At 65.2% G+C, this 57671-nt stretch carries 49 protein-coding genes and 1 pseudogene (1 of these 50 running past the window's edge); 21 read left to right on the top strand and 29 right to left on the bottom strand.

From position 1 onward, the window contains the following. From L286_RS39570 to L286_RS39535, 8 genes are all read right to left on the bottom strand, one after another. A protein-coding gene (locus L286_RS39570) for a 3-hydroxyacyl-CoA dehydrogenase NAD-binding domain-containing protein (protein WP_025160762.1) crosses the window boundary here: on the bottom strand, positions 1-1549 show its 5' portion. It extends 569 nt beyond the left edge of the window; 1549 of the gene's 2118 nt are visible here — the first part of the coding sequence; the start codon lies at positions 1547-1549; the stop codon falls past the left edge of the window. A gap of 72 nt (positions 1550-1621) precedes the next feature. Beyond that, positions 1622-2413, bottom strand: a complete 792-nt coding sequence (locus L286_RS39565; RefSeq protein WP_013038795.1) for an enoyl-CoA hydratase/isomerase family protein — start codon at positions 2411-2413, stop codon at positions 1622-1624. A 736-nt stretch (positions 2414-3149) separates the two neighbouring features. Continuing rightward, positions 3150-3626, bottom strand: a complete 477-nt coding sequence (locus L286_RS39560) for a MarR family winged helix-turn-helix transcriptional regulator (RefSeq protein ID WP_007685109.1) — start codon at positions 3624-3626, stop codon at positions 3150-3152. 51 nt (positions 3627-3677) lie between these two features. Further along, a complete protein-coding gene (locus L286_RS39555; protein ID WP_020820282.1) occupies positions 3678-4853 on the bottom strand; it encodes an acetyl-CoA C-acyltransferase in 1176 nt (391 codons plus the stop codon). 56 nt (positions 4854-4909) lie between these two features. Then, positions 4910-5686, bottom strand: a complete 777-nt coding sequence (locus L286_RS39550; RefSeq protein WP_020820283.1) for an SDR family oxidoreductase — start codon at positions 5684-5686, stop codon at positions 4910-4912. Between the two features lie 27 nt (positions 5687-5713). Beyond that, a complete protein-coding gene (locus L286_RS39545) occupies positions 5714-8191 on the bottom strand; it encodes a TonB-dependent receptor (RefSeq protein ID WP_020820284.1) in 2478 nt (825 codons plus the stop codon). Between the two features lie 1005 nt (positions 8192-9196). Next, on the bottom strand, positions 9197-10078 hold the full coding sequence (locus L286_RS39540; RefSeq protein WP_020820286.1) for an SUMF1/EgtB/PvdO family nonheme iron enzyme: 882 nt from the start codon (positions 10076-10078) through the stop codon (positions 9197-9199). Beyond that, on the bottom strand, positions 10075-11820 hold the full coding sequence (locus L286_RS39535) for an arylsulfatase (protein ID WP_020820287.1): 1746 nt from the start codon (positions 11818-11820) through the stop codon (positions 10075-10077). Before L286_RS39535 ends, L286_RS39540 begins: the two co-directional genes overlap by 4 nt. Before the next feature lie 183 nt (positions 11821-12003). On the opposite strand from L286_RS39535, the gene L286_RS39530 reads away from it, so the two are divergent. Both L286_RS39530 and L286_RS39525 read left to right on the top strand, forming a co-directional pair. Then, positions 12004-14397, top strand: coding sequence for a TonB-dependent receptor (locus L286_RS39530; protein WP_020820288.1), 2394 nt, complete (start codon positions 12004-12006; stop codon positions 14395-14397). A 280-nt stretch (positions 14398-14677) separates the two neighbouring features. Next, a complete protein-coding gene (locus L286_RS39525; protein ID WP_020820289.1) occupies positions 14678-16045 on the top strand; it encodes an LLM class flavin-dependent oxidoreductase in 1368 nt (455 codons plus the stop codon). Positions 16046-16113: 68 nt separating this feature from the next. Here the strand turns inward: L286_RS39525 and L286_RS39520 are convergent, their stop codons facing one another. Next, positions 16114-17112: an ABC transporter substrate-binding protein gene (locus L286_RS39520; RefSeq protein ID WP_025160846.1), complete on the bottom strand. Its 999-nt coding sequence runs from the start codon at positions 17110-17112 to the stop codon at positions 16114-16116. A 385-nt stretch (positions 17113-17497) separates the two neighbouring features. Between L286_RS39520 and L286_RS39515 the strand changes: the two genes are divergently transcribed. Beyond that, entirely contained in the window at positions 17498-19969 is a 2472-nt protein-coding gene (locus L286_RS39515) for a TonB-dependent receptor plug domain-containing protein (protein ID WP_020820291.1), read from the top strand. 57 nt (positions 19970-20026) lie between these two features. Here L286_RS39515 and L286_RS39510 read toward each other — a convergent pair whose 3' ends face one another. Together L286_RS39510 and L286_RS39505 are read right to left on the bottom strand one after the other, a co-directional pair. Then, positions 20027-20902 (bottom strand): class II aldolase/adducin family protein, encoded by an 876-nt coding sequence (locus tag L286_RS39510; RefSeq protein ID WP_021223672.1) that lies wholly within the window; start codon positions 20900-20902, stop codon positions 20027-20029. Further along, positions 20895-22016, bottom strand: a complete 1122-nt coding sequence (locus tag L286_RS39505) for an acyl-CoA dehydrogenase family protein (protein ID WP_020820293.1) — start codon at positions 22014-22016, stop codon at positions 20895-20897. The genes L286_RS39510 and L286_RS39505 overlap by 8 nt, the downstream gene beginning before the upstream one ends. A 298-nt stretch (positions 22017-22314) precedes the next feature. On the opposite strand from L286_RS39505, the gene L286_RS39500 reads away from it, so the two are divergent. Then, positions 22315-23136, top strand: coding sequence for an SDR family NAD(P)-dependent oxidoreductase (locus L286_RS39500; RefSeq protein WP_025160844.1), 822 nt, complete (start codon positions 22315-22317; stop codon positions 23134-23136). Between the two features lie 245 nt (positions 23137-23381). Further along, a complete protein-coding gene (locus L286_RS39495; protein WP_020820295.1) occupies positions 23382-27104 on the top strand; it encodes an autotransporter domain-containing protein in 3723 nt (1240 codons plus the stop codon). Positions 27105-27218: 114 nt separating this feature from the next. On the opposite strand, the gene metW is transcribed toward L286_RS39495, so the two are convergent. Together metW and metX are read right to left on the bottom strand one after the other, a co-directional pair. Then, a complete protein-coding gene (gene metW, locus L286_RS39490) occupies positions 27219-27806 on the bottom strand; it encodes a methionine biosynthesis protein MetW (RefSeq protein ID WP_013038778.1) in 588 nt (195 codons plus the stop codon). Further along, positions 27803-28954 (bottom strand): homoserine O-acetyltransferase MetX, encoded by a 1152-nt coding sequence (metX, locus tag L286_RS39485; protein WP_020820296.1) that lies wholly within the window; start codon positions 28952-28954, stop codon positions 27803-27805. The genes metW and metX overlap by 4 nt, the downstream gene beginning before the upstream one ends. A 57-nt stretch (positions 28955-29011) precedes the next feature. Between metX and L286_RS39480 the strand changes: the two genes are divergently transcribed. The 3 genes from L286_RS39480 to L286_RS39470 all read left to right on the top strand — a co-directional run bounded on the left by L286_RS39480 (position 29012) and on the right by L286_RS39470 (position 32077). After that, positions 29012-29971, top strand: a complete 960-nt coding sequence (locus L286_RS39480; protein ID WP_020820297.1) for a 2-hydroxyacid dehydrogenase — start codon at positions 29012-29014, stop codon at positions 29969-29971. A 103-nt stretch (positions 29972-30074) separates the two neighbouring features. Then, a complete protein-coding gene (gene hisC / locus L286_RS39475; RefSeq protein ID WP_021223670.1) occupies positions 30075-31172 on the top strand; it encodes a histidinol-phosphate transaminase in 1098 nt (365 codons plus the stop codon). Beyond that, entirely contained in the window at positions 31172-32077 is a 906-nt protein-coding gene (locus tag L286_RS39470; RefSeq protein WP_020820299.1) for a prephenate/arogenate dehydrogenase family protein, read from the top strand. The genes hisC and L286_RS39470 overlap by 1 nt, the downstream gene beginning before the upstream one ends. 97 nt (positions 32078-32174) lie before the next feature. On the opposite strand, the gene L286_RS39465 is transcribed toward L286_RS39470, so the two are convergent. From L286_RS39465 to ftsE, 4 genes are read right to left on the bottom strand one after another with little or no spacing between them, the layout of a single operon-like run. After that, a complete protein-coding gene (locus L286_RS39465) occupies positions 32175-32870 on the bottom strand; it encodes a lysophospholipid acyltransferase family protein (RefSeq protein WP_020820300.1) in 696 nt (231 codons plus the stop codon). A gap of 14 nt (positions 32871-32884) precedes the next feature. Further along, positions 32885-33415, bottom strand: a complete 531-nt coding sequence (locus tag L286_RS39460) for a YdcF family protein (protein ID WP_007687320.1) — start codon at positions 33413-33415, stop codon at positions 32885-32887. Further along, positions 33412-34326: a cell division protein FtsX gene (locus tag L286_RS39455; protein ID WP_021223669.1), complete on the bottom strand. Its 915-nt coding sequence runs from the start codon at positions 34324-34326 to the stop codon at positions 33412-33414. The genes L286_RS39460 and L286_RS39455 overlap by 4 nt, the downstream gene beginning before the upstream one ends. Continuing rightward, complete coding sequence (gene ftsE, locus L286_RS39450) at positions 34326-35036, bottom strand: cell division ATP-binding protein FtsE (RefSeq protein WP_007687322.1); 711 nt, start codon at positions 35034-35036, stop codon at positions 34326-34328. The genes L286_RS39455 and ftsE overlap by 1 nt, the downstream gene beginning before the upstream one ends. A gap of 180 nt (positions 35037-35216) precedes the next feature. On the opposite strand from ftsE, the gene L286_RS39445 reads away from it, so the two are divergent. Beyond that, positions 35217-36041, top strand: coding sequence for an MJ0042-type zinc finger domain-containing protein (locus L286_RS39445; RefSeq protein WP_020820302.1), 825 nt, complete (start codon positions 35217-35219; stop codon positions 36039-36041). 122 nt (positions 36042-36163) lie between these two features. Here L286_RS39445 and L286_RS39440 read toward each other — a convergent pair whose 3' ends face one another. From L286_RS39440 to L286_RS39430, 3 genes are read right to left on the bottom strand one after another with little or no spacing between them, the layout of a single operon-like run. Beyond that, the gene (locus L286_RS39440; protein ID WP_020820303.1) at positions 36164-37087 is read right to left on the bottom strand and encodes a pirin family protein; all 924 of its coding nucleotides are present in this window, start codon (positions 37085-37087) and stop codon (positions 36164-36166) included. Next, a complete protein-coding gene (locus L286_RS39435; RefSeq protein WP_020820304.1) occupies positions 37084-37791 on the bottom strand; it encodes a glutathione S-transferase in 708 nt (235 codons plus the stop codon). Before L286_RS39435 ends, L286_RS39440 begins: the two co-directional genes overlap by 4 nt. A gap of 48 nt (positions 37792-37839) precedes the next feature. Next, positions 37840-38127, bottom strand: a complete 288-nt coding sequence (locus tag L286_RS39430; protein WP_007687326.1) for a BolA family protein — start codon at positions 38125-38127, stop codon at positions 37840-37842. A gap of 44 nt (positions 38128-38171) precedes the next feature. On the opposite strand from L286_RS39430, the gene L286_RS39425 reads away from it, so the two are divergent. From L286_RS39425 to L286_RS39400, 6 genes are all read left to right on the top strand, one after another. Then, positions 38172-38789 carry a J domain-containing protein gene (locus L286_RS39425; RefSeq protein ID WP_020820305.1) on the top strand — a complete coding sequence of 206 codons (618 nt, stop codon included), beginning with the start codon at positions 38172-38174 and terminating at the stop codon, positions 38787-38789. 140 nt (positions 38790-38929) lie between these two features. Continuing rightward, positions 38930-39937, top strand: a complete 1008-nt coding sequence (gene cobS / locus L286_RS39420; protein WP_020820306.1) for a cobaltochelatase subunit CobS — start codon at positions 38930-38932, stop codon at positions 39935-39937. A gap of 1 nt (position 39938) precedes the next feature. After that, the gene (locus tag L286_RS39415; RefSeq protein WP_020820307.1) at positions 39939-40361 is read left to right on the top strand and encodes an OsmC family protein; all 423 of its coding nucleotides are present in this window, start codon (positions 39939-39941) and stop codon (positions 40359-40361) included. After that, positions 40358-41143 carry a tyrosine-protein phosphatase gene (locus L286_RS39410; protein ID WP_020820308.1) on the top strand — a complete coding sequence of 262 codons (786 nt, stop codon included), beginning with the start codon at positions 40358-40360 and terminating at the stop codon, positions 41141-41143. Before L286_RS39415 ends, L286_RS39410 begins: the two co-directional genes overlap by 4 nt. Further along, positions 41143-42969 (top strand): cobaltochelatase subunit CobT, encoded by a 1827-nt coding sequence (cobT, locus tag L286_RS39405; protein WP_020820309.1) that lies wholly within the window; start codon positions 41143-41145, stop codon positions 42967-42969. The genes L286_RS39410 and cobT overlap by 1 nt, the downstream gene beginning before the upstream one ends. A gap of 45 nt (positions 42970-43014) precedes the next feature. Beyond that, positions 43015-43485 carry a GreA/GreB family elongation factor gene (locus tag L286_RS39400; RefSeq protein WP_020820310.1) on the top strand — a complete coding sequence of 157 codons (471 nt, stop codon included), beginning with the start codon at positions 43015-43017 and terminating at the stop codon, positions 43483-43485. A gap of 123 nt (positions 43486-43608) precedes the next feature. Here L286_RS39400 and L286_RS39395 read toward each other — a convergent pair whose 3' ends face one another. The 3 genes from L286_RS39395 to L286_RS39385 all read right to left on the bottom strand — a co-directional run bounded on the left by L286_RS39395 (position 43609) and on the right by L286_RS39385 (position 45138). After that, complete coding sequence (locus L286_RS39395; RefSeq protein WP_020820311.1) at positions 43609-44100, bottom strand: Dps family protein; 492 nt, start codon at positions 44098-44100, stop codon at positions 43609-43611. A 119-nt stretch (positions 44101-44219) separates the two neighbouring features. Further along, on the bottom strand, positions 44220-44786 hold the full coding sequence (locus L286_RS39390) for a TMEM165/GDT1 family protein (RefSeq protein ID WP_021223668.1): 567 nt from the start codon (positions 44784-44786) through the stop codon (positions 44220-44222). Between the two features lie 16 nt (positions 44787-44802). After that, entirely contained in the window at positions 44803-45138 is a 336-nt protein-coding gene (locus L286_RS39385) for a hypothetical protein (protein WP_020820313.1), read from the bottom strand. 219 nt (positions 45139-45357) lie between these two features. Between L286_RS39385 and rpmG the strand changes: the two genes are divergently transcribed. After that, on the top strand, positions 45358-45525 hold the full coding sequence (gene rpmG / locus L286_RS39380) for a 50S ribosomal protein L33 (RefSeq protein ID WP_007687342.1): 168 nt from the start codon (positions 45358-45360) through the stop codon (positions 45523-45525). Positions 45526-45716: 191 nt separating this feature from the next. On the opposite strand, the gene ruvB is transcribed toward rpmG, so the two are convergent. The 3 genes from ruvB to ruvA all read right to left on the bottom strand — a co-directional run bounded on the left by ruvB (position 45717) and on the right by ruvA (position 47787). Beyond that, positions 45717-46736, bottom strand: coding sequence for a Holliday junction branch migration DNA helicase RuvB (gene ruvB, locus L286_RS39375; RefSeq protein WP_007687344.1), 1020 nt, complete (start codon positions 46734-46736; stop codon positions 45717-45719). A 37-nt stretch (positions 46737-46773) separates the two neighbouring features. Then, on the bottom strand, positions 46774-47100 hold the full coding sequence (locus tag L286_RS39370) for a GIY-YIG nuclease family protein (RefSeq protein ID WP_013038760.1): 327 nt from the start codon (positions 47098-47100) through the stop codon (positions 46774-46776). 78 nt (positions 47101-47178) lie between these two features. Further along, positions 47179-47787, bottom strand: a complete 609-nt coding sequence (gene ruvA / locus L286_RS39365; RefSeq protein WP_020820315.1) for a Holliday junction branch migration protein RuvA — start codon at positions 47785-47787, stop codon at positions 47179-47181. Between the two features lie 151 nt (positions 47788-47938). Between ruvA and L286_RS39360 the strand changes: the two genes are divergently transcribed. From L286_RS39360 to L286_RS39350, 3 genes are all read left to right on the top strand, one after another. Then, complete coding sequence (locus tag L286_RS39360; protein WP_007687351.1) at positions 47939-48514, top strand: hypothetical protein; 576 nt, start codon at positions 47939-47941, stop codon at positions 48512-48514. Positions 48515-48555: 41 nt separating this feature from the next. Continuing rightward, a complete protein-coding gene (locus L286_RS39355; RefSeq protein WP_025161002.1) occupies positions 48556-49182 on the top strand; it encodes a DUF1345 domain-containing protein in 627 nt (208 codons plus the stop codon). A 210-nt stretch (positions 49183-49392) separates the two neighbouring features. Continuing rightward, the gene (locus L286_RS39350) at positions 49393-50688 is read left to right on the top strand and encodes a methyltransferase family protein (protein ID WP_025161003.1); all 1296 of its coding nucleotides are present in this window, start codon (positions 49393-49395) and stop codon (positions 50686-50688) included. A gap of 84 nt (positions 50689-50772) precedes the next feature. Here the strand turns inward: L286_RS39350 and L286_RS39345 are convergent, their stop codons facing one another. Continuing rightward, positions 50773-52146 (bottom strand): glutamate--cysteine ligase, encoded by a 1374-nt coding sequence (locus L286_RS39345; RefSeq protein ID WP_020820318.1) that lies wholly within the window; start codon positions 52144-52146, stop codon positions 50773-50775. Positions 52147-52306: 160 nt separating this feature from the next. Next, positions 52307-53053 carry a 16S rRNA (uracil(1498)-N(3))-methyltransferase gene (locus L286_RS39340; RefSeq protein WP_025161004.1) on the bottom strand — a complete coding sequence of 249 codons (747 nt, stop codon included), beginning with the start codon at positions 53051-53053 and terminating at the stop codon, positions 52307-52309. A gap of 100 nt (positions 53054-53153) precedes the next feature. On the opposite strand from L286_RS39340, the gene ubiA reads away from it, so the two are divergent. Together ubiA and L286_RS39330 are read left to right on the top strand one after the other, a co-directional pair. Further along, complete coding sequence (ubiA, locus tag L286_RS39335; RefSeq protein ID WP_020820320.1) at positions 53154-54056, top strand: 4-hydroxybenzoate octaprenyltransferase; 903 nt, start codon at positions 53154-53156, stop codon at positions 54054-54056. Next, on the top strand, positions 54053-55510 hold the full coding sequence (locus L286_RS39330) for a phospholipase D-like domain-containing protein (RefSeq protein WP_020820321.1): 1458 nt from the start codon (positions 54053-54055) through the stop codon (positions 55508-55510). Before ubiA ends, L286_RS39330 begins: the two co-directional genes overlap by 4 nt. 57 nt (positions 55511-55567) lie before the next feature. On the opposite strand, the pseudogene L286_RS39325 reads toward L286_RS39330, so the two are convergent. Further along, positions 55568-57671, bottom strand: a pseudogene (locus tag L286_RS39325) (chromosome segregation protein); the annotation flags it as partial.

Genomic DNA, 57671 nt, shown 5'->3' with positions numbered 1-57671 from the left:
ACGGCCCCATGGAGAAGCCGAATTCCTCCAGCGCCTCGTCGACTTCAAAAGGCAGCGCCCCCTCTTCGACCAAGAACAGCGCCTGACGGAAATATTCCTCGACCATGCGATTGCCGATGAAGCCGTCGCAGACGCCGGACAGGACGCTGACCTTGCCGATCCGGCGGCCGAATTGCATCGCTGTCTTGACCACATCAGGCGCCGTCCGGTCGCCGCGGACGACCTCCAGCAGGCGCATCACGTTCGCGGGACTGAAGAAATGCGTTCCCACGACATCGGCCGGCCGCTGCGTGAACGCGGCAATCGCGTTGAGATCCAGGGTCGAGGTATTCGAAGCCAGGATCGCGCCAGGACGCAGATTCCTGTCCAGCTCCTCAAAAACCGCGCGCTTTGCTTCGAGCGATTCAAAGACGGCCTCGATGGCGATATCGACATTGCGCAGATCGCCATAATCCGTGGTCCAGCGGATGAGCGCCTTCTGCGCTTCCGCCTGCTTCGCGGTCAGGCGCCCCTTGGCCACCGCACGGCCAAGGACGTCATCGACGCTCTTTTCCGAACGGACCGTGGCCTGCTCGCTGGTTTCGAGCAGGGTGACCTCGATACCCGCAGCCGCCAGGCATTGGGCGATACCCGTCCCCATAAGGCCCGCGCCAATGACGGCGGCGGTGTCCAGGCGGCGAACGCCCACGTCCGCGCCAATCGCCCGGACGTGCGAGGCACGCCGTTCGGCGAGGAAGCCGTGGCGCAGGGCCTTGGAGACGTCGGTCTCGATAAGCCGCTTGAACGCAGCCTTCTCGACCTCCATCCCGGCCGCGAAATCCAGGACGGTAGCCGCCTCGACGGCGGCGATGATCTCAGGCAAAGCGGGATATCGTTCACCCGATCCGCTCAACCGAGAGCGCGCGGCATCGAAGATTTCGGGTCGCGGCTGCGCTGGCGGCAGGCTGGAGATGGATGGCAGTTCACCGGAACGCGCGACCGAGCGGGCGATGGAAGACGCCACTTCGAGCAGATCCTCGTCCGGCTCGACGAGCGCAGCGAACATGCCCTTGAGCTCCGCCGCGCCGGCCGGCAGCAGCCGGCCGCCGGTAATAAGATCCAGTGCGGTCTCGACGCCGACAAGCCGTGGGAGGCGCTGGGTGCCGCCCGCGCCCGGGAGAAGTCCGAGCTTCACCTCAGGCAATCCGACGCGGGCGTTGCGAAGGGCGACACGCGCGTGACATCCCAATGCCAGTTCGAGTCCGCCGCCAAGCGCCACCCCGGCGATGGCGGCCACCACAGGCTTCGCCGAGGCTTCAACCGCCTCTATGACCGCTACGAGATCGGGCTGTTCCCAGCTTTTCGGCGTACCGAATTCGGTGATGTCCGCCCCTCCAGAAAAGGGGAGCGCAGCCCCGACAAGGACGGCTGCCACGATATTTTCATTGAGGTTGACCTCGGCAACGGCGTCCACAATGGAGCATCGCAGCGCGTGCGAAAGGCCATTTACAGGCGGATTGTCCAAGGCAATGACGGCAACGCCGTCATGTATTGCAAGCGCACTGGTCATCAGATGTTCCACATTGAGATTGTGCAGGAGGGCGACACGGCCGCCCTCCTGAACCGCACAGATCGAGGGGACTTAGTTGCCCTCGAATTTCGCCTTGCCGATCATGTTGCGCGAGCCGTGCTCAAGCAGGACGCGCACGCCATGCTGCATGTCCTTGGTCTCGAACAACGGCGCGGCGATATCGCCGATCAGGCGGTCCGCGCCGCGCACGCCATCGTCCAGCGCCGCCCGGACAAGGCGCTTGCTGACCGCATGGGCCCGGGTCGGACCGCTCGCGATCCGACGAGCATATTTCATGGTTTTTTCGGCAAGCTGCTCATCCTCGACCACGCGATTGACGATGTTCCAGCGTTCGAACTGCTCGGCCGAATAGCGATCGCCGCCAAAAACGATCTCACGGGCCCGATTGGCGCCGCAAAGGGTGGCAAGGCGTTCGATGCCGCCCAGGAACGTGGAAGCGCCGATATGCACTTCGACCTGGGCGAATTCCGCGCTTTTGCCCGCGACGATGATGTCGCAGGCCATGGCGATTTCCAGACCGGCGGCCAAGCAGAAGCCCTGAACCTGTGCAATGACGGGAACGGGGAGCTCCTCCAGGCGCTGAATGATCAGCGGGAGCGCGCGGCTGAACTGGTGGCGGGCATAGGCCTCCGACCGATCGAGGAACATCTTGACGTCGGCGCCGGCGCAGAAGTGAGGGCCCTCGCTCCGCACGATAAGGGCGCGCATGTCCGACAGAGCCGCCTGGTTCAGCGCTTCGTCAAACAGGTCCATCAGCGGAAAGGTGATGAGATTGAGTGGGGCGTTGGCGAAGGTAAGCACGCCGACATTCCCATCGAGCTCAAAAGTACAAAACTCAGACATGTCGTCTCTCCCGATTTCAATATATCTGTATATACAGATAAAATGCCTGTAGGTGCATGCATCTGCCCGTCGATCAAGTCAAGCCGATTTCTGGGAGGGTTGAACCGGCTCTCGGATTTGATGGAATCGGACTTTTGCGCAGGTCGCATCAGATCAGCGCGCAGACTCCCAAGGCGGTGCAAATTGCAGCTATCGCCAGGCAACGCTTCACGAAATCAACAGGGACGGAAACCGTAAAATGGTCAAGTCCGGCGCGCAAGCTCCATACCCTAGGCAGCGTGGACAAATTCAAGACTTGCCGGACTGAGTGATTTGAGTGGAGAGCGGACGCCCCCCTATTCGTCACCCCGGACTTGATCCGGGGTCCCGCTTTCTTCCGAGTGCACGCCTATCCCAAGGCAGCGGGACCCCGGATCAAGTCCGGGGTGACGGTAAATCAAGTCCGGGGTGACGGAAACTGGTGTCCGCCATTGGCCTTTTCCCGACATTCCGAATTTGTCCACGCGGCCTAGCATTGCCTTGGAATCCGGCGAAGGCTTGGCCGGAACGCTTCACGACTCGTCTCTGCGTTGAAGATACTTCGGCGACTCGACGCAACTCTCCCGCCACAATCTGGAACGAGCCGTGCTCAGTCAAAGAGCGGACGCGGTAGACGGTCCAGCGCCACGTGGACAAAGCGGGCGAACACTGGAAACACAGGAAAAGCCATTTGCAGCCCGAGAGGGCCGGATGTCGATCAATTCTGGGCGATCACAGCCTCTTCGGGCAGATCGAGCTTGCTTGCATGCAACAACACCGAATGGAGTTGGTCGCTCGTCTCCCTGCTCAGGGCCTTCCGTATGGCAGCCTGCGCCGCCTTCCAGTACGGGACCGCCTGCTTGTAGAGATCGCGACCGGCAGGGGTTGCCTTGAGGCAACGTTCCCGCCGGTCACGTTCGCCCGGCGCGCTCTCAATAAGACCGCGCTCCTGGAGATATCGCAGATTGCGATTGAGCGTCGTGGGGTCGATGACCATCCAGTCCGCCAGTTCCCCGATGGTAAACTCCTTCAAGGTGAGGTGTGCAAGCAGCGTGAACTGGGTGTTCTTGAGATCCAGTTCGCCCAGATAACTGTCGTAGATCTGGGATACGCGGCGCGTTGCCTGCCGCAACCTGAAGCAAGTGCAGTCAAGCCCATGTTGGGCGGAGAGAAGCGAAGCATCTACATCACGCATAATTGCATGTATATACAGCTAAAAATCAGGCAGTCAACCGTCCCGTTGCCTTTACAGCACCTCGAACAGTCCGGCCGCCCCCATGCCGCCTCCGACACACATGGTGATGACGACATATTTTTCGCCACGCCGCCGCCCTTCGAGCAGCGCATGACCCACTAACCGGGCACCCGTCATACCATAAGGATGGCCGATCGAGATGCCCCCTCCGTTCACGTTAAGGCGGTCATTGGGCAGGCCCAGCGCGTCGCGGCAGTAGAGGACCTGGCTTGCAAAGGCCTCGTTCAATTCCCAAAGGCCGATGTCGCCGATGCCGAGGCCGAAGCGATTGAGGAGTTTGGGAATGGCGAACACGGGCCCTATCCCCATTTCATCGGGCTCGGTGCCTGCAACGGCCATTCCGAGATAGCGTCCAAGCGGTTGCAGTCCCCGCTCCTCGGCGACCTGGCGCTCCATCAGCACCGATGCGGACGCACCGTCCGACAACTGGCTGGCATTGCCGGCGGTGATGAAGGCGTCGGGCCCGCGGACCGGCTTCAGACCGGCCAGCCCCTCAAGAGTGGTGTCGGCGCGATTTCCTTCATCCTGCGTGAGAGTGACGATCCTGGACGTCTTTTCTCCAGTCGCCTTGTCCGTCACGATCATTGTCGCGGTCACGGGCACGATCTCGTCCTGGAACAGACCAGCGGCCTGTGCAGCGGCGGTGCGCTGTTGCGACTGGAGCGAATATTCGTCCTGGGCCGCGCGGCTGACGCCATAGCGCCGTGCGACATTTTCCGCCGTGTCGATCATGGCGATGTAGGCATCGCCATGAAGCGCGACCAATTCCGGGTCTTCGTCGACGCGAAGGGCGTCGGTCTGGACCAATGAGATCGACTCCACGCCCCCTGCCACCACGATGTCCATGCGATCGACGATGATCTGCTTGGCGGCGGTCGCAATCGCCATCAGGCCGGATGCGCACTGCCGGTCTATCGACATGCCCGCGACCGTGACCGGAAGGCCAGCGCGCAGCGCCGCGTTCCGACCGATCGTGGCCTGGCTCCCCTGCTGCAATGCACTGCCCATGATGCAGTCGTCGATGTCCGCGGGATCCAACTTTGCCCTGCTGACCGCTGCGCTGATCGCATGGCTGGCAAGCGTCGGAGCGGGAAGATTGTTGAACGCACCGCGATATGCCTTCCCAATCGGCGTGCGGGCGGTGGAGACGATTACTGCGTCGCGCATGTCTGTTCCTTCAAATGCTCAACGAATTTGGTGCCGGGCTTGATTGAGGCGCTGCCTCACCGGGTGGTGGAGAAGCCGCCGTCCAGCGGAATGACTGCGCCGGTGATGTAGGAGGATGCGGGAGAGGCGAGGAATATGGTGGTCCCTGCCGCATCGCTGGGCGTGCCGGTGCGTCGACGCGGGATCATCGAATTGATTTCCTCCCCATGTTCCTGGAGCAGCCACTCGGTCATTTTGGTCGGGAACGGTCCGGGGGCGATGGCATTGACGTTGATATGGGATTCGGCGAGGAACCGCGCCAGGTGGCGGGTGAGATGATGCACCGCCGCCTTGCTGGCGGAATAGGGATAATTTTCGACCGCCGGCGCGGTCAGGCCGTCCACCGAACCGATGTTGATGACCCGCGCCGGATCATCTGATGTCGCGGCGTTCCGCAGCAACGGAGCGAGCTTCTGAGTCAAGAAGAAGACCGCGCCGAGGTTCAGATGCATGACCTTGTCCCAGCCCGATTGCGGAAACTGGTCGAACGGCTCGCCCCAGGAGGTCCCCGCATTGTTGACCAGGATGTGCAGCTTGTCCTCGCGCCGGGAGAATTCCGCGGCCAGGGCAGCGACCTGATCCGCATCGGCGACGTCGGCGGGTATGGCGTAGGCTTCGCCAATCTTGCGAAGCTCCGCCTCGGCTTCCTGACAGGTTTCGGCCTTTCGCGACGTGACATAGGTCTTGACGCCAACTTGAACGAGACCCTGGGCGATCATGAACCCGATTCCGCGCGTCCCTCCGGTAATGAGGGCGGTTTTTCCTTCAAGATTGAACAGTTTTCGAGCGTCCATTGTAATTCCTTTTTGGATTTATTTTGTTCAGAACTTTGCGTTCAATTGAATGGCCAGCGTCCGACCCTGTGAAAGGATGGCGTAGTTCGACTTGGCCTGGGCAACGGTGGCCGCGATTGCGGTGTCCCCGACAAACTGGAAAACCTGCTTGTCGGTAAGGTTCCTGCCGACGAAAGCCAATTCCCAGGACCCGTTCTCCGGACCGACTCCGACGCGCATGTTGAGCAAGGCATATTTGGCCTGCCGACCGGCGGGGTCGTAATTGGCCGCCGCGTCATAGGCGCTCGCATAGAAGACCTCGGTCGTCGTGCCGATCTGGTAGCCATCGAATATCGGAAAGACCGATGTCAGGCTGGCATTGGCTGTAACCTTTGACGTCAACTGGCTGGATTTTCCTTTATAGTCGCAAAATTCCGGCACGCCGTCGCCATTGCCGTCCACGGTGGGCGTCTGTCCGAAATAGCATTGGCCATTGGGGAAGCGGAGATATTTGAAATCCGTATAGTTGACGCCGGTCGACAGCGTAAAATGCCGTCCCAACTGCATCCGCCCATTGGCCTCGATCCCCTGCGCCCGCGCGCTTGCGGCATTGCCGACATTGAAACCCAAACGGCCGTCGAAGATGGAGATCTGCAGGTTCGTGAGCTTGGTGTAGTAAGCTGCGAGATTGAGTTCGGCACGTCCTCCGAGCAGCGACATCTTGCTGCCGACCTCGAAATTCTGTGCCTTTTCATCGTCAAATTCGAAGGCATCGCGCGCGGTCGGATAAGTCAACCTGTTGTTGGCGGCGAAATCGAACCCGCCGCTCTTTTGACCGCGCGCATAGCCCGCATAAAGCATGACTTGCGGAGTCGGCCGGTACAGGATCTTCACGTCGGGCGTGAATCGCGTTTCCCGCCTCGTCCCGGCGACGGGGAATTCGCCGAGGCGGTTGATCATCGCATTCCCGGCCGCTCCCAGCCCGGCGAGATTGGAGGACGACGCCGCCAGAACCTGCGCATAGACCAGGGGCGCATTGACCTGGGCGGCCGGAAGCGCTCCGCCGCCTATCGGTTCGACAGTGAGGATCTTCGAGCCTTGGATCTTGCTGTAGCTCAGACGGCCGCCGAGCTGGACCGTAACATCGGATATCGGCCTCCAGTTCAACTGGCCGAAGGCGGAGAAAGTATCCGCCTCCACCCTCACCCGCCGGTTGATCCAGGTATTGGCCACCAGCGTGCCGGCACCCGGCTGGCGCGCATTCACGATCGTGACGAACGTCGAATCCGAGGGGAACCCGACGGCCTGACGATAACGCTGCAGGCCATTGGCGTAATAGGCGCCCGCGATAAAGTCGAAACTGTCGAATTTGGGCGAAATCAGCCGGAGCTCCTGGCTGAACTGCGTGTACTTGTCGTGGATATGGCCGGTGATGATCCGTGCCCCCAGCAGATCCGGATTGATCGCGTCATCATCCGCGAGGGCGGTCGTGTAGGCCGTGGTCGAACGCAGGGTGTATCCGCCCGTCTGCCAGTTCAGCGTCAGGACGTTGGCGGTGGCGTGGGCCCGGCTTTTCTCGCCGTCGGACGTCCGGCGGCCGTCGATCCGGTTGTCGAGAAGCGTAGGATCGAGGTGGAACACGTTGACGAGCACCTGGGCATAAGTGAGCCCGGCAAAAGGCCCCGCTTTTGCGGGTTCCTCGCCATATATCTCCATGGCTTTGCCATCTGTATTGAACTGGTTGTATTCGCTCTTGAAGGAAAGCTGGAGGTCTTGGGTGACGTCGACGTCCGCTGTCACGCGAATGGCAGCTTCGTCTCTCGCCGGTTCGAGCCGGTTGAGAGTCAGGTTCCTGATATAGCCGTCGCTGCTGCGATATTTTCCGGCCACGCGGACGCGGATCGTATCCGTGATGGGGCCGGAGACAGCCCCCTCCAGACCCAATTCATTGGCGTTGAACTCGTAAGACGAGGTGAGGCGGCCGAAAAAATCCTGCGTGGGTTTGGCCGTCGTCACGTTCAAGGCCCCGGCAATGGCGTTCTTGCCGAGCAGGATGGATTGCGGTCCCCTCAACACTTCGACCCGGTCCACGTCCAGGAACGGTATGCGGGTCTGGAGCGACCGCGGCAGATGGACGCCATCGACATAGAGGCCGACCGACTGCTCGAACCCGGCATTCAGGCCGGAACCGATGCCGCGGATGAAGAATTGCGTCGCGAACGCCGTCTCCGTGGCGGTGAAGCCGGGCGCGGCGATCTGAAGATCGATCGGGCGAATGACGGCTTTCGTCGCAAGATCGGTACCCTGCACGGCCACCACGGAGATCGGAACCTCCTGCAGCTTCTGCGCGCGGGTCTGCGCCGTGACGATGATTTCCTGCAACCCCCCCTCATTCTGGCCGTCCTGAGCAGGCGCCTCCTGGCTCACCGCGTCAGGAATTTGGGCGGCCGCATGCCCCCCTGCCGTAAGCAGGGCCAGGCAAAATGCGGACCCATGCAGCAGCTTGCGTTTTACGTCAGCAATCATGATATCTCTCTCCCCTCGTCTTTCATCAATTCTTATATTGTCGTACATAAATTACATGTATATACAGGTAATTTATGTAGAAAGGCGGCGCCTACCAGGTCGCTTGGCGGCGGTCAGCGCGTTCCCCTTCTCCAGCTATCGCCAGCGTTGCGGTACAAATGCCGCCATGAAGTTGGACTTTGACGAATTCTGTCATGGAATCACCCAAGCTTTGAATGGACGGTACAGCGAGACATCTGCACGCCCGGAACAGCCATGCCTTTACACGGCCCTGCTATGTCGGCCTGCTTCCCGCACATCTGCCAGGACCGAAAGCATTGCGATGAGCCATCATCTCAGAGGAACTTCCGATCCGCCCCCTTGCTTCAGCAACGACAGCCACAGCGGCATGAGTCCCCAGCTTGGGTTACCTTTGTTCACCGCCTCTCCCTTGGCCATATCGATTTCCGGCAACGTCCAGCATCGCCTACCCCTCCTTTTATCTGTATATACAGATATAGTCGCAGTCCGATAGCGTCAAGCTGCTATTTTAAGGATCTTGCACCTACGGCAACCTGGAGCGCGTGACGCGGAACGGGATCCTCACGGGCAATATCGCGCCGGAGGGCTTGCAGTTGGCGATACTCTCGGATCCGCAGCGTCAGTGCCGTCGATCGGTCCTGGGCCGTATCGACATTCAGAAGATGTCGAGCCGAAAATGCCGGCCTTTCGCGAGCCGGAGCGGAGCGTAGCTAGGCAGCGTGGACAAATTCGAAAATGTCGTGAAATGGCCAATTTCGGTCATTGCCCCACCGTCACCCCGGACTTGATCCGGGGTCCCGCTTTCTTGTCTGAGTGCCCGCCTCGCCCAAGGCAGCGGGACCCCGGATCAAGTCCGGGGTGACGAATAGAGGGAGCGTCCGCTAAGGCCCCCAAATCACTCAGTCTGGCAAGTCTTGAATTTGTCCACGCTGCCTAACACTGGCAGCGAGGACGTGCGCCATCCCGGTCAGCCTGTTCCGGTTTTCAGCTCGATGGGTCCGGCTCTGTTGCGATCGTCCTGAACCCGATGTGGGACGTGCCAAGGTCCAGTTCCTGGGCCTGGAAAGCGGCGGGCCTGAAATTGGCGCAATAGTTCATCGCGCAGAGATAGGAGCCGCCCTTGATCAGTCCGTTGCCGCCGCGCCTTTCGCTGGTCCATTCCCAGACATTGCCGACCATGTCGTGCAGGCCGAAGCCGTTACCATCAAAGCAGCCGACCGGCGCCAGGCCGACATGGCCGTCCTGGCCGGTATCTCGGACCGGGAACACGCCCTGCCAGCTATTGGCGGTCGGATGCCCTTCGCCATCATAGGCCCAGCTACGCGGATCGCGCGGGCCGGACTGATCGCCCCGCGCCGCCCTTTCCCATTGCGCTTCATCCGGCAGGGCCGCCCCGGCCCAACGGGCATAGGCGGCGGCATCCTGGTAATTGACGTGGACGACGGGCCAGTCCTCCCGGCCCGCAATGTCGCTGCCGGGGCCGTCGGGATGGCGCCAGTCCGCCCGCTGCCGATAGCGCCACCAATTGCCGGCATTGTTGAGGTCCACCGGGCCGGTCGGCTGGACGAAGACGGCCGACCCCCCTTCCTGCTCAGCGGCGGTGCGATAGCCGGTGGCGGCGACGAAGGCGGCGAACTGGCGATTGGTCACTTCATGCCGGTCGATCCAGAATGCGGGGACGGCAACCGCCTGGCCCGGCCGCCCATCTCCATCCTCGCCCAGCAGCACCGTTCCGGCGGGCACCAGCACGCGGCCGTCGCGCGCGTCGCAGCGTGGACCGGGACTGGCGGCAGGCGGCGGCGCGGCGCCCAGCAGCGCAATCGCGCAGGCCGCGAATGCTCCCGCATGCCGCCATCCATGGCTCATGGCTTTGCCGCGCCTTCCGGCTTGGCGGCTTCGGGCGGTGGCAGGACAACGCCCTTGTCCTTGGCATAGCTATCCCAGTCGGCGACCAGCTCCTTGAGCTTTGCTGGTTCGGCCGCTGCCAGATCATGGGCTTCGGCCGGATCCTGGGCGACGTTGAACAATTGCCAGACGCCGGTGCCGACGCTGTTGCGCGGATAGGCGCTGCTCGACGTCGGCAGATAGACCGCCTTCCAGTCGCCCTTGCGCAGTGCGCGGCGGTAGAAAAGTTCGGTCCCGACCGCTTCGGTCGGCTGGCGCACTTCCGCCTGCCCGCCGGTCAGCACCGGCACCAGGCTATGCCCCTGGAAGGGCAGGATCGCATGGCCGGCGAAGGTCGCGGGCTGTTGCAGCCCGGCGAGGTCCAGCAGGGTCGGCGCGACGTCGGTGACGCTGAACAGGCCGCCCGCGATCCGCCGCCCTGCGACGCCGCGCCCGGCGACGAAAGCGGTGACGCGGGTGCCGCCCTCGGTCGGATAGCTCTTCACCAGCCAGGACGGCGAACTGTTCGCCTGCGCCCAGCCGGGGCCATAGCCGACATAGGAGGAAGCCTTGCCGATATTGTCGAGGCTGTTGTCGATCCTGAGCGCGGGCAGCTTGTCGGGCTTCAGCGCCGCCTGGAAGGGTGCCTCGATCACATTGCCCTCCGGCCCGTTGTCGGCGAGGAAGATGATGACCGTATCGTCATAGCGGCCCAGCTTCTTGAGCACCTCCACCACGCGGCCGACATTCTGGTCCATGCGATCGACCATCGCGGCATAGACTTCCATCTTGCGCGCCTCGATGGCCTTTTCGTCGGCGCTGAGCGAGGCCCAGGGCTTCACTCCCTCCCAGTCGTGCGGTTTCAGGTCGACGGGGACGAGGCCCAATTGCTTCTGCCGCGCCAGCCGCGCTTCGCGCAATGCTTCATAGCCCGCGTCATAGCGGCCCTTATATTTGGCGATCGTTTCCGCCGGCGCCTGCATCGGCCAGTGCGGCGTGGTGTAGGGCAGATAGGCGAAGAAGGGCCGCTGGTCCTTCGCGCCTTCCTCCAGGAAGCCGATCAGCCGGTCGGTGAAATAATCGGCCGAATAACGTCCCTTGGGATATTTCACGATCCTGCCATTGTCGCGATAGGTGGATGCGCCGCCGATCGCCGCCCAGGCCTTGTTCTGGTCGGCGCCGAAATGATTGCCCAGCCCCTGGAGCAACGCATAGGAACGCTCGAAACCGCGCGCGGCCGGGCCGCGCTCGGGCGTCAGGCCCAGATGCCATTTGCCGGACATGAGCGTGCGATAGCCGCCCTGATGCAGCAGTTCGGCGATAGAGGCGACCCGGTCGTTGAGATAGCCTTCATAGCCGGGCTGGCCGATCTGGTTGGGCTGGAGGGTTTCGGCCATCGAACCCACGCCGGCCTGGTGATTGTCGACGCCGCTCAGCAGCATGGAGCGGGTGGGCGAGCAGGTCGGCGCGGTGTGAAAGCCGGTGAAGCGCACCCCGGCATTGGCGATGGCGTCCAGATTGGGGGTTTGAATCTCGCCGCCAAAGGCTCCCAGATCGGACCAGCCAAGGTCGTCGGCGACGATGACAAGGAAGTTTGGCTGACGCTGAGTCGCACCCGGCGCCGCGACGGGATCGGCCGCCGGCGCCGCCCGCACCACCGGCGCAGCGACGCCCGCAAGCGCGGTCGCCGTCAGAAAGGCAGATAATTTCAACATCTTATTCATAGCCGATCTCCGGAACCGAAAGAGAAATTGCCCGCCGGACCTAAGCGGACATCGCGCGATTCCGAAACAATCTATTGTCTACTGCATCGATAGAAAAACTGTCTCGCCATATGTCCAGATAATTCTCTAGTCGTTCCGTTGAGAAAGACTCAACCGTCATCGTCGTCATGAAAAAGGGGTTTCATGTCTATCCGTCACACTGCATCTCCGCTTGCCCTCGCCATCATTCTCGCGGCAACGTCGCCGCAGACCCAGGCGGCGGAGCGCGAAGCCGCCGCCGACATGGCAGCCGTCGACGCCGTCGATTCCGCTGATGCCGGCAGCGCAATCATCATCACTGCCCGGCGCCGGAACGAGAAAATCCAGGACGTGCCCGTCGCCGCGAACAGCTATGGCGGCGAGCAGATCGAAGCTACGCGGACCTACAATCTGCGCGATCTTCAGGCCCTCAGTCCCAGCCTCGTGGTGACGGTCACCAATCCGCGCAACACCAGCATCAACATCCGCGGCCTTGGCAACAATGTCTCCGTTTACAATGACGGGCTGGAGCCAGCGGTCGGCGTCTACATGGACCAGGTCTATCTCGCCCGGCCCGGCCAGGCGGTCTTCGATCTCGCCGATATTGAGCGGATCGAGGTTCTGCGTGGCCCGCAGGGCACCCTCTTCGGCAAGAATACATCGGCGGGCGCGGTCGTCATCACCACAAAATCACCGACTTTCGAGCCGGAGATCGGCGGCGATCTGACCTATGGCAATTATGATTTCCGCCAGTTGCACGCCTATGCGAGCGGCGCGCTGGTGGACGACAAGCTTGCAGCTCGCATCTATGTCTCCAAGACGGATCGGGACGGCTATGTCACCAATCGCTATGACGACAGCAGGACCCAGGATTATCATGATTTCGGCCTGCGCGGACAGTTGCTGTTCACGCCGACCGACAATTTCAAGCTGCGGCTGATCGGCGACTATGGCTTCCAGAAACAGCAGACTGCGGCGGCCGTATTGACTGGCGTCATCCGCACCTATGACAATGGCGGCAATTTCGCGAACAACTATACCGATCGGACTGCCCGGCTCGGCGTGCCGGTCGTTGCCGATGCGCCGGACGAGCGCATCGTCGATATGGATGGCAATCCCCGATACAAGATGCGCCAGGGCGGCGTGTCCGCCATCGCGGACCTCGCCCTGCCGGGACATTCCCTGACCTCCGTCACTTCCTGGCGTCGGTGGGACTGGTATCCGCACAATGATGGCGACAGCACCCGTCTGGATGCAGGCCGGGATTTTCACCAGAGCAACAACCAGCAGCAGTTCAGTCAGGAGTTGCGCATCGCTTCCGAGGGCGAGCGCAAAGTCGATTATATCGCCGGCCTCTATTATCTGTGGCAGTCGATCAAAGCGGAAGCGCTCAATGCCTATGGCGCGGACGCAGCGCCCTGGTTCCTGGCGCCCACGGTCGATCCGGCGGTCGGGGCGACGGCACTCAACAACTACACCGTTCTCAGCCATTCGAAGCCCGTGACGAACAGCTACGCCGCCTTCGGCCAGACGATCTGGCACGTCACGCCGACGATCGACCTCACCACCGGCCTGCGCTACACCTATGAGACCAAGAGCGGCTGGTTCGATCAGGAGGCGACGGGCGCCGATCTGAGCGGTTTGACGACCGCGCAGCAGGCTGCCGCGCAGGCGATCCGCGCGCGATACGGCGTCGCCAACCATTATGAGGCGAAGACGAAGGAAGGCCGCTTGTCGGGTCAGGCGACGCTGTCCTGGAAGGTGACGCCGGACGCATTGCTTTACGCCACCTATGGACGTGGAAACAAGTTCGGCGGGCTGAACCTTGCCAATATCGTCACGACCGGCCAGTTCGCCGTCGATCCTGTCATCAAGCCGGAAACCATCGACAGCTATGAACTGGGATTGAAGACCAGTTGGTCGGGCGGCAAGCTGACGGTGAACCTTGCCGGCTTCTGGACCGACGTCAGCGATTATCAGACGACGATCGTCGATACCGCTCCGGATCGCAACAACATCTCCTACTTCACCAATGTGGGCAAGGTGCGCACGCGCGGGTTCGAGGGAGACATTCGCCTCGTCCCCGCCGCATGGCTGTCGCTCTATGGCTCGGGCACCTATACCGACGCGCAATATGTGAGCTATCCCAACGCACCTTGTCCGATCGAGACGACGGGCGTCGTGTCCTGCAATCTGTCGGGCGACAGATTGCCGGGCGTATCGAAATGGGCTTTCTCTGCCGGCGGCGAGGCCAAGGCTGCAATCGGCAATCGCCTGGGACATGACGCGGAGGTCTATGCCGGCGCTGATTTCAGCTATCGCTCCAACTTCTACACGACGGCGAGCCTGTCGCGCTATTCGCTGATTCCCGGCTACAGCCTGCTGAACGCGCGCATCGGCGTACGATCTTTGGATGGAGCGCTGGACCTGCAGTTGTGGGGCCGCAACCTCTTCGACAAGGATTATTTCCAGAGCCTGTCAGCCGCCAATACCGGGGCGATCACCGGCACATTGGGGGATCCGAGAACCTATGGCGCGACTCTCCGGACGCGTTTCTAGGACCGGTCGACATTCAGCCCATGGCGGCCTGCAAATGGCAGTTTTCCGTGCTTCCGGTGCTCACGTACTGAAGTACGCTGTGCTCCGGGTCACGAAAAACTGCCATTTTCGGCTCACCCTGAACTGAATGTCGACCGGTCCTAGGTTGATCAACACTCAACCCGCTCCATGGCAGGGCATAACTGGTGATCATTATGTGCATTATTCAATCAAGACCAAGGAAAACTCGTTCGCGGCCAGCCGGATCTTTGCGTAGCGCATGTCCGAAGGAGACTTTCCCATGGGCGTGAAAAACGGTTTGAAGCTGGGCTTTATCTTGCATGGCGTGGGGCGCGGCTGGGACAGTTGGAGGCACCCCGAGGCGATAATCGACGGCAGCACCAACATCGATCTTTACGTGAAGCAAGCGAAGATCGCCGAAAAAGGGAAATTCGATTTCGTTTTCGTCGCCGACAGCCTGCATATCGACGAACGCTCCATGCCGCATTATCTCAGCCGCTTCGAGCCAGCGACGATCCTGTCTGCGCTGGCCATGGTGACGCAGCATATCGGCCTGGTCGGCACCTTTTCCGTCAGTTATACCGAACCGTTCAATCTGGCCCGGCAATTCGCCTCGCTGGACAAGCTGAGCCGGGGACGGGCGGGTTGGAATGTAGTGACCTCCTGGCTGGAGGGCACCGCCGCCAATTTCAGCCGCGACCATCATATCGGCCATGGCGAGCGATATCGGTTGGCCAATGAATATGTGCAGGTCGTAAAGGGATTGTGGGACAGCTATGAGCCGGGCGCGATCGTCGGCGACAAGCAGGGCGGCGTGTTCCTGAAGCCCGGAACCCTCCATCAACTCAATCACAAGGGCGAATTCTTCAGTGTTCGCGGTCCCCTGAATCTCGATCGCATGCCGCAGGGGCACCCGGTCCTGTTCCAGGCCGGAAATTCCGACGATGGCCGGGCCTTTGCGGCGGCCAATGCGGACGCCATCTTCAGCCTGCCCCGGAACAAGGAATCCGCCTTCGCCTATCGCGCCGATCTTCGCGAACGGACGGCCGCCGCCGGGCGGGATCCGGACACGCTGTTCGTATTCGGCGGGATCAGCACGATCGTCGGTTCGACCAGGGAAGAGGTCCAGCGCCTCAGCGCCGAACGCAACAGCTATGCTTCGATCGAGGGCGCGCTGTTGTCGCTGGGGCAATCCTTCAACGACTATGATTTTTCGCAGCATGATCTGGATGCGCCATTCCCGGCGGTGAAGGAAGAATGGCTGAGCAGCAGCCAGGGCAATGTGAAGACCGTGCTGGCGGCGGTCGAGCAGGACAAGCTGACCCTGCGGGAGACGGCGCTGCGTTTCGGCAAGCCGATGGACAGTTTCGAAGGATCGCCGGAGGAAGTGGCCGACCAGCTTCAGGACTGGTTCGAAAGCGGCGCCGTCGATGGCTTCATGCTTGGCGAATCCCTACCCGGACAGTTCGAGATTTTCGTGGAGCAGGTCGTTCCGATCCTTCAGGCGCGCGGCTTGTTCCGGTCCGACTATGGCAGCGATACGCTACGCGGCCATCTGGGGTTGGCCGTGCCTGAGAATCGCTACGTGGCGCAACGCCGTAGCGCGGCCGAGACCGACGCGGCCCGCAAGGAGCCTGCAAACGCCTGACTGCGAAACCGCAAGCAAAGGCCCGCCGGATTTCTCCGGAGGGCTTTGGCGCATAGGGGCGCTTGGCGTCAGTCCGGCTTGCCCTTTGCGGTGGGATCGGTGTTCAGCGATGCGTCGAAGCCCCGCGCGATATCGAAATTCTGCGCAGGCCCGCCCGTGCCGAAATCCCTGGCGGCAACGCGCTGGGACTCGATCACCTGCGCGTCGATCGGCACCGGCCACCAGCGCATATGTTCGGCGGTATAGTTCGCGACATCGAGCGGCAGTCCCGTTTCCTTGGCGAGAATTTCTCCCCACTGGCGGGGATGGCTGTTGGCCCAGGACTGTGCCCGGCCATAGCGGCGGGAAAAATCCTCCAGCAAGGCGCGCTTGTCCTTGATCGAACTCTCGCTCGTGACCTGGAACAAATAGGATGAGGTGCCCCTGTGCGCATAGGTCAGCACGCGGGCGTCATGACGGAGAACCGCCGTCGCGAGATAGGGCACCCAGATCGCCAGCGCATCCAGATCGCCGCTGGCAAACGCCGCGACGGCTTCCGTCGGCGCCACGAAGCTGATCCTGACGTCCGACGGCTTCATGCCGCTCTGCCGAAGTGCCTGAAGGAGAAGCGAATGCCCCACCGATCCGCGCGTCGTGCCGATGGCTTTGCCACGCAGATCCTGCATGTTGGCGAAGGACGCGTTCTTGTGCACGAGCACGCCGGCCACTTCCTGCTTCGTCCCGCCGCTCAGCGCCTGAATAGCGCGGAGGCGCTGGTCGTTCTTGTAAGCGAACAGGAAGGATGGCCCGCCCACCAGGCCCAGGTCGAGCGCGTTGGTGGCGATGGCTTCGATCAGCGGCTGGGCGTTGGGGAATTCGGCCCATTCGATCTTGTAAGGCATATCCTTGAGCTGCCCCGCCGCAAGCATCAGCGCATGCGTGCCGCCACGCTGGTTGCCGACGCGCAGCACTTGCGCCGCCTCGGGTTGTTTTCCGCCGCAGCCGGCCAGTGAGGCTGCGGCGGAAAGCAGCGCCAGGACGACGCTGGCGCCCCGCCAGATCGGACGCTTGCGGGGATGACCGGCCATATTTCGCTCCATGAGAATGCCAGCCCAGCGCCAGCGGCCCTGACCGGCGAATTTGGGAAAAATCATGCCTTGCCTAGCCGGGGGAAACGAAGCTGATAAATTTATAATATTAATCTATATATTAGGAAGGACAATTTGGCACTTATTCTTATAATAAAATATCGTTTCCATATATAATGGTAATTAATAATATAAAATGATAAGAAAAGATCATTGTTCCGGTTCAATAATCAATATTTATACCTGGACTTCATTCCCTATGCCTTCGCGTGCTCGATAGCCTGTCCGGCTGCCTGATGGCCGGAAAATTGGCGATGTCGACCGTGATCAAATGGGGACGAAAATGCCGAAGAAAAAAAGATATGTAGCGCTGCTGGCTCGACTCATGGCTACCGGCGCAGCGCTCTCCATTGGCGGGATCGGCATGGCGGCGCATGCGCAAATCGCCGCTGCATCCGCCGAAGCGGACGATGGTGAAGCCATCGTCGTCACCGGATTGCGGGGACTGTCGTCAAAGACGGCGGTGGAGAGTCCGGCGCCGATCGATATCGTCCCGGCTGACCGACTGACCGGAACCGGCCGACAGGAAATTGGCGAGGCGCTGGCGCGGACGTTGCCGTCCATCAATTTCGGGCGCACGGGCGCAGGTGTGGCGTCGATCGTTCGGCCGATCTTCAACCGCAGCCTGCCGCCTGCCTATACGCTGATCCTTGTCGACGGAAAGCGGCGCCACAACAGTGCGCTGTTGACCAACGGGGGCGGCGATACCAGCGGCTTCGGCCCGGTCGACCTCGATTTCATTCCGATCGCAGGGGTTCGTTCGGTCGAGGTGCTCAAGGACAGCGCCGCCGCCCAATATGGGTCCGACGCCGTGGCCGGCGTCATCAACTTCGTGCTGAATGACCGGCCCCAGCCGAACCATGTCTCAGTGACCTATGGCAACCATTACAAGAGCTATGGCGATCCGTGGAGCGCAAAGGCCGAAGGCGGCCTGGGCTTCGGGCTGGGGGATGGCGGCTATGTCAACCTGAGCGGCGATCTGCGCGGACGCGGCATGTCATGGCGCGGTTTCCGGGCGACCAACCGCCTGCTGTACGCACCGGCTTCCAATCCGAAGAACGCCGCCTGGGACGGCATCGGCGCGCATAATGGCGACCCGCGCATTCGCGCCTTCAACCTGGGGTTGGATGCCGCGCTGCCGGCCGGGAACGTCACTCTCTACACCCAGGCGACATTCGGACGGCGCAAGGCCGAGATCGGCAACATGATCCGCCGTCCGAGCGGCACCGCATCCTTTTCCACGGTCTTTCCCGACGGCTATTTCCCGGTCAACAACACCAGCGAGACGGACTTTCAGTTTCTGGCCGGCATCAGGGGCGATCTGTCGGGCTGGCAATGGGATTTCAGCTCCAGCTACGGGCGCAATCAGGTGCGCATGTACAGCGACCTGACCCTCAATCCGTCGCTCGGGCCGACCGGGCCTACCAGCTTCGACAATCTCGCGCGGTTCCGTTTTTCGCAGTGGACCAACAATCTCGATGTGTCGCGCGATATCGATATCGGCCTGGCGAAGCCACTGCACGTCCAGTGGGGGCTTGAGGCGCGGCGCGAAGTTTTCCAGACCTTTGCCGGCGATCCGCTGGGCTATGCCAATGGCGGATATGTCATCAAGCCCGGCGACCAGGAAGGCGACCCCAATGTCGGAAGCATCGCGTCGATCGGCGCGCAGGGGGCGATCACCATTTCCCCCGCGACGGCCGCCCATGTCTCGCGCAACGTCTTTGCGGGCTATATCGACCTGGGCCTGACGATCACGCCGCGCTGGTATGTCGACATCGCCGGACGCGCCGAACATTATGGGCTGGGCGCGGGATCGACGGTCGGCGGCAAGGTCAACAGCCGGTATGAATTATCGTCCTGGCTCGCTGTTCGCGGCACGGTGGGCACCGGCTTCCGCGCGCCCTCGCTCTCGCAGATCGGCTATGCCCAGACTGACAACCGCACGGCGATCAGCCCCGCAACCGGCCTCCTGGTCGCGGCGACGACGCAAACCGCGCCGACCACCTCGGCATTGGCGACCGCTTTGGGCGCCGCCACCCTGAAGCCCGAAAAAACCTGGAATGCGGGGCTCGGCATCGCCCTTCAGCCAACGCGCAACCTGTCGCTGACGATTGACGGATACCAGATCGACATCGATGATCGGATCGCCCGCACCGCCAGCCTGAGCGGCCCTGCTCTCAACGCCATCTTCGCGGCGAACGGTCTCCCGCCCGGCACATTCGTCCAATATTTCGCCAACGCCGCCGACACCCGCACGAGGGGCGTCGATATCGTCGGCAATTATACCGCCGACCTGTCGACCCTGGGGCAATTGTCGCTGTCGGCCGCCTATTCCTACAGCCGCACGAAGATCCGGCATGTGGCGGCGACTCCGGCGGCGCTCGTCGGCCTCGGCCCCAACCCCGGCGGAAGCCTGGTGGCGTTCGGGAACGTATTTCGGGGCGAAATCGCCGACAACCAGCCACGATCCAAGCTCGCGCTCGCCAGCAAATGGTCGCTCGACCCGGTGTCGGTCGATCTGCGGGTGACGCGCTATGGCCGATATCGTTATCTGCGCACAGAAAATCCAGCGCAGAATCTCAGCTATGGCGGACGCTGGATCACCGATCTCGAAGTCTCCCTCGCGCTGACATCGCGCCTGGGCGTCGCTGTGGGCGCCGCCAACCTGTTCAGCGTGCGCCCCGACAATAGCGGGGTGAATGAGCCAACGAGCGGCGTGACGCTGTTCAATTACGGCAGCCCGCCGTTCGATTCTTCGGGCGGCTTCTATTACGGGCGGATCAACTGGACGTTCTGAAACGGAATGGGACCACCGCTCCCCGAAGCAGGGGGAGCGGTGGTCGCTATCGCACGCTCAGAGCAGAAAGTCGGGTTCCTGCTGAACCAGCATGTCCCATTCCGGCTGGAAGCACATCCATGCGACGGCTTCGCTGCCGACCATGCGCGCCGTTTGCGCCGCCACCTCCGCCGGGATGATCCGTGGCTTTCCAAGCGCTTCCGCCACGATCTGCCCGTGCGCCGCGCGTTCGAGCGCCAGATACCAGAAGGCCGTCGCCTCGATCGAGCGGCCCACCGTCAGCAGCCCGTGATTTTGCAGGATCAGCGCCTTCCGGCCGCCGAGTGCGGCAGCGATCCTGTCGCCTTCGGTCTGGTCCAGTACGACACCGCCATAATCGTCGAACAGACCATGATCGTCATGGAACATGCAGGCGTCCTGGCTGATGGGGTCGAGCAGCCTTCCCGTTGTGGACCAGGCCTTGCCATAGAAGGAATGGGTATGCGCGGCCGCATTGACGCCGGGGTGCGCGCGATGGATCGCGGCATGAATGGCATAGGCCGCTTCGTTCAGCGCGCCGCTGCCTTCGACGACCCGGCCGCCATCATCCACCAGCAGCAAGTCCGATACCCGGATATGGCAGAAATTTACGCCCTGCGGATTGACCCAGAAATGATCGGTCAGTTCCGGATCGCGCACGGTGACATGACCCGCGATGCCGCTCGACAGGTTGTGGCGCGCGAACAGGCGGAACGTTGCGGCGAGACGCTGTTTGCGGTGCAGCCGCTCCTCCGCCGGATCGGCGCGCTCGGGCGGCACCTCGAAACGCAGGCGTTGCCCGTCGCGCAGCGCCTGGTCGATCCCCCGGCCCGGCGGATTCCAAGGCCGGTCTTGCGGCCGGCCCCTTGGCGCTTCGCCAGGCTGGCTCGCCATCACGCCGCCTGCTTCAGCCATGCGTCGCCGCGAAAGCCGCTCGCCCCAATCCGGTCAGGACAATATCGTCCTGCGGCATATGGACCCGGCTGCAAAGGACATTGCGCAGATGCCGCTCCAGCGGATGGGCGCGCGTAAGCGCCGGATTGCCGATCGCATCGATTGCCAGTTGAACGGCCTGCACCGCATTGTTGGTCACGATATATTTGACCGTACCGGCGGCCGCCGGATCGGGCATGTGGATCGACCGTTCCAGCAACAGCCTGTTTGCGTAGAGAAGGGCCTCGATCCTGCCCACCAATTCCTGAAAGCGCGGCAAGGTTGACAGGGGCGCCCCCAACGCTGTGGGAACCCGCTGTTGCAGCCAGGAAACGAACCAGTCGCGGGCGGCATGGGCCACGCTGTCATAGACGATCGAGATCAGCAGGGCGTTGCGCAACTGGAATTCGGCATCGAGCAGGAGATGCTGGTCCTGCAGGCGCACGAGCGCGGACAATTGATCGTCCGGGATGCGGACATCTTCGAACACCACATCATGGCTGCCGGTCGCCCGCATGCCCAGATGGTTCCATGTCGGCTCGATGCGGACGCCGGGCGTAGCGGAATCGACAAGTACTCCGCCGATGCGCGGTTCATCCTCGTCCGTGGCCGCCCATACGGACATCCATTTCAGGCCCGGCGCCCCGGTGGAATAGATTTTGCGGCCATTCAGCACCCATCCCGTCGCGGTACGGCGCACGACCGTGGCGGGCACGCCGCCCCGCCCCGGCGTACCCAGGTCAGGCTCGACGCGCAGGCCGTTGACGAGCGCCCCATCGTCGATGACGCTGCGCAGGACTCTCTCCCGCAGGCCAGGCGCCCAGTTTCTGCCGCGCGCGAACTGGGCGGTGAACAGATATTGCATCACCAGCACCAGGCCCGTCGATGGATCGCCATAAGACACTGCGCGCACGATCTTTGCGAGCCGGGCCAGATCGGCGCCGCCTCCGCCCAGATCGGCCGGCAGGGCCGCAGACAGCAATCCATGCTTGTGCAGGATAGCGAAATTCTCGAACGGGAAGGATCCATTGGTATCGTGATCCGCCGCGCGGCTGGCGAAATCGTCGCGAATCCAGTCGAGCGCGGGAGGCTCCACCGTCGCACCCGTCGCACTTCGACCGGTTGCATCATCAGCGGCGGATATCGCCCTTGTCGCCATCATTTACTCCTGCGGCCAACCAGTGGATGCCAGCTTTCCCCAAGACCGATGCAGGAAGCGGGGGTGACATTATTCACGCCGACACTACACCGCTTCGGCAGGCGGCCGAAATTGAGAAATGCAAACCGAAAGTCTTGTCTTTCTCATTTGAACCATTTGCGGAGCCGTGAGAGGCGATGGGTCCAATGGACTGGCGAGGCGGCTTTCGAGCGCTGTAGGAATGGGACTTGGCAATATGGTCGGACAAGCGGGTGGCGATGCGACAGGCGTAGCGGTTGTAACCGGCGCCTCTTCGGGAATAGGAGCGGTCTATGCCGATCGGCTGGCGGCGCGCGGCCATGACCTGCTGCTCGTGGCGCGCCGCGCCGACCGGCTGAGGCAGTTAGCGCAGGAATTGAGCGACCGCCACGGCGTGCAGGTCCGGACGGCAACGGCGGACCTGGCGGAGCCGGAAAGCCTTGCCCGGGTCGAGGCGCTGGTCCGCGAATCAAACGCCGTCCTGCTGGTCAACAATGCCGGCGCCGGCGGGCTGGGGCCGACGGCCGCCATATCCGCCGACCGGGTGGAGAATGTCGTGAGGCTGAACATCACGGCGCTCTCGCGCCTGTCGCATGCGGCGCTGGAGGGCTTCCGTTCACGCGGCGCGGGCACGCTGGTCAATATCGGATCGATCATCGCGCTGAGCCCGTCTCCAAGCGCCGCCGCCTATAGCGGATCGAAGGCCTATGTGCTTAATTTCACCCGATCGCTTCAGGCCGAATATGCCGACACAGCAATTCGGATACAGTTGGTCCAGCCTGGTCCTATCCGCACTGAATTCTTTACGGCCGCCGGCGTCAGCGAAAGCGTATTTCCCGAAGATTCCTATCTGACCGCCGAACAACTGGTCGATGCAGCGCTTGCCGGTCTGGATGCGGGCGAACTGGTCACCACGCCGACGGTCGCGGAGACCGGCATATGGGAAGCGCTCGAGGCGGCCCGGCTCGCATTCATGGAAGCCGCGCGGTCCGGGCAGGTCGCGGAACGCTATAGAGTGGGCGAGGAAAGTCTGGCTTAAAACCGCTTCAGCGTCGCAGGTGAGCGGTATCTGATGTCAAACAGCTTCCGCATCTGTCCGAACTCGTCAAATTCTTCTTCGCCTCTCCGTTCCGCGATGAAGCCAGGATAACCGCCCTGGCGGCGAGTTCGGCGAGCGCCCCATCGCTCCCCCGCAGATTGACAACGCAATGGCGCAAAGCGATTGCGTCGCTGCAGCACCTCAGGAGGCTATAAAAAGGCCTGCTTGATGAAGGGGTTAAGCCGATGCGAGGTGAAGGGCGGCGCGGAGCGATTGCGCAATCGGTATCGAAGGTAGGACGACTGGCGAGCGACAGCATCGCGGCGCTGGTCGTGGGCGGATTGATGGTGCTGCCCGACAGTGCCGAAGCGCAACCGGCGCTGCGCTTCTGGGACGGCGGCGATCCGGCCGAGCGGGAGAATGGCGTCATCGACGGCGGTTCGGGCGTCTGGAGCGCCACCGACCCGAACTGGACCGACAGCAGCGGCACGGTGAATGGTCCGATGCGGCCCGTGCCCGCCTTCACCGTTTTTCAGGGCCAGGCCGGCACGATAACGATCGACGACGGGAGCGGCGCGCCGGCGGTCACCGGCATGCATTTTCTGACGGACGGCTATCGCCTCGTCGGCGGGCAACTGAAACTCGATGGCGGCGCCTATAGCTCGATCCGTTCGACGGCTGGAGCGACCACGCGGATCGACGCCGAACTGACCGGCAACGGGGGCGTGTTCTTCAATGATTTCGGCACGGTCATCCTGACCGGCGCGAACAGCTATCAGGGCAATAGCCGCGTCGATGGCGGCACGGTGATCGGCAACACGGATTCGATCCGCGGCAATCTGGAAAATGGCGGCACCGTCATCTTCGATCAGAATCAGGACGGAATCTTCGCCGGGGGCGTCAGCGGCCTGTTCAGCTTCTGGGGCTTCATGATCAAACGGGGGGAGGGCGCGCTTACCCTTGGCGGCAGCAACAATCTGGACTGGCGCGTGGAGGAAGGCGCACTTGTGGCCCGCGCGGCCGGCTTTGGCGGCAATGTCGAGATAGGCGCGGCGGGACGGCTGACCTTCGACGCGGGCGAGGGGACGGGGGCGGGAACCATCTATCCCTACGCTCTTTCGGGCGATGGCCGTTTCGACGTCAAGGGCGCCGACATGCTCGTCCTGACCGGCCAGTCCACATTCTCCGGGCGAACCGAGGTTGCCGGCAGCGCGCTGCGGGTCGATGGCGCACTGGGCGGCGCGCTCCATGTCGGCGCGAACGGCATGTTGAGCGGCGGCGGGCAGGTCGGGGCGGTGGAGATCGCCACGGGCGGGCGCCTGACGGGCAGGGCCGGCGCGACGCTCCATATGGGAAGTCTTGCACTTGGCGCCGGTTCGATCACAGAGGCAGGTTTCGGGACGACGCAAGATCCGGCGCTGTTCGATGTGGCGGGCGACCTGACGCTGGACGGCACGCTGCATGTCGCCAACGGCGCGCCGCTGGGTGAAGGGCTTTATCGGCTCATCAGCTATGGCGGCCAACTCACCGACAGGGGGCTGGAGATCGGCGCGCTGCCGCCCGGTCAAGCCGCCGACAGCCTTTCGATCCAGACCGCAACCGTGGGGCAGGTGAATCTGCTTTCCGGCACGGCGGCGCGCCCCTTGCAATTCTGGGACGGCGGCGACCCGACCCGCTATGGCAATGGCCGGGTGGACGGCGGCCCCGGCGTCTGGCGCAATGGCGCGCTCAGTTGGACCGGGCAGGACGGGACCGTCAACGAGGCCGGAAAGGCCAATGGCTTTGCGATCTTCACCGGCAATAGCGGGCAGGTGCTGATCGATAACGGCGCCGGGGCGGTAAAAACCGGCGGATTGCAATTCGCGACCGGCGGCTATGTCCTTTCGGGAGGCACGCTTACATTGGCGGGAGGGGATCGCACGGTCATCCGCGTCGGCGCGGGCAGCGTCTGGGATTCCAGCCTGACCGCCGAAATCGCCGCGCCCTTGTCCGGGGCCACGACCCTGGTCAAGCGGGATGCGGGCACGCTCATCCTGTCCGGCGCCAACAGCTATACGGGCGATACCGAGGTCGAGGCGGGCACGCTGGTCGGCAACGCCCGCGCGCTTCGCGGCAATGTCCGCAATGCGGCGACGCTGGTGTTCGACCAGCGGGAGAATGGCAGTTTCTCCGGCTCGATCCGGGCGCTCGACGGGACTGCCGGGACGATGGTGAAAAGGGGCAGCGGCGTGCTGACGCTCACCGGCCCCAGCACGCTCGACTGGCGATTGGAAGAGGGGCGGCTGGCGACCGCCGCGAGCCGCTTTACCGGCAATGCCGACCTGCGGCCGGGCGCGGAACTCCAGTTCGCGGAGACCAGCGCCAGCCGCTATTCCGGCCGGATCGGCGGCAGCGGGCGGTTCATCAAGGCGGGCGGCGGCGCGTTGACCCTCGATGGCGATTCTTCCGGCTTCACCGGCAGCACCCAGCTTCAGTCCGGACGGCTGATCGTCGACGGAAAGCTGGGCGGCCAGATTGCGGTGGAGGCGAACGCGCTGCTGGCAGGCCGGGGGACATTGGGGTCCGTCCGGGTCGCTCCGGGCGGCAGGATCGCGCCCGGCCCTGGGATCGCAAAGCTTCATGTGGAGGGAGATCTGACCTTCGCGCCGGGAAGCCGCTATGAGGTGGAGGTCGATCCGTTCGGCACGTCGGCGGATGCGATCATCGTGACCGGCGTGGCGACGCTCGGCGGCACGGTCGCCCATATCGGCGCCAACGGCAATTACCGGCCCAGTTCCACCTATGTCATCCTGCTCGCAGAGGGTGGGATCCAGGGCCGGTTCGACGCGCTTACGTCCACCTATGCCTTCCTGACGCCGCGGCTCCGCTACGGCCGTGACAGCGTGAGGCTGAGGCTGGATCGCAATGATGTCCGGTTCAGCGATGTCGCCGCATCCTCCAACCAGCAGGCGACCGGCGCGGCGCTGGAGAGGATGGCGGCGGGCAGCAAGGTGCAGGACGCCGTGTTGATGAGCGACGCCGAAACGGCGCGCAAGGCCTTCGATCAACTGTCCGGTGAATTTCATGCCTCGCTGCGTGCCGCGTTGATCCAGAACAGCAGCCTGTCGCGCGATGCGGCGCTGGACCGATTGCGGGGAACGGTTCCGGACCGTCCGGGGTTGACCTATTGGGGACAGGCGCTCGACGCCTGGAGCCATTGGCGCAGCGACGGGAACGCCGCGCGGTTCGACCAAAGCTCGTCGGGCGGGCTGATGGGCATCGAGGCTCAGGCACCCGGCAGCAGCTTTCGCCTTGGCATGATCGGCGGGCACAACCGCGATCGGATGAGGGGACAGGGGCAGGCGGATGTGGACAGCTACCACGCCGGGCTCTATGGCGGCGGGACGCTGGGCCGGGTGGCGTTGCGCGGCGGCTTGGCCTTTGCCTGGCAGGATGTCGCGGTCCAGCGGTCCGTGCGCTTTTCCGGCTTTGCAGAGGGCGTTGCCACGCAATATCGCGCAACGACGGCGCAGATGTTCGGGGAGACCGCCTATCGCATCGAGACGGCGGCGGGATCGATCGAGCCCTTCGCCAGCATCGCGCATGTGCGGCTGGATGTCGGTCGCGGGCAGGAAAGCGGCGCGGCGGCGGCGCTGCAACTGGAGGCGGATTCCCTACGCACCAGCTACGCGACCGCAGGCACGCGCGGCGACCTCAATCTGGCGGTAGGAGACGCTCGGCTCGCGGTGCGCGCGTCGGCGGGCTGGCAGCATGTGTTCGGAGATCAACTGCCGGTGGTCCAGGCTGGCCTTGACGGCCAGCGTTTCGCGGTCAGCGGCCTGCCGATCGCACGCGACAGCCTGATCAGCGAATTGCGGTTGCATGGCGCGATACGCGATCGGTTGCAGATCAATCTGGGGTATCGGGGCGCGATTGCGCGAAGCGGGCAAAATCATCAGCTTCAGGCAGGCCTGAACTGGCAATTTTGATCTTGCAGAAGAATAGAAGGCGGATTTTACGGGTGTCGCCGGGGGAGAACCCATCGTCCCCGGTCCACGGCTGGCGCAATTCAACTTTCGCCCGCCGAAATCAGGCAAGGGTTTTCACCGCCTGAGCAGGAACACCGCATGTTCCGCGAACAGATTGGCGTTCGCATGGGTGGTTTCGCGGTCGCCCTTCAGGAACCATTGGCCGTCTATGGTCCAGCCGCGATCCTTCACCAGGGCGCGGAAATCGTCCACCGTGACATGGTGGATGTTGAGCGTGTCATACCATGTGTCGGGCAACAGCCGCGTCACCGGCATCCTTCCGCCCCAGAACAGCGACAACCGCCCCCGCCAATGGGCGAAATTGGGGAAGGAGACGAAGGCCTGCCTGCCGATGCGCAGCAGTTCCTCCACCACGCGGTCCGGGCGGCGGGTGGTCTGGAGCGTCTGGCTCAATATCGCATAATCGAAACTGGCCTCTGGATAGGTGGCAAGGTCGGTGTCGGCGTCCCCCTGCACCACCGAAAGGCCCCGGCCCACGGCGGCGGCGACATTGCGCGGGTCGATCTCCAACCCCCTGGCGTCGACCTGTTTCGCATCGCGCAGCGCCGCCATCAGCGCGCCGTCGCCGCAGCCGACGTCCAGAACCCGCGCGCCCGGCGTGACGGTCCGGGCGATCAGGGCAAGGTCCGGGCGCAGGCTCATGCGCGCCCGCCCGTCAGGAAGCCGTCGACCACGCGGTTCAGTTCCGGGCATTCCAGCAGGAAGGCGTCATGGCCGAACGGGCTGGACAGTTCGACGAAGCTCGCCTGCGCGCCGCCGGCATTGAGGGCATGGACGATCAGGCGGGACTCCGCCGTGGGATAGAGCCAGTCCGTGTCGAAGCTGACGAGGCAGAAGCGCGCCTTCGATGCCGCGAAGGCCCTGGCCAGGCTGCCGCCATGATCCTCCGCTATGTCATAATAGTCCATGGCGCGGGTGATGTAGAGATAGGAGTTGGCGTCGAACCGCTCGACGAAGCTCAGCCCCTGGTGGCGAAGATAGGATTCCACCTGGAAATCGGCATCGAAGCCGAAGGTCTTTGACCCGTTGGGGTTTTCCGGGCGCCCCTGCAACCGCCGCCCGAATTTCTCGGTCAGCCCCGCTTCGGACAGATAGGTGATGTGCGCCGCCATGCGCGCCACCGCCAGCCCCGCGCTGGGGATCGCGCCGTCGGCATAATAATCGCCGCCGCGCCAGTTGGGATCGGCCATGATCGCCTGCCGCCCGACTTCGTGGAAGGCGATGTTCTGGGCGCTGTGGCGGGCGGTCGACGCGATGACGATGCAGCTTTCCACGCGTTCGGGATAGAGGGTCGGCCAGCTCAGCGCCTGCATCCCGCCCATGGAGCCGCCGATGACGGCGCGCAGCCGGTCGACGCCCAGATGATCGAGCAGCATGGCCTGGGCGCGCACCATGTCGGCGATGGTGATCACCGGGAAGCGCATTGCATGCGGCTCGCCGGTCGCGGGGTCGATGCTGGCGGGCCCGCTGGAACCCATGCAACTGCCGATCACGTTCGCGCAGACGATGAAATGGCGGGCGGGATCGACCGGCTTCCCCTCCCCCACCAGGCGCCACCACCAGCCGGGCTTGCCGGTGACGGGATGCGCCGACGCGACATATTGATCGCCCGTCAACGCGTGGCAGATCAGGATGACGTTGGACCTGTCCGCATCCATCCGCCCATAGGTTTCATAGGCGATGTCGACCGGCCCCAGCGCGGCTCCGCTGTCCAGCCGCAGCGGGCCGGGCAGGCGCGCCTGGCGGCGCAGGCCGAAACGGTTGTCATCGGGAAAGGACGCGCTGGCCATATCGCTTCGGGCTAGGACCGGGGCCGGGCTCTGTCAATCGGCCGTCCCTTGGCCTAGATGGCGGGCATGACTGGCCATCCTTCCATACCCATCGTCGCCTATGGCGCGCTCTATCCCTATCTGGACGAGGCGCTGGCGCGGCGCTTCGTCGTTCATGCCGTCGCGGCGGACGCCGATCCCGACGCGCTTCCGCCGGAAGCGCGGGAGGCGCGGGCGCTGGTGTCCTTCGGTTCGGTCGGGGCCTCCGCCGCGATCATGGAGGCCCTGCCGAAACTGGAGATGATCGGGCTGTTTTCGGTCGGCTATGACAAGGTCGATGTCGATCATGCGCGGGCGAAGGGCATCCGCGTCACCAACACGCCGGACGTGCTGACCGATGACGTCGCCGACCTGGCGGTGGGACTGCTCTACGCGACGGTGCGCAATATCGCGGCCAATGACCGGATGGTGCGGGCCGGGGACTGGGCGCGGGGCGTGAAGCCGGCGCTTTCGGGGCGGGTGACAGGACGAAGGATCGGGATATTGGGGCTGGGCCGGATCGGGCGCGCCATCGCCCGGCGGCTGGAGCCGGTGGCGGGGGAGATTTTCTATCACAACCGGCGGCCCGCGGCGGACGCGGCCAATCGCCATGTGGCTGATCCGCTGGATTTCGCGCGGGAGAGCGACGTGATCATTGTCGCCACTTCCGGCGGGCCGGAGGCGCGGGGGCTGGTCGATGCGGCGATGCTGGACGCGCTGGGTCCGGAAGGGGTGATCGTCAACATCAGCCGGGGCAGCGTGATCGATGAGGATGCGCTGGTGGCGGCGCTGGCGGAAAAGCGGATCGCGGGCGCGGGGCTGGACGTCTTCGCGAACGAACCGCATGTGCCAGAAGCCTTGCTCGGCATGGACCATGTGGTGCTGCAACCGCATCAGGGCAGCGCGACCGTCGAGACGCGCAGGGCCATGGCCGACCTGGTGCTTGCCAATCTGGATGCCTGGGCGGCGGGGGAGCCGCTGCTGACGCCGGTGGTGTAATATTTCCTGTTCCTGCGAAGGCAGGAACAGGGCGACATCATTCGGCGCCTTGTTGCCCTCCAAGCGCTTTGCGTTTGGCTTCGATGGCGCTAAAGCGCGGCGCATGACAAAACCTGCTCCCAAAGACTGGATTCTCGGCATTTCGCCCTATGTGCCGGGCAAGTCGGCCGCCGATGACGGGCGGCCGCTGGTGAAGCTGTCCGCCAATGAAAATCCGCTGGGCACCGGAGACGCGGCGCGGACCGCGCTGGCGGCGGCGACGGCGGACCTCGCCACCTATCCCGATCCGGGCGCGGCCAGGCTGCGCGAGGCGATTGCGGCGGCGCATGGGCTGGACCCGGCGCGGGTGATCTACGGCACCGGATCGGACGAGCTGCTGCATATCGCCGCCAGCGCCTATGCCGGGCCGGGGGACGAGATTCTCTACGTCCGCTACGGCTTTTCGGTGTACGACATCGCGGCGCGCCGCGTGGGCGCGACGCCGGTCGTCGCGCCGGACGCCGACTATGCGACCGATGTGGATGCGCTGCTCGCGGCGGTCACGGAAAAGACCAAGGTCGTCTTCCTCGCCAATCCCAACAACCCAACCGGCACCATGACGTCGCGTGAAGAAATTGCGCGGCTGCACGCGGGGCTGCGGCCCGACATATTGTTCGTGCTGGATCAGGCCTATGCCGAATATCTGGACGGGCAAGAGGATGATGGCGGGCTGGAACTGGCGAAGAATGCCTCCAATGTCTTCGTGACCCGGACCTTCTCCAAGATTTACGGGCTGGCGGCGGAACGGATCGGCTGGGGCTATGCCAGCGCCGATGTGATCGACGTGCTGCATCGCATCCGGGCGCCGTTCAACGTGACGACGGCGGGCCAGGCGGCGGCGGTCGCGGCGGTCCAGGACACCGCCTGGGTCGAGGCGAGCCGGGCGCATAACCGGCAATGGCGCGAATGGCTGGCGGGCGAAGTGGCTTCGCTGTCCAACCATGGGCTGCGCGCCGTGCCGAGCAAGGCGAATTTCCTGCTGATCCTGTTCGACGGCAAGCTGACCGCGGAGACCGCGATGAAGGGCCTGTGGGACGAAGGCTTCGCCACCCGCTGGCTGCCGGGGCAGGGGCTGCCCAACGGCCTGCGCATCACCATCGGCACGGAGGATCAGGTGCGCAAGGTCGCGGCCAAGCTGCGCGCCATGGCGGAAGCGGCCTGATGCTGCCATTTTCGCGCGTCACGATCATCGGGCTGGGGCTGATCGGTTCCTCGCTGGCGCGGGCGATCCGCGAATATATGCCGACGGTGCGGGTGACGGGCTATGACGCCGACGCGGGCGTGCGGGAGGTGGCGCGGGCCATCGACCTGACCGACGACGTGACCGATACGGCGGGCGCTTCGGTGATGGACGCCGATCTGGTCGTGCTGTGCGTGCCGGTGCGGGCCATGGGCGCGGCGGCGGCGGAGATTGCCGACGACCTGCCGGCCGAGGCGATCGTCAGCGACGTGGGTTCCTGCAAGGCCGACGTGCTGGCGCAGTTGAGCGCGGCGCTGCCGGGGCGCAAGGTCATTCCCGCGCATCCCGTCGCGGGGACCGAGAATAGCGGGCCGGAGGCGGGCTTCGCCTCCCTGTTCCAGGGCCGCTGGTGCATCGTCACGCCGCCCGCCGACGCCGATCCGGCGGCGGTGGAGCGCGTTTCCGAACTGTGGCGGCGCGTGGGCGCCGATGTCGAGACGATGGACCCCGCCCATCACGACCTGGTGCTGGCGGTGACGAGCCATCTGCCGCACCTGATCGCCTATACCATCGTCGGCACGGCCAGCGACCTGGAGGATGTGACCCAGTCGGAGGTCATCAAATATTCCGCCGGCGGCTTCCGCGACTTCACCCGCATCGCCGCGTCCGACCCGACCATGTGGCGCGACGTGTTCCTGGCGAACAAGGATGCGGTGCTGGAGATGCTCCAGCGCTTTTCGGAGGATCTGTCGGCCTTGCAGCGGGCGATCCGCTGGAATGACGGGGACGCGCTGTTCAACCTGTTCACCCGCACGCGGGCGATCCGGCGCTCGATCATCGAACAGGGACAGGACGATCCCAAGCCCGACTTCGGGCGTTCGCATTAAATAGCAGCGTGCTCCTGCGAAGGCAGGAACCCAGTTCGAACTTGCCCAAGCCAGCGAGGGCGGGACTGGACTCCTGCGTTCGCAGGAGCACGTCAGCCTATAAAGGCTCGTTCAGCGCATTGATCGCTGCATGGACGCGGACCTCGGCCTCGTTCCGATCCAGGCCGGGCGGAACGATCTCGCCCACCTTGTACGTGATCGTGCCGCTGCGCTTCATGAACTTGCCCCGCGGCGAAACCCGGCCGCTGTCGACCGCGATGGGCACTACCGGCAGGCCCAGCAGCACATAAAGCCCCGCGAAGCCGGCGCGTAACGGCGGCCTTTCGCCATGGGGGACGCGGGTGCCTTCGGGGAAGAGGCAGATGGCGCGGCCCTGCGCCGTCGTCGCCCTGGCGGCGGCGCGCAGGGCGCGCAGCGCGCTCGCCCCCGCGCTGCGTTCGATGGGGATCAGGCCATAGCGGCGGGCGATGCCGCCCCAGAGCGGAATGTCGAACAGCTCGCGCTTGGCGGCGATGGCCGGACGGTCCAGCAGGCAGAGCAGGTCGATCGTCTCGAACATCGATTCATGCTTGAGGATGTAGAGATAGGGCCCGTCCTCCAACCTTCCCTCGACCCGCACCTTCTGCCCCAGAAGCCAGCGCGCGCAGCCGCGATGAAAGCGGCTCCAGGCGGTGGCGACGCGGGGAATGGAGCGGGGCGCGACCAGATCCACCGCCATGGCCGCAAGGACGAACAGCAGCGACCCCGGATAGAAGATCGACATGAAGGCGAGGGATCGCAGCGCGGTCAGCATTCCGGGTGAACCGTTCAGATACCAATAAGCGCCGCCGCCCGGCGCAGCAGATATTTATTATATTCCCGCGCCAGCATGGTGAGGCTGGGGCGGCTGGGCACGGCGTCGTAGACCAGCGTGACCCGTTCCGGCAAGGCCTGCCGCAGTTCGAGCGCGGACCGGCGCATGTGCCAGTCGGTGGTGATGAGGCGCACCGTCTTGAAGTCGCGGCGTTCCAGCCAGTGCGCGGTCTCTATGGCGTTGGACCGGGTGTCGATGGCCTCGCGGCCAAGCGTGATGCAGCAGGAGAAGAGGCGTTCAGGCACCTTATATTGCGCGGCCAGCTCCACCGGGCGGACCGAGCGGTCCACGCCGGAGATCAGCATCCGCTTGGCCGCGCCGTCCTGAAGCAGGGCAAGGCCGCGATCGATGCGCCCCGCCCCGCCGGTCAGCACGACGATGGCGTCGGTCTGGCGGCCGTCCAGCGGCTGCGGCAGGAAAATCGCGAACCAGGCGAAGCCCAGCATCCATCCCAGCAGCGTGACGGCGATGAAGCGGACGATCACAGCAGCCGCCCCAGCGACCGCAACACCGTCCAGCGCGCCGCGATCCGCGCCAGCAGCACGCAACCCATGGGTATCGCGGCCAGCGCGACCCAGCTTGTCCATGGCAGTTGGACGGCGCTCAGCAGTTCCGATCCCGTCGCCATCAGCCGCGCCCCCAGCAGCAGGATCACCAGCAAGGCGCAGGTAAAGCCGAGCGCGCCGCCGAACAGCGCGTCCAGGCCGATGCGGCGCTGGAACAGCCGGGCGATCTGCACGTCGGTCGCGCCCATCAGGTGCAGCACGTCGATGGTGCCGCGATGGCTGTCATGCGCGGCGCGGGCAGCGAGGACGACCACTGCGCCGGTCGCCAGCGTCATCAGCACGACGATGCCGGCCGCCAGCCAGCCAAGCGCGGAAAGCAGGCCCGCGAGCGGCGCGAGGAAGGCGGCATGGGGTTCGATGCGGACCTTGGGCGAGAGGGCGCGGAGCTGGCGGCGGAGGCGCTCGATCTTCCCGTCCGTCTGGCCCGGCGTCAGTTCGATGTCGATCAGCGCCGGTATCGGCAGGTCGCCGCTGGCCGCGTCCTGCCCCAGCCAGGGGCGGATCTGCTCCGCAAGCGCGGCGGACGAAACCGGGCGGACGGCGCGGACCGTCGTGTCCTTGCGCAGCGCGGCGGCTATGCCCGCGCTCAGGCGCTCGCGCCGTTCGGCATGGGCTTCGACGATCTGCACCGTCGCTCGCCCGGCAAGGTCGGCCCCCATCGCCTTCACCGCCGCGCCCAGGCCCAGGCCGGCGGCGGCGGAAAGCACCGTCAGGAACATCATGATCGCGATGATCCATGGCATCGGCCCGGCCACCCTCCCCTCCGGCAGCAGCCGGTGGCGCGCGGCGGCGGCGGCGCGGCGATTGCCCATGGCGCCGGAGGACGCCATCAGCCGGCCGCCTGCGGTCGGGGCGGGTAGCGCAGCGATCCGGTGGGGTCCGACAGGCGGCCCTTGTCCAGCTTCATCATCTGCGCGCTGCCCACCTGCGCGATCAGCGGCAGGTCGTGGGTGGCGACGACGATGGTGGTGCCCAGCCGGTTCAGCGCCTCGAACAGGGTCATGAGGCGGCGGGCCATGTCGGCGTCGACATTGCCGGTCGGTTCGTCCGCCACCAATATTTCCGGGCGGCCGATGACGGCGCGGGCGATGGCGACGCGCTGCTGCTCCCCGCCCGACAAGGTGGCGGGGCGCGCCTGGCCCCGGTCGCCCAGGCCGACCCAGCTCAGCATCTCGCTCACCGGCGCGTCGATCTCGCCTTCCGCCAGGCCGGCGACGCGCAGCGGCAGGGCGATATTGTCATAGACGGACAGATGCGGCACCAGCCGGAAATCCTGGAACACCACGCCGATGCGGCGGCGGAAGCCGGGCAGGCGCTTGCGGGGCAGCGTCACCACATCCTCCCCGAACAGGCGGATGACGCCCCGGCTGGGCCGCTGGGCGAGGTAGAGCAGCTTCAGCAGCGACGTCTTGCCCGCGCCCGACGCGCCGGTCAGGAAATAGAAACCGCCGCTGGCGAGCGAAAAGCTGACGTCGGACAGCGTCTCGCTATCCAGACCATAGCGCAGGCCGACATTTTCGAACTGGACGATGGCCGACATGCGTCAATTTCAGCGCCTGCGCGCTCCCTGCTTCCCCGAGCCTCTAGCCATGGCACAGCGGACGGGCGGCCGTAAAGCCCATCCGAGGCCGACCCGGCCTGTTCCCGCGAGTCGCGGTCCATGCTGGCGGCATGCTTGAAGCCGCTTGCCCTCGAATCCAACTCATGCCTATGAAGCGTCATGATCCTGGTGTGTCCCAATTGCGCCACGCGCTATATCGTGCCGGACAGCGCCGTCGGCCCGAACGGCCGCCAGGTTCGCTGCGCCGCCTGCAAGCATAGCTGGTTCCAGGAGGGCGCCGCGCTCGCCCCGCGGGAGGAAGCGCTGGCGACTTCCGGCATGCCCGAAGTCGCGGCACCGCCGCCTCCCCCCGCGCCACCCCCTCCGCCGCCGCCTCCCCCTCCAGTCGAGGAACCTGCCGCGCCGACGGTCGAGCCGGTCGCGGCGCCCGAGGAGCCGGTCGCGCAGGCCGCATCCCCGGAAACGGCCAGGCCGGACTATCGTTTCGACGATGTTTACGGGCGCGCCGAAGCGGATGCGCGCGACGATTGGGCCGAACCCGAACCGGCCACCGCGAAGCCGCGCCGCAACCGGCTGAAGATCTGGACCTATGCCGCGCTCGCCTTCTGCCTGGCCGTCGGCGCGGCCGGCGGAGCGCTCTGGTATTTCGGCGCGCCTGGCTGGGCGGTCAATCTGGGACTGGTGCCGGAGGAAGGCGATCCCGACCTGCTCTTTTATCTCTCCAAGCCCGCCGAGCGGCGCAAGCTGCCGACCGGGGAGGAATATTTCGCCTTCGGCGCCCGGATCGTGAACAGCGGCAAGCAGGTGCTGCCCGTGCCGCCCGTATTGGTGCAGTTGCGCGACCGGCAGAACCGGCTGGTGTTCAGTTGGACCACCAAGGCGGACCGGACCAGCCTGAAACCGGGGGAGGAAGCGTCGATCAACGAAAGCCGGATCGACATTCCGAAAAATGCCGAGAATCTGTCGCTGACCTTCGTGCAGTGATTTGCGGAGAACCGGGCGTATAAGCGAGCCGTGCTCCTGCGAACGCAGGAGCCTAGTTCAGACGGGGGACTGGGCTCCTGCCTTCGCAGGAGCACGTTGCATTATTGGAGGGCGAGGCCCCTTCACGGATAGCTCACCGTCTTCGGCCGCCCCTGGGGGATCGGGATGAATTCCCGGTCGTCGCCGGGGATCAGCGGAAAGCGCATGGCTTCCCAATCCTCGCGGGCCTGCATCAGGCGGTCGGTGGAGGATGACACGAAATTCCACCAGACATGGCGAGGCGTCCGGAACGCCTCTCCCCCGCAGAGTATCGCACGGCCGCCGTCCACGCTCATCAACGCCGCCCTGATGCCGGGCCGCAGGACGTAGAGCGTCTGCGGCTGGAGCATCACCCCGTCCAGCGCCGCGTCCCCGCCAGAGACATAGATCGCCCGTTCCTCCGCATCCGCGTCGATGGGGACCGATCCGCCGGGGGCAAGCTGGATGTCGGCATAGACGGTGTTCGCATAGGTGGTGACGGGCGAGGTCTGGCCCCAGAGGCTGCCCATGATCACGCGGGCCCGCGCATGGCCGCCGTCGATGATGGGCAGGCCGCCCTCGCCCACATGTTCGAAGGCCGGGTCCATTTCCTCATAGCGGTCGGGCAGCGCCAGCCAGGTCTGGATGGCGGAGAGCTTCGACAGTTTCGCCCGGTCCTCGTCCGGCGACCGCTCGCTATGGACGATGCCCTTGCCCGCGGTCATCAGGTTCACCGCGCCCGGCTCGATCAACTGCTCCGTGCCCAGGGAATCGCGGTGAAGGAAGCTGCCCTCATACATATAGGTGACGGTGGCGAGGTTGATGTGCGGGTGCGGGCGCACGTCGACGCCCTGTCCCGGCGCGATCCGGGCGGGACCGGCCTGGTCGAAGAAGATGAAGGGGCCGACCATGGTGCGTTCCTTCGCCGGCAGGGAGCGATGGACCCGGAAATCGCCCAGATTATGGCTGGTCGGCGTGATCGTCTGGATGATCGGATCATTCTGGATGATGGATTCGGGCGGGGTCATGCTGCGTCCAGTTCGGGATAATGGCGGAAGACGTCTTCTTGGGTGAACGGCAGGCGCCGGTCACTTGCCAGATAATCCTGCAATCCGGGCAGCGCCGCAACCCGGTCATGCAGGTCGGAAAGGCGCGGGAAGGACGGCATCAGCGTCGCCATGCGCAGCGGAAAGGCATAGCGCAGCCCGGCGACCAGGTGGAACAGCGACAGGTCGGCATGGCTCCAGCGCTGGGCAGCCAGCCATTCGCCCGGTTCGGCGCTCAGCGCATGTTCGAAATAGGTCAGGAATTTTGGGATGCGGTGGGCGCGAAACCCGTGGGCGGCGCGTAGCGCTTCGGCCTTCTGCTCCTCATAATATAGGTCGGGACCGAGGGGATGGTGCACGTCATGCGCTTCCGCCACCATGTCCATGACGGTAAGCTGCACCTGCGCGAGCCAATAGCGGGGCTTGAGGCCCGCGGGTCCGCATTCGTGCCGTTCGGCCAGGTAGAACAGGATGTTGGCGGTCTGCGCCACGGTGCGCCCGTCCGTCACCAGATAGGGCGGCGCGAAGGCGGGGCCGGCGTCGTGCCGCTCCATGTCCGCCATCAGCGCTTCGTCGCCGTCGGCGCGGGCGCGGTCGCGATAGGGGATGCCGCACGCCTCCAGCGTCAGCCGCACGAACTCGCCGCGTCCGGCAATGGTTGACCAGTACCAGAAATCATAGGCCATGGGTTGCGCCTCCTTGGATGGCGGCACAACGCTTGAGCGGCGCTATGGTTACGCTTCGCCGGGGGCGCGGGCCTTGATCGCCAGGGCGTGGACCTTGTCGCGCAGCAGATCGGCCAGCGCGGCGTTGACCAGGCGCTGGCGGGCGACCCGGTTCCGGCCGGTGAAGCGGTCGGACACGATGTCCACGGTGAAGTGGCTTTCGCCCGATCCGTCATGCCCGGCATGGCCGCGATGCTTCTCGCTGTCGTCGATCACGGCGAGCCGTTCGGGGGCCAGGGCGGCGCGCAGCCGGGCTTCGATTTCGGTGGCGACAGGGCCTTTCAGAATCTCGGTCATGGCCCCTATATAGGCCCTTTGCCCGCAGTTGCATCAGGACAATCTTGGCCAGCGATCCCTTCTCGACCCGTCGTTTCAACCGTTTCCACGGCCGCGTGGAAAGCGACCGCCCCTGCGCGGTTCCGGGCTGCGAGGAGCCGGGAGAATTTCGCGCGCCGCCGCTGGAAGGAAGCGGATCGAACCGGGAGGGGCCGAATTGGCGCTGGCTGTGCCTGGACCATGTGCGCGAATTCAACCAGGGCTATAATTTCTTCACCGGCATGAGCCCGGAGGAGATCGCCGCCGCCCAGCGCCCCTATGCGGGATGGGAGCGGGAGACGCGGGCCTTTTCCTCCAACGCCGCCAGCCCGTCGCCCAAATGGTCGGATTTCCAGGATCCGCTGGATGCCATCGGCGCCCGGTTCAAGGAACGGGTGGCGAAGGCGCGGGCGGACAGCCGGATGCGGCAGGACGGGAAATTCCTCTCGCGGGACGACCGCCGGGCGCTGGACGTGATGGGCCTGCCGATCGATGCCGACCGCCGGGCGCTGCGGCAGCGCTATACCGAATTGCTGCGGCGCTTCCATCCCGACCATAATGGCGGCGACCGGAGCCATGAGGCGTCGTTGCAGGGGGTGATCGAGGCCTATCAGCTTCTGCGCAAGGCGGAGGCCTTTGCCTGAAGGCCCGGCGTTGATCGGACAGCAGGCCAATTTGGCCGAATGGGCTGCTTGATCCCGGCACGTTAAGGCCCCACTCTATCGACATGCCTGTCCCTGATGGTTAGGGCAGTGCCGACCAGCCGCTCGAAGAGACAAGAGAAATGACCGACATCCCGAACGTCCAGCCCGACACCCGCGCCGAAACGCTGCTGGCATCGCCCGACCGCGAAGTCGACGCGCGCGAAATGTTCGGCATCGATGTCGACATGAAGATTCCCGCCTTTTCGGAGGCTGACGAGCGCGTCCCCGACTTCGACCCCGCCTATGTGTTCGATCCGGACACCACCCTCGCGATCCTGGCGGGCTTCGCCTATAATCGCCGCGTGATGGTGCAGGGCTATCACGGCACCGGCAAGTCCAGCCATATCGAGCAGGTCGCCGCCCGCCTGCGCTGGCCGTGCATCCGCATCAACCTGGACGCGCATATCAGCCGCATCGACCTGGTCGGGCGCGACGCCATCGTCCTCAAGGAAGGCCAGCAGGTCACCGAATTCCGCGAAGGCCTGCTTCCCTGGGCGTTGCAGCGGCCCGTGGCCCTGGTGTTCGACGAATATGATGCGGGCCGCCCCGACGTGATGTTCGTGATCCAGCGCGTGCTGGAAACCGACGGCAAGATGACGCTGCTCGACCAGAACCGGGTGATCCGGCCCAATCCCTGGTTCCGCCTGTTCGCGACAGCCAACACCGTGGGCCTGGGCGACACGACCGGCCTCTATCACGGCACGCAGCAGATCAACCAGGGCCAGATGGACCGCTGGAACCTGGTGGTGGCGCTCAATTACCTGCCCGCCGCGACCGAGGCGCAGGTGGTGCTGGCCAAGTCCGGCGAATATGATCATGAGGGCGGCCGCAAGGAAGTCGAGAATATGATCAAGGTGGCGGAACTGACCCGCCAGGGCTTCATCAACGGCGACATCTCGACCGTCATGTCGCCGCGCACGGTGATTAGCTGGGCGCAGAATGCGCTGATCTTCAAGAATGTCGGCTTCGCCTTCCGCCTTAGCTTCCTCAACAAATGCGACGAGGCGGAACGGCCGCTGGTGGCCGAATATTATCAGCGCGTCTTCGGCAAGGATTTGCCCGAAAGCGTGGCGCACCGGGCAGCGTGACGTGATCGTCGTCGAACGGATCGATGCGGAGGGCGGGACCGCCCATCGGATCAGCATCAGAGGACATGAACTGATCGCGGACATGTCGGCGCCGGACGGTCATGACGCCGGGCCGGACCCGCATGACCTCTACGATTCGGCCCTGGGCGCGTGCAAGGCGATGACCATGCTCTGGTATGCGCAGCGCAACGGCATTCCGGTTGAGGGCATCCATGTCGGCGTGGTGCGCGACGCCAGCCAGGAGCGCAAGGGCGTCTACAAGCTGACGACGCGCATCGCACTGTCCGGCCCACTCAGCGCGGAACAGCATGACAAGCTGATCGCCGTCGCCGCGAAATGCCCGGTGCACAAGCTGATGAGCGAAGTCGAAACGCAGATCGAAACCATCGCCGTGCCCTATGTCGGGGAGGGCGAGAGGCCGTGAGCGAAACCGCCGCCCTGACGCCGGAGGAAGGCCGCCTGCCGCTGGAGAGCGCGTTCAACCTGCGCGACTTCGGCGGCTATGCGACGGCCGACGGGCGCTGCGTGAAGCGCGGCATGCTCTACCGGTCGGGGACGATGGCGCTGCTGACGGACGGGGATGCGGACCATCTCCGCTCGCTCGGCATCCGGGCGATCTGCGATTTCCGCCGCGGCAATGAGCGGACGGCCGAACCCACGCTCTGGCACGGGGCGGATGTCGATTATTTCTGCCGCGACTATACCGAAAGCAGCGGCCTGCTGGGCGAGATGCTCCAGCGCGACGGCGCCACGGCGGACGATATGCGGCGGACGATGATCGCCCTCTATCGCATGATTCCGGTGGACCATGCCGCATCCTATCGCGCCATGTTCGAACGGATCGCGGACGGTCGCGTGCCATTGCTGATCAACTGTTCGGCGGGCAAGGACCGCACCGGCGTCGGCGCGGCGCTGATCCTGGCGGCGCTGGGCGTGCCGCGCCCGACCATCGTCCAGGATTATCTGGCGACCAACGCCCATGCCGATTGGGACTGGCTGCTGGCGCAGCGCGACACGCTGGTGGCGCGGATGCGGCTGGCGGGGGCCGATATGCTCGAACCGCTGCTGAGGGCGGAATCGGCCTATCTGGATTCCTTCTTCGCGGCGCTGGATGAAAGCCATGGCGGCGTGGACGGCTATCTGAACGACATGCTGGGCGTCGACGCGGCGGCGCGGGATGCGATGCGCGGGATGCTGCTGGACTGATGGCCGACCGTTCGCCCCTCGACGCCTTCAAGGATGTGCTGTCCGGCGCGGCGCGCTCCATCGCCCGCGACGCGGAGGTGGAGGTGGGCTTCACCGCCGACACGCCGCATATGGCGGGCAAGGCGATCAAGGTGCCGACGCCCGGCCGCAACCTGCCCGCCGATCAGGTGGCGCTGGCGCGGGGCTATGCCGACGCCAATGCGCTGCGGCTGCGGCACCATAATGCGAAGGTCCACAACAGCGCCGCGCCCGCCGACGCGACGGCGCGGGCGGTCTATGACGCGGTCGAGCAGGCGCGGGTGGAGGCGATCGGTTCGCGGGCGATGGAGGGGGTGCGCGCCAACCTCAACCATGCGCTGGACCTGAAGTTGAAATCCGACCCGATCCGCCGCGCCCGTTCCGCCGACGAGGTGCCGCTGTCGACCGCGCTGGCGCTCAAGGTGCGCGAGCGGCTGACCGGGCAGGCCGCGCCGAAGGATGTGCGGGCGGGCCTCGCCATGGTCGACCAGTGGATCGAGGACAAGGCGGGCGCCGATCTGGACGCGCTGGCCATGGCGATAGACGACCAGCGCGCCTTCCAGAAGCTGACGTCCGCCATGCTGGAGCATCTCCAGTTGATCGACGCCGACGTGCCGCCCGAAACCGACGATTCCGAACCGCAGGAAGAGGGCGAGGAAGAGGAGCAGAGCCAAGAAGACGGCGACAGCGGAGAGGATCAGGCGGGCGACAGCGACGCCTTCGCGGAGGCGCGGGCCGAGGATCAGGGCGGCGACACCGAGGAGGGCGAAACCGAATATAGCGACGAATTCGACGCCGACAGCGAGGAAGGCGCGGAGGATATGGGCGAGGAAGGCATGATGCCGGTCCGCCCGAACCGGCCGATGGGCGACCTGCCGCCGGGTTTCGACTACAAGCCCTACACGCAGCTTCACGATGAGGTCGTGACGGCGGAGGATCTGTGCGACGAGGATGAACTGCTGCGGCTGCGCGGCTTCCTCGACCAGCAATTGGTGAGCCTGCAGGGGGCGGTGACCAAACTCGCCAACCGGCTCCAGCGGCGGCTGATGGCGCAGCAGTCGCGGTCATGGGACTTCGACCAGGAGGAAGGACTGCTCGACGCGGCGCGGCTGGCTCGGATCGTGATCGATCCGACGCGCTCGCTTTCCTACAAGATCGAGCGGGATACCGAATTCCGCGACACCGTCGTCACGCTGCTGATCGACAATAGCGGGTCGATGCGTGGGCGGCCCATCTCCATCGCCGCGATCAGCGCCGACATCATGGCGCGCACGCTGGAACGCTGCGGCGTGAAGACCGAGATATTGGGCTTCACCACGCGGGCGTGGAAGGGCGGGCAGAGCCGGGAGGACTGGCTGGCCGCCGGGCGTCCGCCGATGCCGGGGCGTCTCAACGACCTGCGCCACATCATCTACAAGAAGGCCGACGAACCCTGGCGCCGGGCGCGCAAGAATCTGGGCCTGATGATGCGCGAGGGGCTGCTCAAGGAGAATATCGACGGAGAGGCGCTGCTCTGGGCGCATGGCCGCCTGATCGCGCGCAATGAGGAACGCCGCATATTGATGGTGATATCCGACGGCGCGCCGGTCGACGATTCCACCCTGTCGGTGAACAGCGGCACCTATCTGGAGCGCCATTTGCGGCAGGTGATCGAGTGGATCGAGAATCGCTCGCCCGTGCAGCTCGTCGCCATCGGCATCGGCCATGACGTCACCCGTTATTATCGCCGCGCCGTGACCATCATGGATGCCGAACAGCTTGGCGGCACGATGGTGGAGCAACTCGCCGGATTGTTCGACGAAGACTAGGCCGTGCGCGTAGAGGCGCCACGGACGTTCGAATAGGAGAGTGTGATGAGCGTCGCCTTCCGTCGCGAGAGTGACGAGGAGCATCTGGAACCCACCTTTGAGATCCCCCTGCCACCCGGTCCCAACTGGGTGACGGCGCGGGGCCTGCGGCTGACGCGGGAGAAGGTGGAGGCGCTGGAAGCGGTCGAGACCGAAGCCATGGCCGCAGAGGACGCGAAGAAGCTGAAGCGCCAACTGCGTTACTGGCGGACCCGGCTGGCGACGGCGGAATTGCGGCCGGTCCCGGATGCGGAGGCCGTGGCCTTCGGCAGCCGCGTCACCTACCGCCTGAACGGCCGGGAAAAGCGGATCGACATCGTCGGCGACGATGAGGCCGAACCGTCGGAAGGCCGCATCGCCTTCTCCGCGCCGCTGGCCCGCGCCATGATGGATGCGGAGGAAGGCGAAACCGTCGATTTCGGCGGGAAGCCGGGCGCGATCACCATCCTGGCGATTGAGGCGATTACAGAAGAATAAGCCCGCCCATGTTCCTGCGCAGGCAGGAACCCAGTTCAGACGGTGGAACTGGGCTCCTGCCTGCGCAGGAGCACGGCGCGCTGCCGGAAAACAAGCCCTCCGGCCGACCGGAGGGCTTTCCTGTCACCCGTTGCGACCGGCCTCGAACAGGAACCAGGCGCGTTCCTCGGCTTCGTCCGTCCAGTCGTCGATAATGCCCTCCGTGGCGTTGTCGCCCGCCTCCGTGGCGGCGGCCTTCGCGGCGCGCAGGGACTCCACCAGCTTCAGATTATCCTCGCGCAATTCGTTCAGCATGTCGCCGGGGCTGACATAATCGGCATCATTGTCGACCAGGGACTGATGGCGCGCAATGTCGCCGATGGAGCGCAGCGTGGTGTTGCCGGTCTTGCGCACCCGCTCCGCGATCAGGTCGGTGGTGGCCAGGATCTGCGTCGCCTGCTCGTCGAACATCAGGTGATAGTCCCGGAAATGCGGGCCGGAGACATGCCAGTGGAAATTCTTGGTCTTGAAATACAGCGCATAGCTGTCCGCGAGCACGCCGTTCAGCGCCTCCGCCACAGACTTGGTGGCGTTGCTGCGCAGGTCCGTCGGGGTCTTGAGATCGGGGGAGGTCATGCTTGGCTCCTGCTGAAGGACTTGGTTTCGGACATATAATGATCCGTGCCCGATATGGTGCCATGAAATGCCGCGATTTTTGCCGGGATAATGCCGGTCAGTGTGATGCAGCCAGTCGATCAGGCGAGATGCAGCGCAGACACCGCCGCCGCCATGCCGGCCAGCAGCACCAGCACCCCGCCGCCCAGCCGGATGCCGCGCAGCGGCAGCGCCTTGAACGTCGGGCCGCGCAGCAGGACGACGGGAACCGTCGCGGCGATGATGCCGATGGCCCCGCCGGCTGCGGCAAGGAAGGGATCGGCGGTCCGCACGGCGATTCCCAGGATCAGGAACTGCGCGCCGTCCCCGAAGCCGAGGATGAAGAGGCCGAGCGCGCTGGTCAAAAAGGGGCCGAGCCGCCAGTTCGCCAGAAGATCGGGCTGTTTCGTCGGCCAGAACATGCCGGCCGCCAGGAAGATCAGCGCCAGCGCCAGGAAAAGCAGCCGCCCGTCGGTCCCCAGCATCGGCGCGATGAAGGCGCCTGCCGCCGCGCCGATGGCGGCATTGGCCAGCGCCGCCGCCACGATTCCCGCGATCACCGCTCCGTCGCGCCGGAAGCGTTCGGCCAGCGCATGCGCCAGCAATTGCCCCTTGTCCCCGGTTTCGGCCAACAAGCAGCCGAGCAGCGCGATCAGCAATGCATCCATTCGGCCGACCGGACGATCAGGCGGTCAGGCGCGCGCCCGGCCCGACCGCCGGCCTGGCGGCGACGGGCATCGCCAGAACCTCCGCCGCCGCCGGCATTTCGGCCGAGATCGCGTCGCGCATCAGGTCGAGATAGGACATGACGACCGGCCCCGCCCCTTGCAGCGAAAGCGCCGATTGCAGGGTGCCGGCCAGGCTTTCCACCCCATCCAGGTGGAAGGCGCGGGCGATATGGCGAATCCGGTCGATCTCGTCGCGCAGCCGCGCGACCGATACATGGCCCCGTTCCCCCGCAAGCCCGTCGACCCGCCTCAGCAGATCGGCAAGAATGGCCAGTATCGGATCATGTCGCATGGAGAAGACTCCCCCGTCCTGTAACTCCGAACTCCCCGATAGACCGGAGCGGGTTAAGGCCGCGTAAAGTGTAGCACAGCCCCCGCGCTGCGGCCACGAGCCTTGACATGGGGCCGAATCTGCCTCATGGGGCACCGCTGAAACGGGGCGGTCCCTTCCTCGAAAGAGATTTGGGGCCGCTCTTCTTTTTCACGATATTCACGACCAGGGACTAAGGCCATGGCCAAGCCAGCAACCGTCAAGATTCGCCTCGTCAGCTCGGCTGACACCGGCTTCTTCTACGTCACCAAGAAGAATCCGCGCACCAAGACCGAGAAGCTGAGCTTCCGGAAATATGATCCCGTCGTGCGCAAGCATGTCGAGTTCAAGGAAGCCAAGATCAAGTGATCTGAGGGCGGTTCGCGCCGCCTGACGACATTTGCGTTCGCGGGCGCATGCTGCCCGAACGAAGAGGCCCGTCCCCCTGGGGGAACGGGCCTTTCCTTGTTTGCCGGTCGGAGCCGGCGATGGATGTCGACGAAGAGGCTGCCGGGGCATGGCCTGATGCCGATCGACATGGCATGTCGCCGCCAGCGATTTCAGTCGAACAATCCATCCTGGACATGGGAAGGGGGATTGAGGCCCAAATGCTTCCAGCCGAGGGCGTTCAGGCAGCGCCCCCGCGCGGTGCGGGCGATCAGGCCAAGCTGGATGAGATAGGGTTCGATCACTTCCTCTATCGTGTCGCGCGCTTCGGAAAGGCCGGCGGCCAGCGTTTCGACACCCACCGGCCCGCCACGATAGATGTCCGCGATCATGGTCAGGTAACGGCGGTCCATCAGGTCCAGGCCGAGATGGTCGACCTCCAGCCGGGTCAGCGCGGCATCGGCCACCTTGGCGTCCACCGCCGCCGCGCCCGCCACATTGGCGAAGTCGCGCACCCGGCGCAGCAGCCGTCCGGCGATGCGCGGCGTCCCCCGCGAGCGCCGGGCGATCTCCACCGCGCCGTCGGACGTGATGGCCAGGTCCAGCAGCCGGGCGGCGCGGCGCACCACCAGTTCCAGCTCGTCGACGGTGTAGAATTGCAACCGCACCGGAATGCCGAAACGGTCGCGCAGCGGCGTCGTCAGCAGCCCCTGCCGCGTGGTCGCGCCGACCAGGGTGAAGGGCGGCAGGTCGATCCGCACCGACCGGGCGGACGGGCCTTCGCCGATCATCAGGTCCAGCGCCCGGTCCTCCATGGCGGGGTAGAGCACTTCCTCGACCGCCGGGTTTAGCCGGTGTATCTCGTCGACGAACAGCACGTCGCCCTCGTCCAGATTGGTGAGCAGCGCGGCCAGATCGCCCGACTTGGCAATGACCGGGCCGGACGTGGCGCGGAAACCCACGCCCATTTCGCGGGCGACGATCTGCGCCAGCGTCGTCTTGCCCAGGCCCGGCGGACCGAAGAAGAGGACATGGTCCAGCGCTTCGCCGCGGCCCTTGGCGGCCTCGATGAAGATGCGCAGATTTTCCCGCGCCGCCTGCTGGCCGATGAATTCCGCCAGCGACTTGGGCCGCAGCGCGGCGTCGGCATCCTCGACGCGACGGGTGGAGGATATGAGGCGGTCCTCGCTCATGCGCGCCCCCCAACCCAATCGTCATGCTGAACTAGTTTCAGCATCCATCGTGCCGCTGGTGCTGATCCAGAGAGGGCAAACCCAACCCAACCGCCAGATCGACCCACCTCGGATTTTCGGTTTCGATCAGATTGATCTTCCACTGCCGATGCCAACGCTTGAGCTGCTTTTCCCGACGGATGGCTTGCTCCATCGTGTCGCACATTTCGAAACGGACGAGATTGTGGACGGCATATCGCCCGGTGAAGCCCGGAACGCCGTTCGTGCGGTGCTGATGCAAGCGTCCCAGCAGGTTCGACGTCACCCCAATATAGATCGTGCCATAGGGCTGGCTGGCGAGGATATAGACGCACGGTTCCTTCATCATTCCTTCCCTTCGGCGCGAGAGGCGGAATGGATGCTGAAACAAGTTCAGCATGACGGGTGGAGAGGGCGATGCTCATCATTTCGTCGCTTTCCTGAGCGCCAGGCGCACCAGCGCATCCAGCGACGCGTCTTCGCCCAGTTCCTCTTCGGCGGCGGCGACGGCGATGCTGGCTTCGGCAGGCTTGAAGCCCAGATTCTGGAGGGCCGAGATCGCATCGGCGCTGTGGCCGCCGGTGGGCAGCGCCGCAAACCCGGCGCCGACCGCCCCGGCCGGCATGGGCGCCGCGCCGATCTTGTCCTTCAATTCATTGGCGATGCGTTGGGCAAGCTTGGGACCGACGCCGTTGGCGCGGGCGATCATCGCCTTGTCGCCGGCCGCCACGGCGCGATGCAGTTCCGCCGGTTCCAGCGCGGAGAGGATGGCCAGCGCCACGCGGGAACCCACGCCCTGCACGCCGGTCAGCAGGCGGAACCAGTCGCGCTCCTCCGCCCGGGCGAAGCCGACCAGGCGGATCGCATCGTCCGACACCAGCATTTCGGTGTGGACCGTCACCGCTTCGCCCACCGGCCCCAGCGCCGCGAGCGTGCGGGAAGAAGCGCCGACCAGATAGCCCACCCCGCCCACATCGATGATGGCATGGTCCAGGCCCGTGCTGTCCAGCCGTCCTTTCAGTTTCGCGATCATGCGCCCCGCCCTTTGGTCATGATCTGTTCTTTAAGGGCGTCTCCGGCGGGGCGCCAGCTAAAAACCGACAAGCAAAGGCACCATTTGCCGGCCCGCGCGTAGAGCAGCCGGCGGGGCCAAGGAAGCGGGGCGAAGGAAGGAGCCGTTTTTCATGTCGATGCAGGCGCCATTGCTGGGCCCCAGGGATTTCGAATATCCCGCGATCATGCTGTCGGGCTATGTCGACCATGGCATGTATCTGCATTTCCGCAATTGCCTTTCGTCCGCGCCGCAGCAGGGGCTGGTGGTGGTGGAGATCGCCACCTTGGGCGGCGACCCGGAAATCGCGCGGATGATGGGGGAGGATATACGCTTCCATTCCGATCTCTATCCCGACCGGCGGCTGGTGTTCCTGGGCAAGACGGCGGTCTATTCGGCGGGCGCGACCTTCATGAGCTTCTTCGCGGCGGAGAACCGCTATCTGGCGCGGGGCACGCGGCTGATGATCCACGAACGCATCATCACGCGGGACATCCATCTGGAAGGACCGCTGTCGACCTGCATCGCTTCGCTCAAGGCCACGCTGCATGAGATAGAGGCGTCGATCTCGATCCAGAATGAAGGTTTCGCCAACCTGATCCTGGGATCGCAGGTTTCCATGGAGGAACTGCTGAACCGCGCGCCGGAGAACTGGTATCTGGAGGCGAGCGAGGCGCAGGCGCTGGGGCTGATCGCGGCCGTGATATAAAGCGCCTTGTGCGGGGCGCGGATTATGCCTTTGATGCGCGCATGAGCCGGTCGCGGATCTTTCCCTGGCGTTATGGCATGTTCCTGGCCCTGCTGGCGAGCATGGCGCCCTTAGGCCTCCTGCTTCCATGGCATGAGGCGGTGATGGCGGGGTTCGACGTCGCGGCGCTGGCGTTCATCCTGTCCGCCTGGCCGCTGCTGGATTCCGATGCGGACGCGATGCGGCGCAAGGCGGAGGAAAACGACGCGAACCGGCGATTGATGCTGCTGCTGACCGCGATCGTGTCGGTGGTGATCCTGGTCGCCGTGGGCGTGGCGGTCAGCCAGCATGGCGGGCCGAGCCGGGCGGCGGTCGCGCTGCTGCTCGCGACGCTGGCGCTGGCCTGGCTGTTTTCCAACCTCGTCTATGCGATGCACTATGCGCACATCTTCTATCTGGACGATGGGAAGGGCGGCGACAGCGGCGGGCTTGATTTTCCCGGCATGCGGGAGCCGGACTATTGGGACTTCCTCTATTTCGCCTTCACATTGGGGATGACGTTCCAGACATCCGACGTGTCGGTGACCAGCCGGAGCATGCGGCAGGCGGCGCTGTTCCATTGCCTGGCCGCATTCCTGTTCAACCTGGGAATATTGGCGTTCACCATCAACGTGCTGGGCGGCGGATAAGCGCGGCTTAAATCCTCCCTACGCGCAGCGTGGGGAGGGGGACCGCCGCCGAAGGCGGTGGTGGAGGGGAAATTTCGGAGGTCGTGCCCCTTTCCCCTCCACCAGCCTTCGGCTGGTCCCCCTCCCCATCTCCCGATGGGGAGGAATAGGATAGCCGCTACCCCCATCCCCCTTCGCCGGTTGTTTACCATTTCCCGCTAGGGCCACGGCATGACCAACCCTGCCGATCCCTGCCCGAAATCAGCCGTCAGCCACGGCGTCGGTATGGCCGGGCTGGTCGGACTGGGGCTTTGGACGCTTGTGGCGCGGCATTATGGGATGAACGGGCCGAATGCGGGCTTTGCCGCCGTCGCCGCCTGCGGCCTGCCGATGGTGCTGTGGTCGCTGCTGGTCGACAAGGTGCATCGCCGCGCATCGACCGGGATCGACTGGACCGCGCCTGCGCGGCCATGGCGGGCCGTGCTGGATGTCAGCATCGTCAAGATCGCCGGCCTGTGGGCCACCTGGCTTGCCATCGCGGTCTTCTATTGCATCGCCCGCTGGTATTGGAGCGGGGATTATCGCCTTTCCATGAATGTGCTGATGGGCGCGGCGCCATGGCTGCTGGCGGCGTCGGTGCCCTATGTGATCTGGCTGGACCGGCGCCTGATCGAGCCGAGGGACGCCAGCCATGCCTTCGGCCAATGGGTGATCGGCGGGGCCGCCGGCGCGCCGGACAAGGCCGAGGTCGCCCATCATGCCCGCGCCTGGGCGGTGAAGGGCTTTTTCCTCGCCTTCATGCTGTCGATCGTGCCGGGCAATTTCACCAGCGTGGTCGATTGGCGGATCGAGGAGGCGTTCGGCCATCCCGTGGCGCTGGCCAGTTTCCTGATCGCGGTCATGTTCATGATCGACGTCTGCATGGCGACCGTCGGCTATATGCTGACGATGAAGCCGCTGGATTCGCATATCCGCACGGCCAATCCATTATTGGCCGGGTGGGTGGCGGCGCTGATCTGCTATCCGCCCTTCGTGCTGATGGGCAATGGCGGCCCGATCGATTATCATGCGGGCGGGGCTGAATGGGATGTCTGGACGCGGGGGCATGAGGCCCTGCAATGGCTGCTGGGCGGCTGGCTGGTGTTGCTGACCGCCATCTATGCCTGGGCGACGGTGGCTTTCGGGCTGCGTTTCTCCAACCTGACACATCGGGGGATCCTGACCCATGGGCCGTATCGCTGGACGCGGCATCCGGCCTATCTGTCGAAAAATCTGTTCTGGTGGTTTTCCGCCCTGCCTTTCCTGAGCCTGTCGGGCAGCCTGACCGACGTGGTGCGGAACTGCGCGCTGCTGGGCGTAACCAACGCGGTCTATTATTGGCGCGCGAAGACCGAGGAGGCGCATTTGGGCGCCGATCCGGAATATCGCGCCTATAGCGACTGGATGGAACGCAATGGCGCCGTACCGCGCTTCTTCGCGTGGATTGCGGGGCGGAAGTCCGTGGGGCTGGCGCAGCCTGCCGAATGAGCGGCACGCAACACCCCCAACCGCGCCGGACCAGCGGCGCGGGACAGGCCGCCTATCCTTCTCCGGCAGGGAGAGGACAGAGGATCAGAAACTTTCCTCGGCATAGATCTGGCTGAGGTCGCCCTTCCACTCCCCATGGTAGCGGGCGAGCAGGCGTTCGGCGTGGGTCCGGCCGGAGGCGACGACCTCGTCCAGCGGGGCCAGATAGCCGGTCTCATTGTCGCCTGAGGCATTGAGCCGGGCGCGGGCCGAAAGGCCACCGCGGGCGATGTCCAGCACTTCACCCGCTATGTCGCGCAGCTTGCGGTTGCCGGCAATGGGCGCATCCAGCGCCAGTTTCGGCACGGAATCGCGCAGAACCTGCCGCTCCTCCATGCTCCAGTCCTTGACCAGATCCCAGGCGGCGTCCAGCGCGCCCTCGTCATAGAGCAGCCCGACCCACAAAGCCGGCAACGCGCAGATGCGGTTCCACGGCCCGCCGTCCGCGCCGCGCATTTCCAGAAAACTCTTCATCCGCACTTCGGGGAAGGCGGTGGACAGATGGTCCTCCCAATCCTTCTCCGTCGGCTTCTCGCCCGGAAGGGCGGGCAGCCTGCCATTCAGGAAGTCCCGGAAGCTCTGGCCCGCCGCGTCGACATAGCGGCCGTCGCGGTAGACGAAATACATCGGCACATCGAGCGCATAGTCGGCATAGCGTTCATAGCCGAAGCCGTCCTCGAACACGAAGGGCAGCATGCCGGTGCGGCCGGGGTCGGTATCCGACCAGATATGGCTGCGATAGGACAGGAAGCCGTTGGGCTTGCCCCCGGTGAAGGGGGAATTGGCGAACAGCGCCGTCGCCAGCGGTTGCAGGGCGAGGGAGACGCGGAACTTCTTGACCATGTCCGCCTCGCTGCCATAGTCGAGGTTGGTCTGGATGGTGCAGGTGCGCAGCATCATGTCCAGGCCCAGCGACCCCACGCGCGGCATGTGGCGCAGCATGATGTCGTAGCGCCCCTTGGGCATGATGGGCAGTTCTTCGCGGCTCTTGTCGGGCCACATGCCCAGGCCCAGAAAGCCCAGGCCCAGCATGTCGCCCACATATTTCACCTGCTCCAGATGGCGGCTCGTCTCCGCGCAGGTCTGGTGCAGATTTTCCAGCGGCGCGCCCGACAGTTCCAACTGCCCCGCCGGTTCCAGGCTGATGGTGCCGTCGGCGCCGCTGAGGGCGATGATATTCTCCCCCTCGAACACCGGATTCCAGCCATAGCGGGTCAGCCCGATCAGCAGCGTGTGGATGCCGCCCCGCTCGTCATAGCTGGGGGCGTGATGATCCTTGCGGCTGTAGACGAATTTCTCATGCTCGGTGCCGATGCGCCAGCGATCCTTAGGCTTTGCGCCCTTGGCGAAGGCCGCGATCAATTGCTCGCGGCTCTCGATGACGGGATCGATCCCTCCTGAGTCGGTTCTGGTGCTCATGCCCCGCCTTAATCTTTCCCCCGCCTGCGTCAAAGGCGCAACGTTCGGCGCTCAGATAAGCTGCGTCGATGAAGGCTTCAATCCGGTTGCGGAAGAAAACGATATTCCTTGATTATTGTACAGCGCGCTCCTGCGAAGGCAGGGGCGCAAACGGCCAAAGCTATCGCCAGTCCCCGTTGATCGTCATCCACGCGCTCGTCGCGGCGATAGCGGCGGTTTCGGCGCGTAAAATGCGCGGACCCAGCGAAACCGGGATAGCCTTCGCCACCCTGCGGATCGCTTCGCGCTCGGCGGGGTCGAAGCCGCCTTCGGGGCCGATCAGGAAGGCGGCGGGGCCGGGATGGGCCTTGAGCGTATCCGCCAGCGGTTCGCCCCCGCTTTCATCCGCGAAGAAAAGCCAGCGTCCGTCGGGCCAATCCCTCAGCAGCGCGTCGAGCTTCGCCATTTGCCCCAGTTCGGGAAGCGCCGTGCGCCCGCATTGTTCGGCCGCCTCCACCAGATGGGCATGGAGCCGGTCGAGGTTGAGCTTGTCCACCACGGCGCGGCGGGTGAGCACGGGCTGGAGCCGCGCCACGCCCAATTCGCAGGCCTTTTCCGCGACCAGGTCGATGCGCCCCTTCCGGATCGGCGCGCAGCAGAGCCAGAAATCGGGGACGTCCTCCGGCGACCTGGTCCGGCTGACCACCTCCAGCACCAGGTCGCGCTTGCGGATGTCGCGGGCCTTGGCCGCCCATTCGCCCGAGCGGCCGTCGAACAGCAGGACGATGTCGTCCGCCTTCACCCGCATGACGCTGATGAGGTAATGGGCAGGGTTGCCGTCGACCGGCACGGAAACGCCCTCGCCCAGTTGCGTTTCGACATGGAGGCGCGGCGCGCTTTGCGGCGGCCAGGCGGGGGTTGCGGTCATCAAAAAATCCATCATCCGTTCGGGCGGAGCCTGTCGAAGCCCATTTTTTCCTTCTAGAGAAGAACGGTCCTTCGACAAGATCAGGACGAACGGAGTAAATGTGACAAGCAGCATCGTTCCCGACAGCGAAGCCCGCGGCCTGGTCGCCCGCTTGCCGGACCTTCCCAGGGCTCTCGCCCTGCTGGCGCGGTTCGACCGGCCGATCGGCTGGTGGCTGCTGTTCTGGCCGGGGGCCTGGGCGGTGGCGCTGGCGGGGGGCGCCGGGCAGCGCTGGCCGCTGATCCTGTGGCTGCTGCTGGGCAGCGTCGCCATGCGCGGGGCGGGATGCGTGTTCAACGACATTGTCGACCGCGACCTCGACCGGCAGGTGGCGCGCACCGCATCGCGCCCGCTGGCGAGCGGTGCGGTGTCGCTGAGGACGGCGTGGATATGGCTGCTGTCCCTCTGCCTGGTCGGGCTGGCGGTGCTGCTCCAACTGCATCCATATGCGCAGGTCGTGGCCCTGGGCTCGCTGGCGCTGGTGGCGGCCTATCCCTTCATGAAGCGAATCACCGGCTGGCCGCAAATCTGGCTGGGGCTGGTCTTTTCCTGGGCCGCGCTGGTCGGATGGAGCGAGGTGGCGGGAACCCTCGCCATGCCGGGATTGTTGCTCTATGGCGGCTGCATCGTCTGGGTGGTGGGCTATGACACCATCTATGCCTTGCAGGATCGGGAGGACGACGCGCTGATCGGCATCGGATCAAGCGCCCTGTCCATGGGCAGGCATGTGCGGGCGGGCGTGGCGCTTTGCTACGCGCTGGCCCTGGCGCTGTGGGGCGGCGCGATCTGGCAGGTCCGGCCGCAGGGCCTGGCGCTGGCGGCGCTGCTGCCGATGGCGGCGCATCTGGCCTGGCAGGTCGCAACTTTGAAGGAGGACGGCATGGATCCCCTGGCCAAATTCCGCTCCAATCGCTTTGCGGGATTGCTGATGTTCCTGGGCTGCCTGGTGGTGGGCAGCGCATGAGCGGCCCGCGCGAGGGGGAGGATTGCTGGCGGATCGCGCGAGCGCTGAAGGCCAGCGTAATCGTCGATGCGGACGCCTATTTCCGCCATGCCCGCGCCGCGATGATGAAGGCGAAGCGGCGGATCATGCTGATCGGCTGGGATTTCGACGCCGCCATCACGCTGATCCGCGAGGATGAGGCGAGCGACGGCGCGCCGACGGTGATCGGGGACTTCATAAGCTGGCTGGTGGAGCGGACGCCAGAGCTGGAAATCTTCCTGCTGCGCTGGGACGTGGGGGCGATGAAGTCGATGGCGCGGCCGTCCAACCTGTTCACCACGGTCCGCTGGATGGTCAATCCGCGGATCACGGTGAAGCTGGACAGCCATCACCCGACCGCCGCCTCCCATCATCAGAAGATCGTGGTGATCGACGATTGCTTCGCCTTTTGCGGCGGGATCGACATGACCGGCGACCGCTGGGACACGCGGCATCACCGCGACGGGGAACCGTGGCGGCGGCATCCGGACGGATCGCCCTATGGTCCCTGGCATGATGCGACCACGGCCTTGCAGGGCCCCGTGGCGGCGGCGCTGGGGCAACATGCGCGGGCGCGGTGGAAGGGCGCGGGCGGCGGGGAACTGCCGCCGGTCGAAGGCCAGCAGGATTGCTGGCCCGATGCGCTGCCGGTGCAGTTCGAGGATGTGGACATCGCCATATCCCGTTCCGCGCCGGAGATGGAGGATCAGGAACCGCTGATCGAGATCGAGCGGCTCTATGTGAACCAGATCGCGGCGGCGCGGCGCCATATCTACGCGGAGAGCCAATATTTCGCCTCCCGCCGCATTGCAGAGGCGATCGCGGCGCGGCTGGCGGAAGAGGACGGGCCGGAAATCGTCATCGTCAATCCGGAGCAGGCCGACGGCTGGCTGGAGCAGCAGGCGATGGACACGGCCCGCGCCCGGCTGTTCGAGGCGCTGAAGGCGCGGGACGTCCATGGCCGGTTCCGGCTCTATCATCCCTTCACGGCGCGGGGGGAGCCGATCTATGTCCATGCCAAGATATTGATCGTCGACGACCGGGTGCTGCGCGTCGGATCGTCCAACATGAACAACCGATCGATGCGGCTCGACACCGAATGCGACGTGACGATCGACGCGGCGCTGCCCGCCAATGCAGGGCGGGAAGATGCGATCCGCGCCATTCGCGACGATCTGATCGCGGAGCATCTCGACCTGCCGGTCGAGCGGGTGGCGGCGGTAATTGCCGAACAGGGGCTGATCGCCGCCATCGAACAGCTGCGCGACAGGCCGGGACGGACCTTGCGGCCCTATGTGACGCCGGATCTGAACGGCGTGCAGGCATGGCTGGCGGACAATGAGGCGCTCGATCCGGAAGGACCGGGCGAAATGCTGGAGCCGATAACAGAGCGCGGACTTTTCCGGCGGATGCGGGGATGGATGGAGGGGGGATAGCTCTCTTTTCCGTCATTCCCGCTTCCGCGGGAATGACGGTTACTAAAATAGGATCAGCTATTCCGCTGCCAGAAGGGCCTCCGCGCCGCCCAGATTGACCGAAACCAGCCGACTGACGCCCCGTTCCACCATGGTCACGCCGAACAGCCGGTGCATGCGCGCCATCGTCACCGCATTATGGCTGACGATGAGGTATCGCGTGTCGGTCTGCCCTACCATGGCGTCGAGCAGGTCGCAGAAACGCTCGACATTGGCGTCGTCCAGCGGCGCGTCGACTTCATCCAGGACGCAGATCGGCGCGGGGTTCGTCAGGAACAGTCCGAAGATCAGGGCGACGGCGGTCAGCGCCTGTTCTCCGCCGGAAAGCAGGGTCAGCGCCGCCAGCTTCTTGCCCGGCGGCTGGGCCATGATCTCCAGACCCGCCTCCAGCGGATCGTCGCTGTCGATCAGTTCCAGATGCGCCTGGCCGCCGTTGAACAGGGTGGTGAACAGGCGGCGGAAATGCCCGTCCACCGCCTCGAACGCGGCGAGCAGGCGCTGCCGCCCCTCCCTGTTCAAGCTGCCGATGGAGCCGCGCAGGCGGTTGATCGCCTGGCTCAGTTCCTCGCTTTCGGCGCGGCTGTTGGCCTGGGTCGCTTCCAGCTCCTCCAGTTCCTGCGCGGCGACGAGGTTGACAGGGCCGATGCGCTCCCGCTCGGTGACGAGGCGGTCATGTTCGGCCTGTTCGCTCTGGGCGATGCGGATGTCGGCGCTGGCGAAACCCAGTTTTTCCGGCAGGACCGGCGGCGGGCACTCGAAACGTTCGCCGGAAAGGCGGTTGGTTTCGACCCGCTTCTCTTCGGCGGCCTCGGCGCGAGCGGCGGCGGTGGCGCGCGCTTCGCGGGCGGTGGCCAGCGCTTCGCCCGCCTGGGCTGCGCGCTGTTCGGCGGTGCGGAGCGCGGCTTCGGCTTCGCTTTCCTCGCGGCGGGCGGTGTCTGCGGCCTGCGTCAATGTATCGCCCTGCTCGCTCAAAGCGGCGATGGCGGCGGCCAGGCTGTCCGGCTGGTCCGCGATCTCGGCCCGTTCCTTCGCTATGGCCTCGCCGCGCTCGACCATGGCGGCGATGCGCTTGGCCGCTTCGCCGGCGCGGGCGCGCCAGCCCCTGGCCTCCGCGTCGGCGGCGGCCACGCGCTCGCAGTCGCTGGCCAATGCGCGGTCGGCCAGAGCCTGATCGGCCTGTAGCTGGCTGACGGCCAGCCGGGCCTTCTCGCTCGCCTGCTGCAGCGCGGCGACCTGGGCGCGGGTTTCCTCGCCATCGGGCATGGCGGCGCGGCCGGCCTGCGCCTTGTCATACTCGGCCTGCGCGGCATGCAGGTCGGCGCGGGCTTCGCTCAACCGTTCCTCTATCGCCTCGCGGCGCCCGCTCAGCCGTTCCAGCGCGGTGGCGGCCTCGTCGGCGGCGCGCAGGGCGGTGCGTAGCCGCTGGTCCGCATCCGCAAGCCGGGCGCGGCCGGCAGCCAGCGTCTGGCCAGCCTCCCGCTCGCGTCCCGAAGCCGCGTCCTGCGCGGCGCGGGCAGTCTCGACCTCGGCTTCGGCGGCGGGCCGGGCGGCGGCAATGGCTTCCAGGCGGTTGAGCCGGATCAACCGCTCGGCGGCCGCGGCCCCGCCCTCTATGGCGACATAGCCGTCCCAACGGCGAAGCTGCCCGTCCCTGGTGACGAGCCGCTGGCCGACCGCAAGGGCCTGGCCTTCGTCTCCATCCGCGACCGCGACCTGCGCCAGGCGGCGGGCAAGTTCGGGCGGCGCGGATACATGGGCGGAAAGGGCGGTGCAGCCTTCGGGCAAGGGCGGGTCGCTGGCGAGCGCGGCGGCGCCGGTCCATCGCCGCTTGCCTTCGGCCGCGATGGGCGCTTCCAGATCGTCCCCCAGCGCCGCCGCGAGAGCGCGTTCATAGCCCGGAGCCGCCTTCAGCCGGTCGAGTGCCCGACTTCGATTGCCCGTGCCGCTGTCGACGGCGCGCCGGAGCGCGGCGGCTTCGCTATCCAGGGCGGCAAGGGTGGCGCGAGCGGACGACAAGGCGGCTTCGGCGACAGCCCGCGCCTCGGCAGCCTCGGCGCGGCTGGTCTCGGCGGAGCGGATCGCGGCTTCGGCCGCGTCGCGATCCCCGCCGGCCTGCTGCTGG

Source organism: Sphingobium sp. HDIP04 (assembly GCF_000445085.1).
GTDB classification, from domain to species: Bacteria; Pseudomonadota; Alphaproteobacteria; order Sphingomonadales; family Sphingomonadaceae; genus Sphingobium; species Sphingobium indicum.
The sequence above is the reverse complement of the archived record's forward strand: the minus strand, read 5'-3'. Positions and strand labels throughout refer to the sequence as shown.

Bases quoted from the DNA above. Each gene is read 5' to 3' on its own strand.
- L286_RS39565 (WP_013038795.1), bottom strand. From the start codon at position 2,413: ATGTCTGAGTTTTGTACTTTTGAGCTCGATGGGAATGTCGGCGTGCTT.
- L286_RS39560 (WP_007685109.1), bottom strand. From the start codon at position 3,626: ATGCGTGATGTAGATGCTTCGCTTCTCTCCGCCCAACATGGGCTTGAC.
- L286_RS39555 (WP_020820282.1), bottom strand. From the start codon at position 4,853: ATGCGCGACGCAGTAATCGTCTCCACCGCCCGCACGCCGATTGGGAAG.
- L286_RS39550 (WP_020820283.1), bottom strand. From the start codon at position 5,686: ATGGACGCTCGAAAACTGTTCAATCTTGAAGGAAAAACCGCCCTCATT.
- L286_RS39545 (WP_020820284.1), bottom strand. From the start codon at position 8,191: ATGATTGCTGACGTAAAACGCAAGCTGCTGCATGGGTCCGCATTTTGC.
- L286_RS39540 (WP_020820286.1), bottom strand. From the start codon at position 10,078: ATGAGCCATGGATGGCGGCATGCGGGAGCATTCGCGGCCTGCGCGATT.
- L286_RS39535 (WP_020820287.1), bottom strand. From the start codon at position 11,820: ATGAATAAGATGTTGAAATTATCTGCCTTTCTGACGGCGACCGCGCTT.
- L286_RS39530 (WP_020820288.1), top strand. From the start codon at position 12,004: ATGTCTATCCGTCACACTGCATCTCCGCTTGCCCTCGCCATCATTCTC.
- L286_RS39525 (WP_020820289.1), top strand. From the start codon at position 14,678: ATGGGCGTGAAAAACGGTTTGAAGCTGGGCTTTATCTTGCATGGCGTG.
- L286_RS39520 (WP_025160846.1), bottom strand. From the start codon at position 17,112: ATGGCCGGTCATCCCCGCAAGCGTCCGATCTGGCGGGGCGCCAGCGTC.
- L286_RS39515 (WP_020820291.1), top strand. From the start codon at position 17,498: ATGGCTACCGGCGCAGCGCTCTCCATTGGCGGGATCGGCATGGCGGCG.
- L286_RS39510 (WP_021223672.1), bottom strand. From the start codon at position 20,902: ATGGCTGAAGCAGGCGGCGTGATGGCGAGCCAGCCTGGCGAAGCGCCA.
- L286_RS39500 (WP_025160844.1), top strand. From the start codon at position 22,315: ATGGTCGGACAAGCGGGTGGCGATGCGACAGGCGTAGCGGTTGTAACC.
- L286_RS39495 (WP_020820295.1), top strand. From the start codon at position 23,382: ATGCGAGGTGAAGGGCGGCGCGGAGCGATTGCGCAATCGGTATCGAAG.
- metW (WP_013038778.1), bottom strand. From the start codon at position 27,806: ATGAGCCTGCGCCCGGACCTTGCCCTGATCGCCCGGACCGTCACGCCG.
- metX (WP_020820296.1), bottom strand. From the start codon at position 28,954: ATGGCCAGCGCGTCCTTTCCCGATGACAACCGTTTCGGCCTGCGCCGC.
- L286_RS39480 (WP_020820297.1), top strand. From the start codon at position 29,012: ATGGCGGGCATGACTGGCCATCCTTCCATACCCATCGTCGCCTATGGC.
- hisC (WP_021223670.1), top strand. From the start codon at position 30,075: ATGACAAAACCTGCTCCCAAAGACTGGATTCTCGGCATTTCGCCCTAT.
- L286_RS39470 (WP_020820299.1), top strand. From the start codon at position 31,172: ATGCTGCCATTTTCGCGCGTCACGATCATCGGGCTGGGGCTGATCGGT.
- L286_RS39465 (WP_020820300.1), bottom strand. From the start codon at position 32,870: ATGCTGACCGCGCTGCGATCCCTCGCCTTCATGTCGATCTTCTATCCG.
- L286_RS39455 (WP_021223669.1), bottom strand. From the start codon at position 34,326: ATGGCGTCCTCCGGCGCCATGGGCAATCGCCGCGCCGCCGCCGCCGCG.
- ftsE (WP_007687322.1), bottom strand. From the start codon at position 35,036: ATGTCGGCCATCGTCCAGTTCGAAAATGTCGGCCTGCGCTATGGTCTG.
- L286_RS39445 (WP_020820302.1), top strand. From the start codon at position 35,217: ATGATCCTGGTGTGTCCCAATTGCGCCACGCGCTATATCGTGCCGGAC.
- L286_RS39440 (WP_020820303.1), bottom strand. From the start codon at position 37,087: ATGACCCCGCCCGAATCCATCATCCAGAATGATCCGATCATCCAGACG.
- L286_RS39435 (WP_020820304.1), bottom strand. From the start codon at position 37,791: ATGGCCTATGATTTCTGGTACTGGTCAACCATTGCCGGACGCGGCGAG.
- L286_RS39430 (WP_007687326.1), bottom strand. From the start codon at position 38,127: ATGACCGAGATTCTGAAAGGCCCTGTCGCCACCGAAATCGAAGCCCGG.
- cobS (WP_020820306.1), top strand. From the start codon at position 38,930: ATGACCGACATCCCGAACGTCCAGCCCGACACCCGCGCCGAAACGCTG.
- cobT (WP_020820309.1), top strand. From the start codon at position 41,143: ATGGCCGACCGTTCGCCCCTCGACGCCTTCAAGGATGTGCTGTCCGGC.
- L286_RS39400 (WP_020820310.1), top strand. From the start codon at position 43,015: ATGAGCGTCGCCTTCCGTCGCGAGAGTGACGAGGAGCATCTGGAACCC.
- L286_RS39395 (WP_020820311.1), bottom strand. From the start codon at position 44,100: ATGACCTCCCCCGATCTCAAGACCCCGACGGACCTGCGCAGCAACGCC.
- L286_RS39390 (WP_021223668.1), bottom strand. From the start codon at position 44,786: ATGGATGCATTGCTGATCGCGCTGCTCGGCTGCTTGTTGGCCGAAACC.
- L286_RS39385 (WP_020820313.1), bottom strand. From the start codon at position 45,138: ATGCGACATGATCCGATACTGGCCATTCTTGCCGATCTGCTGAGGCGG.
- rpmG (WP_007687342.1), top strand. From the start codon at position 45,358: ATGGCCAAGCCAGCAACCGTCAAGATTCGCCTCGTCAGCTCGGCTGAC.
- ruvB (WP_007687344.1), bottom strand. From the start codon at position 46,736: ATGAGCGAGGACCGCCTCATATCCTCCACCCGTCGCGTCGAGGATGCC.
- L286_RS39370 (WP_013038760.1), bottom strand. From the start codon at position 47,100: ATGAAGGAACCGTGCGTCTATATCCTCGCCAGCCAGCCCTATGGCACG.
- ruvA (WP_020820315.1), bottom strand. From the start codon at position 47,787: ATGATCGCGAAACTGAAAGGACGGCTGGACAGCACGGGCCTGGACCAT.
- L286_RS39360 (WP_007687351.1), top strand. From the start codon at position 47,939: ATGTCGATGCAGGCGCCATTGCTGGGCCCCAGGGATTTCGAATATCCC.
- L286_RS39355 (WP_025161002.1), top strand. From the start codon at position 48,556: ATGAGCCGGTCGCGGATCTTTCCCTGGCGTTATGGCATGTTCCTGGCC.
- L286_RS39350 (WP_025161003.1), top strand. From the start codon at position 49,393: ATGACCAACCCTGCCGATCCCTGCCCGAAATCAGCCGTCAGCCACGGC.
- L286_RS39345 (WP_020820318.1), bottom strand. From the start codon at position 52,146: ATGAGCACCAGAACCGACTCAGGAGGGATCGATCCCGTCATCGAGAGC.
- L286_RS39340 (WP_025161004.1), bottom strand. From the start codon at position 53,053: ATGACCGCAACCCCCGCCTGGCCGCCGCAAAGCGCGCCGCGCCTCCAT.
- L286_RS39330 (WP_020820321.1), top strand. From the start codon at position 54,053: ATGAGCGGCCCGCGCGAGGGGGAGGATTGCTGGCGGATCGCGCGAGCG.